Source organism: Aliiglaciecola lipolytica, from assembly GCF_018860635.1.
GTDB classification, from domain to species: domain Bacteria; phylum Pseudomonadota; class Gammaproteobacteria; order Enterobacterales; family Alteromonadaceae; genus Aliiglaciecola; species Aliiglaciecola lipolytica_A.
In genome coordinates, this window is the sequence record NZ_JAHKPT010000022.1 from 115,343 (window position 1) to 157,573 (window position 42,231).

The 42,231-nt window shown below is 42.4% G+C and carries 35 protein-coding genes (1 of these 35 running past the window's edge); 26 read left to right on the top strand and 9 right to left on the bottom strand.

From position 1 onward, the window contains the following. Positions 1 to 2,077, bottom strand: the 5' portion of a protein-coding gene (locus KO530_RS12095) for a TonB-dependent receptor (RefSeq protein WP_216048694.1). It extends 44 nt beyond the left edge of the window; the window shows 2,077 of its 2,121 coding nt (coding positions 1–2,077); the start codon lies at positions 2,075 to 2,077; its stop codon lies off the left edge, out of view. 407 nt (positions 2,078 to 2,484) lie between these two features. Here KO530_RS12095 and KO530_RS12100 point away from each other — a divergent pair, with 407 nt between their 5' ends. From KO530_RS12100 to KO530_RS12130, 7 genes are all read left to right on the top strand, one after another. After that, positions 2,485 to 3,651: a porin gene (locus KO530_RS12100; RefSeq protein ID WP_252729208.1), complete on the top strand. Its 1,167-nt coding sequence runs from the start codon at positions 2,485 to 2,487 to the stop codon at positions 3,649 to 3,651. 153 nt (positions 3,652 to 3,804) lie between these two features. Beyond that, complete coding sequence (gene exaC / locus KO530_RS12105; protein ID WP_216048696.1) at positions 3,805 to 5,322, top strand: acetaldehyde dehydrogenase ExaC; 1,518 nt, start codon at positions 3,805 to 3,807, stop codon at positions 5,320 to 5,322. Positions 5,323 to 5,448: 126 nt separating this feature from the next. Further along, on the top strand, positions 5,449 to 6,426 hold the full coding sequence (locus tag KO530_RS12110; protein ID WP_216048697.1) for an ABC transporter substrate-binding protein: 978 nt from the start codon (positions 5,449 to 5,451) through the stop codon (positions 6,424 to 6,426). Continuing rightward, the gene (locus tag KO530_RS12115; RefSeq protein WP_252729210.1) at positions 6,392 to 7,207 is read left to right on the top strand and encodes an ABC transporter permease; all 816 of its coding nucleotides are present in this window, start codon (positions 6,392 to 6,394) and stop codon (positions 7,205 to 7,207) included. Before KO530_RS12110 ends, KO530_RS12115 begins: the two co-directional genes overlap by 35 nt. Continuing rightward, complete coding sequence (locus tag KO530_RS12120) at positions 7,201 to 7,950, top strand: ABC transporter ATP-binding protein (RefSeq protein ID WP_216048698.1); 750 nt, start codon at positions 7,201 to 7,203, stop codon at positions 7,948 to 7,950. Before KO530_RS12115 ends, KO530_RS12120 begins: the two co-directional genes overlap by 7 nt. A 68-nt stretch (positions 7,951 to 8,018) precedes the next feature. Continuing rightward, positions 8,019 to 9,230: a nitric oxide-sensing protein NosP gene (gene nosP, locus KO530_RS12125; protein ID WP_216048699.1), complete on the top strand. Its 1,212-nt coding sequence runs from the start codon at positions 8,019 to 8,021 to the stop codon at positions 9,228 to 9,230. Further along, positions 9,196 to 11,880 carry a NahK/ErcS family hybrid sensor histidine kinase/response regulator gene (locus KO530_RS12130; RefSeq protein ID WP_216048700.1) on the top strand — a complete coding sequence of 895 codons (2,685 nt, stop codon included), beginning with the start codon at positions 9,196 to 9,198 and terminating at the stop codon, positions 11,878 to 11,880. Before nosP ends, KO530_RS12130 begins: the two co-directional genes overlap by 35 nt. Before the next feature lie 66 nt (positions 11,881 to 11,946). Here KO530_RS12130 and KO530_RS12135 read toward each other — a convergent pair whose 3' ends face one another. The 5 genes from KO530_RS12135 to KO530_RS12155 all read right to left on the bottom strand — a co-directional run bounded on the left by KO530_RS12135 (position 11,947) and on the right by KO530_RS12155 (position 16,463). Continuing rightward, positions 11,947 to 12,612, bottom strand: coding sequence for a response regulator (locus KO530_RS12135; protein ID WP_216048701.1), 666 nt, complete (start codon positions 12,610 to 12,612; stop codon positions 11,947 to 11,949). 61 nt (positions 12,613 to 12,673) lie between these two features. Further along, entirely contained in the window at positions 12,674 to 13,471 is a 798-nt protein-coding gene (locus KO530_RS12140) for an ABC transporter permease (protein ID WP_216048702.1), read from the bottom strand. Continuing rightward, positions 13,468 to 14,232: an ATP-binding cassette domain-containing protein gene (locus tag KO530_RS12145; protein WP_354667875.1), complete on the bottom strand. Its 765-nt coding sequence runs from the start codon at positions 14,230 to 14,232 to the stop codon at positions 13,468 to 13,470. The genes KO530_RS12140 and KO530_RS12145 overlap by 4 nt, the downstream gene beginning before the upstream one ends. Beyond that, a complete protein-coding gene (locus tag KO530_RS12150) occupies positions 14,229 to 15,188 on the bottom strand; it encodes a YVTN family beta-propeller repeat protein (protein WP_216048703.1) in 960 nt (319 codons plus the stop codon). Before KO530_RS12150 ends, KO530_RS12145 begins: the two co-directional genes overlap by 4 nt. Before the next feature lie 3 nt (positions 15,189 to 15,191). Next, positions 15,192 to 16,463, bottom strand: a complete 1,272-nt coding sequence (locus tag KO530_RS12155; protein WP_216048704.1) for an ABC transporter substrate-binding protein — start codon at positions 16,461 to 16,463, stop codon at positions 15,192 to 15,194. Positions 16,464 to 16,710: 247 nt separating this feature from the next. On the opposite strand from KO530_RS12155, the gene pedF reads away from it, so the two are divergent. The 12 genes from pedF (at position 16,711) to nagA (ending at position 30,699) form a co-directional block, all read left to right on the top strand. Beyond that, positions 16,711 to 17,157, top strand: a complete 447-nt coding sequence (gene pedF, locus KO530_RS12160) for a cytochrome c-550 PedF (protein ID WP_216048705.1) — start codon at positions 16,711 to 16,713, stop codon at positions 17,155 to 17,157. A 3-nt stretch (positions 17,158 to 17,160) separates the two neighbouring features. Continuing rightward, a complete protein-coding gene (locus KO530_RS12165) occupies positions 17,161 to 18,054 on the top strand; it encodes a transporter substrate-binding domain-containing protein (protein WP_216048706.1) in 894 nt (297 codons plus the stop codon). Between the two features lie 425 nt (positions 18,055 to 18,479). Then, entirely contained in the window at positions 18,480 to 20,243 is a 1,764-nt protein-coding gene (locus KO530_RS12170; RefSeq protein ID WP_216048707.1) for a PQQ-dependent methanol/ethanol family dehydrogenase, read from the top strand. A gap of 143 nt (positions 20,244 to 20,386) precedes the next feature. Continuing rightward, the gene (locus KO530_RS12175) at positions 20,387 to 22,477 is read left to right on the top strand and encodes a NosR/NirI family protein (RefSeq protein WP_216048708.1); all 2,091 of its coding nucleotides are present in this window, start codon (positions 20,387 to 20,389) and stop codon (positions 22,475 to 22,477) included. A gap of 223 nt (positions 22,478 to 22,700) precedes the next feature. Beyond that, complete coding sequence (locus KO530_RS12180) at positions 22,701 to 23,183, top strand: copper chaperone PCu(A)C (RefSeq protein WP_216048709.1); 483 nt, start codon at positions 22,701 to 22,703, stop codon at positions 23,181 to 23,183. A 37-nt stretch (positions 23,184 to 23,220) separates the two neighbouring features. Next, on the top strand, positions 23,221 to 24,180 hold the full coding sequence (locus KO530_RS12185) for an MbnP family copper-binding protein (protein ID WP_216048710.1): 960 nt from the start codon (positions 23,221 to 23,223) through the stop codon (positions 24,178 to 24,180). A gap of 71 nt (positions 24,181 to 24,251) precedes the next feature. Further along, complete coding sequence (locus KO530_RS12190) at positions 24,252 to 25,418, top strand: MbnH family di-heme enzyme (protein ID WP_216048711.1); 1,167 nt, start codon at positions 24,252 to 24,254, stop codon at positions 25,416 to 25,418. Further along, positions 25,418 to 26,596 (top strand): hypothetical protein, encoded by a 1,179-nt coding sequence (locus KO530_RS12195; RefSeq protein ID WP_216048712.1) that lies wholly within the window; start codon positions 25,418 to 25,420, stop codon positions 26,594 to 26,596. Before KO530_RS12190 ends, KO530_RS12195 begins: the two co-directional genes overlap by 1 nt. A gap of 34 nt (positions 26,597 to 26,630) precedes the next feature. Beyond that, positions 26,631 to 27,875 carry an ATP-binding protein gene (locus KO530_RS12200; protein WP_216048713.1) on the top strand — a complete coding sequence of 415 codons (1,245 nt, stop codon included), beginning with the start codon at positions 26,631 to 26,633 and terminating at the stop codon, positions 27,873 to 27,875. Beyond that, positions 27,872 to 28,393, top strand: a complete 522-nt coding sequence (locus KO530_RS12205; RefSeq protein WP_216048714.1) for a response regulator transcription factor — start codon at positions 27,872 to 27,874, stop codon at positions 28,391 to 28,393. The genes KO530_RS12200 and KO530_RS12205 overlap by 4 nt, the downstream gene beginning before the upstream one ends. Positions 28,394 to 28,574: 181 nt before the next feature. After that, positions 28,575 to 29,468, top strand: a complete 894-nt coding sequence (locus tag KO530_RS12210; protein ID WP_216048715.1) for a BadF/BadG/BcrA/BcrD ATPase family protein — start codon at positions 28,575 to 28,577, stop codon at positions 29,466 to 29,468. Between the two features lie 94 nt (positions 29,469 to 29,562). Continuing rightward, complete coding sequence (gene nagA, locus KO530_RS12215) at positions 29,563 to 30,699, top strand: N-acetylglucosamine-6-phosphate deacetylase (RefSeq protein WP_216048716.1); 1,137 nt, start codon at positions 29,563 to 29,565, stop codon at positions 30,697 to 30,699. An 18-nt stretch (positions 30,700 to 30,717) separates the two neighbouring features. On the opposite strand, the gene KO530_RS12220 is transcribed toward nagA, so the two are convergent. Next, positions 30,718 to 31,881, bottom strand: coding sequence for a YcbX family protein (locus KO530_RS12220; RefSeq protein ID WP_216048717.1), 1,164 nt, complete (start codon positions 31,879 to 31,881; stop codon positions 30,718 to 30,720). A gap of 116 nt (positions 31,882 to 31,997) precedes the next feature. Continuing rightward, complete coding sequence (locus KO530_RS12225) at positions 31,998 to 33,305, bottom strand: amidohydrolase (protein WP_216048718.1); 1,308 nt, start codon at positions 33,303 to 33,305, stop codon at positions 31,998 to 32,000. A gap of 384 nt (positions 33,306 to 33,689) precedes the next feature. Here KO530_RS12225 and KO530_RS12230 point away from each other — a divergent pair, with 384 nt between their 5' ends. Next, positions 33,690 to 34,532 carry a sugar phosphate isomerase/epimerase family protein gene (locus KO530_RS12230; RefSeq protein WP_216048719.1) on the top strand — a complete coding sequence of 281 codons (843 nt, stop codon included), beginning with the start codon at positions 33,690 to 33,692 and terminating at the stop codon, positions 34,530 to 34,532. Between the two features lie 58 nt (positions 34,533 to 34,590). Here KO530_RS12230 and KO530_RS12235 read toward each other — a convergent pair whose 3' ends face one another. Beyond that, positions 34,591 to 35,382 (bottom strand): AraC family transcriptional regulator, encoded by a 792-nt coding sequence (locus KO530_RS12235; protein WP_252729212.1) that lies wholly within the window; start codon positions 35,380 to 35,382, stop codon positions 34,591 to 34,593. Between the two features lie 151 nt (positions 35,383 to 35,533). Here KO530_RS12235 and KO530_RS12240 point away from each other — a divergent pair, with 151 nt between their 5' ends. From KO530_RS12240 to KO530_RS12265, 6 genes are all read left to right on the top strand, one after another. Then, positions 35,534 to 36,715, top strand: coding sequence for a Gfo/Idh/MocA family protein (locus KO530_RS12240; RefSeq protein WP_252729214.1), 1,182 nt, complete (start codon positions 35,534 to 35,536; stop codon positions 36,713 to 36,715). Between the two features lie 11 nt (positions 36,716 to 36,726). Continuing rightward, complete coding sequence (locus tag KO530_RS12245; RefSeq protein WP_216048720.1) at positions 36,727 to 37,779, top strand: sugar phosphate isomerase/epimerase family protein; 1,053 nt, start codon at positions 36,727 to 36,729, stop codon at positions 37,777 to 37,779. A gap of 62 nt (positions 37,780 to 37,841) precedes the next feature. Further along, positions 37,842 to 39,089, top strand: a complete 1,248-nt coding sequence (locus KO530_RS12250; protein ID WP_216048721.1) for a nucleoside permease — start codon at positions 37,842 to 37,844, stop codon at positions 39,087 to 39,089. After that, the gene (locus KO530_RS12255) at positions 39,076 to 39,684 is read left to right on the top strand and encodes a gluconate 2-dehydrogenase subunit 3 family protein (RefSeq protein WP_216048722.1); all 609 of its coding nucleotides are present in this window, start codon (positions 39,076 to 39,078) and stop codon (positions 39,682 to 39,684) included. The genes KO530_RS12250 and KO530_RS12255 overlap by 14 nt, the downstream gene beginning before the upstream one ends. Before the next feature lie 57 nt (positions 39,685 to 39,741). Then, positions 39,742 to 41,481 carry a GMC oxidoreductase gene (locus KO530_RS12260; RefSeq protein WP_216048723.1) on the top strand — a complete coding sequence of 580 codons (1,740 nt, stop codon included), beginning with the start codon at positions 39,742 to 39,744 and terminating at the stop codon, positions 41,479 to 41,481. 92 nt (positions 41,482 to 41,573) lie between these two features. Beyond that, a complete protein-coding gene (locus KO530_RS12265; protein WP_216048724.1) occupies positions 41,574 to 42,194 on the top strand; it encodes a cation transporter in 621 nt (206 codons plus the stop codon). The last annotated feature ends 37 nt before the right edge of the window (positions 42,195 to 42,231 follow it).

Here is a 42,231-nt window from a genome sequence, read left to right on the forward strand (position 1 = left end):
CAGGGAAATAACGATCTCCACCAAAACTGGTGTAATCCGCTCTTTCTGCATAACTGGTATCGGTTAAATTGTTGATTCTGGCAAATAACGTGAGCGCGTCAGTAACTTGCATTGAGGCTCTTAAATTTAATACATCATGGCCATCATAACGGTGAAGGTTCTCAGGATCAGTGTAATAGTTGCCCATGTGCTCCCATTCTAATTCGGCTCTGGCTGATGCATTAATATCCCACCCTAGGCGCGTATTAGCGATGGTTTTTGGCGCGGTATCAATGTAGTTGCCATTGATATCAATGTCACTGAGAATTTGGCTATAGGAGTAGGTATGTTTAGCGTAGCTTGCAGCTACCATCAAATCCCAGTTTTCGGCTAATTGATATTGTAACTCTAACTCAATTCCCCGGTGTCTTGATTCACCATCGTTCACATTGTAGTAGTCACTATCCCTAAAGATGAAGTTGTCTTTATTCATGTTATAGATGGATACTACATAACTCAGTCCATCAAATTGTCCTTTTACCCCAACTTCGGCATTTGTCACTGTTTCAGAGTCTAAATCGGCGACTTCTTGTTCCCGTTGCAGGCGATAGAGTTCTGTTGCTTGTGGTGCGCGATAGCCTCGGGATAAGTTGGCGTAAAATTGTGTGTGCTGAGAAAACTGATAACGGATACCGAGCTTTGGGGAAGTATTGCTATAGCTGTTTTCAGAAGAAGGTGGACGACTGTAGCGGCAACCACCGAAACTACATTCAGTACCATCGTCTTTTGTGCGGCCACTTAACATATTATTGGTGTAGTCGTAATTCATATTTTCGTAGCGTAAACCGAATGACACTAACCAATTATCTTGCTGCCAATCCACTGATATAAAAGGTGCATATAAGGTGGCTTCGACATCATAATCATAATGCATTCCAATGGGTACCGTTGCTGTTAAAAACGCAGAACCTTCGGTTTCAGCATCTTGATATTGGCGCATACTTCCATCGGTTTGTTCTGCATCTAAACCTAGGCTAACGGTGAGGTTGTCAGAAGCGCTGTGTTTCCACATTGACTGCACACCAAAGCCGTCTTGTTCATTTTCTTCCATCGGTGTGCCAGGTAAAAAATGCATTAAGAACGACATGTTTTGGTTACGCATATAAGGTGTTATGGAGAGCACATCTTGGTCGCTTAAATTCCAAAGTGCGTTTGACCATAATCTAAAAGACTTGGCTTTTCTAAAGGCTTCTGGGTTTTCGTTGGCCTGTGCTAAGTCTTCGTCTTTGTAACTTTCGAAACCAGTAATATAGCCGGCGGTTTCTTGGTCTAAATTGGTATAAGTGAGTCCAGTGGTGAGGGTCAAGTTATCTGCTTCAAAACGATGGCGTAGGTTAACTTTTTCTTGGTCGACACTTTCTTCATCTCGATATCCTGAATCGCGGGTGACACTGGCATTGATACCGATCCCCGAGTTACCGAAGTCTGCACCTTGTCGAAATTTGTATCGATTATATCCGTAAGAACCGTAATCTATACCGAATAACCCTGCATCTACTGTGGTGTCCGGTGTGATTACGTTTATGACTCCGTGTACGGCATTTGAACCGTAAAATGCAGAGCCCGGCCCTTTGATAACATCTATGCTTTGAGCCATTTCACTGTGGGCTTCAAAAAGCTCGTTGATATTACAAAATCCCGCGGCCCGCAAAGGTATGCCATCTTCTGCGGTGAGAATGCCACCACAAGCACCTGAACCAGCCATTACTTGCGAACGCAGGGCGGGTAGATATTCTTGGCCATTTCCTCGTTGCACCCCAGCGCCGGCAATGAAGCTAAGGGCTTCTTCGATATGAGTGGGAGCTAGCAACCCTAATGTTTGCTCGTCTACTGTACTTACTACATATGGCAAGTTGGAAGTGTTGGTTGCAACTCTAGTGGCTGTAGTTGTAATTCTTTCTATTCCATCGGGCGATTCCTGCGCGATCCCGGAGAATGGCAATAAACAGGCGACTAAACCTAAGTGTGAAAGTCGAATTGATTCACTTAAGCGAGTAAGTGGTGATACTTGCTGAAGGGTTTTAGTTAGAAAAATCATATGAATACAGCCTTCTTAAACATAATTTGGGAGCGCAGTTTGACACTTACGATGCCACAATTCTAGGGTGACATTAGTTACTGAATCATATGTTTATTTTGTGTTAATTAGTAGTTAACAAGCCTGCACTTTACGCACTGTTTTTCTAATACTTTCCAGCCCTAATCGAACTACTTCCATTGGCTACTACTTTAGAACTAGATCTTTAGTCGCTTTCTTTTTGAGGACTAAAGTGCAACACAAAGAGCCCAATCGACGAGTTTCTAATTTGCCGTTAGCAAACAATACTAAATCAACAAAAAAAGTGCGTCGGCAACGTATCGATGCATAGGGTTGGAGTAACCCGGGATAGATAGTTCATGTTGCTCAACCAATAATACTAACAATCAAACAGGGTACACATGAACATGAATAAATTTACATTTACTAAAGTTAGTTTGGCAGTTTTAGGCTTAGTTAGCGGCGCAGCTTCTGCAGCAATAACAATCTATGACGATCCAGAGGTGGCAAGTGTCACAGTTGATGCGTCTTTCAATACATTTTACGTGTCTAGCAGCACAGACAACGACATATCAGGAATAGATCGCGACCAGTCTAGAGTCAAAATGGGCTTTCTACCTAACTATGTGGGTATGAATTTTAGCAAAGAAATTGACGGCGTTAAGGTTGGTGGGCGCTCTTCTTTTTGGGTCACAATAAATGACAGTAATTCAGGCGTAACCTCAACAGGAATCGATGTCCGTCAGTTTTATGCCACTTTGGATTTTGATTGGGGGCAGGTATTAATAGGCAAAGATTTTACCTTATTTAACCGTTCTAATATTTTTCTAGACGAAATATTACAAGGTTACGGCAACGTTAACGACACCCTCGGTTTGATTGATGGACAAGGTGTTTCCTTTGGAAATATTGGTACAGGTTACACATATCCAATGCCAACGGCTCAAATTACGTATCGTTCACCTGAATTTGCCGGCGGTTTTAAATTAGCCATTGGTTTGATCGACCCTGCTAATACTTCTACTGACACAGGCCCTGGTCGATCGAGTGAAGAGAGCACGCCAAGAATTGAGGGAGAATTAACTTACACCAGCAAGTTTGAAGACGGAATGTTCAATGCCTTTGTCGGTTTTCTTTCGCAAAGCACTGAGAGCGACATTCAAGGTGACGTTGATTCCACAGGCTATTCTTATGGTGCAAAACTCAATATGGGTGGCTTCGCGCTAAACGCCTCTGGTTTTACTGGGGAAGCCATCGGTTTGTTGCTCGGTCCCACAGATAACGCATTAGGTTTACAAAACTTGTTATATGAAGACGGAAATGAAGTGGATAGCAGTGGCTATCTAGTGCAAGGCTCGTATAAAACTGGCGCTAATCGATTTGTCTTGTCGTATGGCAATACTGAAGTTGAAACTCAAACCCCTTGGGAAATGGATGGCGCTCAAGTCGCGTGGTTCCATAGTTATAACAGCGCAGTGACCTTTGTTGTCGAATACGACATGAATGAAATATCCATTGGTGATGCGAGCGAAGAGGTTAAGTCCATCGCCCTTGGAGCCATTGTGAACTTTTAACCAATAGCTTTCAATTTTTGCCCCTAGGTAGGGGCAAAAATTATTTTCCGGCAGCCGGTGCCGGTGTGACTGCCAACTCAATTCTGAGTTGAAGGTGCAAAGTCCGGCAAACTGGTAACGCTTTTACTAAATATGAACACCGGAGTTAACAAAATGATATATGCACAACCTGGACAAGAAAATTCACTCGTAACTTTTAAACAACAGTATGGCAACTACATTGGTGGCGAATGGGTCGCACCGGTCAAAGGACAATACTTTGATAACGTATCGCCTGTTAACAATGAGGTCTTTTGTTCAATTCCTCGTTCAACTGAGGAAGACATTAACTTAGCCCTAGATGCAGCACATAGAGCAAAAGATGCTTGGGGCAAAACGTCTGCAACTGACCGCTCTAATACGCTTTTGAAAATTGCTGACCGTATTGAGCAAAATCTTGAAATGCTGGCGGTTGCTGAAACTTGGGATAACGGTAAAGCTGTGCGTGAAACTTTAAACGCAGATATTCCGTTATGTGTCGACCACTTTCGCTATTTTGCAGGATGTTTGCGTGCTCAAGAAGGCAATATGAGTGAAATTGATGAGAACACCATCGCTTATCACTTCCATGAACCGCTAGGCGTTGTTGGCCAAATTATCCCTTGGAACTTCCCACTTCTGATGGCTGCTTGGAAATTGAGCCCAGCATTGGCGGCGGGTAACTGTGTGGTCATGAAACCAGCAGAACAAACTCCAGCGTCGATTCTGGTACTGATGGAACTGATTGGTGATTTATTGCCACCAGGGGTGCTAAATATTGTAAATGGTTTTGGTAAAGAAGCGGGTGAAGCTTTAGCAACCAGCAAACGTATTGCAAAAATTGCATTCACCGGTTCTACACCAATTGGTTCTCATATTCTTAAATGTGCGGCTGAAAACATCATACCTTCTACCGTTGAGTTAGGTGGTAAGTCTCCAAATATCTACTTTGAAGACGTAATGAATCATGAAGATGAATATCTAAGCAAATGTGTTGAAGGAACTGTGTTGGCATTCTTCAACCAAGGTGAAGTATGTACCTGTCCTTCTAGAGCATTGATTCAAGAATCCATTTACGATGATTTCATTTCACTGGTAGTTGCGCGTACGCAGCAAATTAAACGTGGCAACCCATTGGATACAGAAACCCAAGTGGGTGCGCAGGCTTCAGAACAGCAATATGACAAAATTCTAAGTTACCTAGATATTGGTAAAAAAGAGGGTGCTGAAGTACTTATCGGCGGTGGCCCTGCTATGATTGAAGGTTTCAGCAAAGGTTTTTATGTTGAACCTACTTTGCTAAAAGGTCGCAATGATATGCGCGTGTTCCAAGAAGAAATTTTTGGTCCAGTGGTCGGTGTGACTACCTTTAAAGACGAAGCAGAAGCTTTGGCAATTGCTAACCATTCTGAATTTGGTCTAGGCGCAGGTTTATGGACTCGTGACATGAACCGTTCATACAGAATGGGACGCGCAATTCAAGCGGGTCGAGTATGGACTAACTGCTACCACGCTTACCCTGCCCACGCTGCATTTGGTGGCTATAAAAAATCAGGCGTAGGCCGTGAAAATCATAAGATGGCGTTAGGTCATTATCAACAAACCAAGAACTTATTGGTTAGCTATGACATTAACCCATTGGGCTTTTTCTAAAAGCGTTGCCTTGAAAAAGGCGTAAGTGGGGGTTTCCGCACCCAGTGCGGAAACCTTTTTCGCTTAGCGAATAACAACTTAGGTTGATGATTAACACTCATCCCGTTTAAAACAACCGGAGTATATATGCGAGTTCCAACCGCTTTAGTTTTGTTCTTGGTGTTGTTGCTTAGTGCAACGGCTCAGGCTAGTAACACTATCCGTGTTGGGGTTTTAAAATATGGCACCCTTAATTGGGAAATGGATGTTTTAGAAAAATTACAATTAGCAAAACAATATAACCTTGAGGTTGAACGAATTCCGTTAGGTTCACCGCAAGCGCTGTTAGTTGCCTTACAAGGCGGTTCAATCGATGTCATTCTTAATGATTGGTTATGGGTGGCACGGCAAAAAGAAGCAAACCGCGACTTTTATTTTTACCCCTATTCCACCGCGGCTGGTGCGCTTGTTACTCATCCCCAATCAAATATTCATGAACTTGCTGATTTACGTGGTAAAACCATTGGCATTGCGGGGGGCAATACCAATAAAAATTGGGTGCTGTACCGAGCATTCTTAAAGCAGCAAGCCAATTTAGATCTCGCTCGCGATGTGACGGTAAAGTTCGCCGCCCCGCCTATGCTCAACGCGCTAATCGCGAAAGGCGATTTAGATGCGGTTATTAATTTCTGGCATTACGCTGCGCAATTGAACGCACAGGGGATGCCGTCTTTAGTGACCATGCCCGAAGTATTGAATGCCCTAAACGTTGAAGGTCAAGTGCCTGTTTTAGGTTGGGTATTCAAACAACAATGGGCGGATAAAAATAGTGAAACCATCAATCTTTTTTTGAGCATGTCCGCGCAAGCTCGCCAACTTATGAAACATGACGACGATATTTGGCGGCAAATCCCCACGTTTAGCAAAAAGTACTCCGCGCAAGTGCAACCCTTTTTAATGGATGGATATCGACAAGGTATTCCCGATACATTTGTGCAATCGCAAAAAGTACAAATAGACGCTCTATTTCAACTCATCAAGGCAAATGACAGTCAACATGCTTTGACGGGCAACTTGGGAGGGCTTCCAGATGATATCTTCTGGCGTCACACCAGTGTTAGATAAAGCTACAAAGCCAATTCAAGTTAAATCTAAGGGTTTCCAAGGAAATACGTTTATTCGTATTGCCTCGTTATTACTATTGTTGGGTCTTTGGCAATTAAGTGTATGGTTTTTTGCAGTACAAATGTTGCCGTCGCCAACAGCGGTCTTTAACGCGCTTATTGAACATATTGCATCAAATGAACTGCCCTATCATTTGGGAGTAACTCTACAACGAGTGATGTTCAGTTTCGTCATTGCTATGTTGCTGGGTTCGATTATTGGTCTGCTCATGGGCTATTTCAAAAAGGTTGATATTTGGCTGGATAGCCTACTCACTTTGGCCCTAAATATACCTGCACTGGTCACCATCATTTTGTGCTTTATGTGGTTCGGGCTAAATGAATTTTCTGCAGTGTTAGCAGTTATTTTGAACAAAGCGCCCAATGTTGCTGTCACTTTACGTGAGGGAGCAAAAGCCATCGATAAAAGTCTGATGGAGGTAGCGAAAGTCTATCAATTACCCTGGCAGCGAACGTTAACAAAAGTATATCTACCACAGCTCTATCCATATTTTTTAGCAGCAGCGAGAACGGGGCTAGCGTTAGTTTGGAAAATTGTATTAGTTGTGGAGTTGGTTGGCTGCAGTAACGGTGTTGGTTTTCAACTGGGTAACTTTTTTCAGTTTTTCGATATCACCAGTATTTTGGCATATACCTTTGCTTTTGCTGCAATTATTTACACCGTTGAAGGGCTGATTTTAAGACCCTGGGAACGCAAAGTAACGAGGTGGCGAAAATGTTAACTGTAGATATTCATAACAAAGTTTTTGAAGCTGATGTCAGCATAATTAAAAACCTGAATTTTTCGGTGGACGAAAACGAAATTGTAGCCTTAATTGGTCCATCGGGTGCGGGTAAAAGTACCTTGCTCAATCTTATTGCTGGTCTTGATGAGCAATTTGAAGGCACTATCACTAGTCCAAATTGTGCAATGCATAATATCGGTTTAATGTTTCAAGAGGCGCGATTGATGCCTTGGTTGACCGTATTGGAAAATGTCGTATTGGTTGCTGAAGGCCGAAAGGATAAACAAAGGGTTGAGCAAGATGCGTTGGAAATCCTTAAACTGGTTGGTATGGAAGGTCATGAGAATGCCTATCCGAAACAATTATCCGGTGGCATGACCAAGCGGGTCGCCTTAGCCAGAGCATTTATGTTTAACCCAGAGGTGTTACTCATGGATGAACCCTTTGCGTCTTTAGATGCACCTTCGGCAGAGCAGTTACGCCAGAAGTTGTTGATTCTTCAACAACAAATGCATTCAAGCATATTATATGTTACCCATGACTTAACTGAAGCTGTCGCTATTGCAGATAGAATCATATTTTTAAGTGAAAAACCGATGACAGTGATCGAAGAAAGAAAAGTGACGCTTCCTCGACCGCGATATTTACATGATCCTGAGGTAGGTGACATTTGCCAATTTTTTTACCGTCAATTTCCAGATTTACTTTGCACACATGAAAATAGTGCTAAATGTATGTGAAACATGATGGCTTTTGTTGTTAAGCAATTGTGAAAGAGATAGTATTCCTCCATACATCAGGAGGAAACATGGGCAATCAAAATCTGCATTTAAATGTGGTGGAAAAATCTATCCCAGGCGTGGCGATGGCTGGTTCGGAGCATACTGACCCTGTGCTTGCTGCCGAAGAAATTTATGCTGCGATTGCGCCTTGTCAGCCAACATGTGTAGTGTTTTATTGTGGGGTTAATTATCCTCAAGCAGAACTATCAAAAGAGTTGACTAAGTATTTTTCAGATACGGTGGTAATAGGTTGTACTTCTGCTGGTGAAATTACCCCGTTGGGCTATCGTAAACACAGCATTAGCGCATTTGCATTAAGTAGCAGTGAATTTGCTGTTGAGTCTATATTAATTGAAGATTTAGCCACCTTTAATGTAGCTGAATCTGATGTTTTAGTCGGTGGAATGATGGATAAATTGCGTGAAAAAGCAGTGTCTCCTCATCCCATTGAAAAGCAGTGTTTTGCTTTGTCGTTATTAGATGGTTTGTCTGTACGTGAAGAGTTGGTGATAAATGCACTAAGTTTGAGTCTGCAAGATATCCCCATCGTTGGTGGTTCTGCAGGCGATGACCAGAACTTCCTCAACACACAAGTTTATTACGATGGCCAATTTTACACTAATGCTGCGGTTATCATGTTAGTGAATACAATTTGTGAGTTCGAAGTGTTTAGCCAGCATCACTTATCACCAGAAGACGAAAAGCTAGTGGTAACACAGGTAGCACCTAATTCCCGTGTGGTGCATGAATTTAATGCCGAACCTGCGGCGCTTGAGTACTGTAGAATTAATGGTTTGAAGTTAGAGGATTTGAACTCTAAAACTTTTGCAATGTACCCACTGGCGGTACAATTTGGTGAACAATTGTATATTCGCAGTATTCAAAAAGTGAATGACGATCTGAGTTTAACTTTTTTCTGTGCCATCGACTCAGGCGTGGTGTTAACTAAAATGATTTCGCCCGGATTGTTGCCACATACATCGCTTATTTTTAATTTATTGAAAGAATCCGTGGGTGAGATGCAGTTGGTTATTGGATTTGATTGTATTCACCGACGAATAGAAATAGAACACCATGATATTGCCGAAGAAATGTCTGTAATGTATCGAAAGAACAATGTAATCGGCTTTAGTACCTATGGCGAACAAATTAACGGATTGCACCTGAATCATACCTTTACGGGTGTTGCTATTGGATATCCATATGACCCAAACCAACGTTCCCTTACCAGAAAGTAGTGAGCTAACTGTCAAAGTAGATCATGAGAGAACTGAACTAGAACAACTGCGCTATGAAAATCAAAAACTTAGCAAAATAAACAATGTTTTGATGCGTCGCGTTGAAATGGGGTGGGGAAATCACAGTGACGCATATCAATCCTTCGAAGATGCAGCGCTACTGGCTGATAAAGTAAAAGAACGAACTCAAAAACTGCAGCAAACCCTTCATCGACTTGAAGAGTCGAACCAAAAATTAGAACAAGCACGTTTGGATGCTGAACGTAACCGGCAGGCATCAGATCAGGCACGACAAAGACTCAATGATGCAATTGAAAGTATCTCTGAATCCTTTGCTTTATTTGATGATGAACGAAAAATGGTGATGGTAAATAGCCGTTGCAGCGAGTTCTGGCGCAAACACAATATTGATTTTGAAATTGGCAAAACAACCTTTCAGGAAATCACTGCCGCGTCTTTACCTTATGTTGATAAGCAGGCAAAAGCACAAAAGACGGTGGGAATGTATCCTGATCCTATCACCCATACTATTTTTAAACTCAAAGATGGTACCTGGATTCAAATGTCCGAAAGAAAGTCCTCTGAAGGGGACTTAGTTGTAGTTTATACCGACATTACTAACATTAAACAAAGTGATGAGCTGCGCTATGAAAAAGCCATGGCTGAACAAGCTCAGGTACTAAAGTCGACCTTAGAAAACATGTCTCAGGGAATTGCCTTAGTGAATGCAAATGGCAATATTGAAACGTGGAATCAACGGTTTTTACAATTAGCAGGTATTCGCAAAAACAAAGTTCATCGTGGTGATAACTATCTTGGACTACTGCGAGGTAGTGAGTTAGATGAGTCACTTACCGAGAACCAATTGTCAGGTATTCTAACTCAAAAGGATGATTTTGAGACTGAAAAAACCTTACAAAGCGGCAAGGTTATTCTTATCAAACGGCATTCAATAAGTGGCGGTGGATATCTGAATAGTTACACTGATATAACCGAACGCAGCCTAAACCAACAGGCTCTGCAAGAAAGTGAGCAGCGTATTCGATTAATAACCGATGCGATGCCTGCGTTGATTTCATATGTAAACAAAGATATGTGTTATGAATTCGTCAACCGCGAATTCGAAAAATGGTTCCAGCGGTCTCGCTCAGAAATCATTAGCCACCATTTGAATGATGTACTAGGTGAAGAAGAATTCAACAAACTTTATCTGTACATTGAAAGGGCGATGCAAGGGCAATCAGTCAACTTTGAGGTTGAGCACAGGCACGATGGTGGTAATCCGCGTATCTCCAACAAGACTTTCATTCCTCACTTTGACCAAGATCGTAATGTCATTGGATTTTTCACGTTAGAACAAGACGTAACTGAGCAGCGCAGAACGGCCAAAGCGTTACGCCATGCCTATGACTACATGGAGCAGCGAGTTAATCAACGCACCCAAAAAATATCTGAAATTAATCTGCAGTTGCGCCAGGAAATAGAAGATCGCCAATTGGCCGAAAAAAGTTTAATTGATGCGAAAAGCGAGGCAGACCGCGCCAATGAATCTAAAAGTAAGTTCCTAGCGGCGACTAGCCATGATTTATTGCAGCCGATGAATTCTTCGCGGCTATTTGTCGCTGCGCTGAATGAACTTAGTTTGAGTGCCGATGCTGAAAAACTGTTGAGTTCGTTAAGTTACTCATTGGAAAACCTCGAATCACTAATCAGTGCTTTAGTGGATATTTCAAAACTTGAAGCTGGCTTGATCGAACCCGTATTAGAAGACTTTTCGATTAATGACTTATTGAATAATTTGGCCAGTGAATTTGGTCCGCAAACCGAAGCGAAAAATTTACGTTTTCGATTTAGCGGCTCTACCCGAGTGGTGCATTCTGATGCTTATTTATTGGCTCGTATTTTACGTAACTTACTCAGTAATGCCGTGCGTTACACCAATGAAGGCTCAATACTCTTAGGGGTTCGCAGACGCAAATCGGCACTGGAAATTCAAGTCTGTGATACTGGTATCGGCATTCCAGATGATAAGTTAGTGGAGATATTCCACGAATTTAACCGTATTGATGCGAAAAAGCGACGTCACGATCAGGGGTTGGGTTTAGGTCTGGCTATCGTTGAAAAGCTGGCCAGTGTTATGAATCATCGTATCTCTGTAACTTCGGTAGAAGGCCAAGGTTCTAAGTTTAGTATCTTCATTCCTTATGGCACAAAAAGCAGCCAAGAATTGTCCTTGAACCAAGCAACGGCTCAAGATAGATTCAATAGTCACCTTGAAGATGCGAATATTCTAATCATTGATAATGATATTGAAATTTGTTCCGGGATGGAGACTTTATTGCAAGGCTGGGGATGTCAGGTAACCAGTGTTCAAACTCTAGAACAACTGCAAGACCGCAACTGGTTAAGGTCATTGGCGCCACAATTGATAGTTGCCGATTTCCATCTTGATAACGGAGAAACCGGTTTTGATGCACTGAAAATTACCGAAAGTGTGTTAGGAAAGTCAGTGCCTGTGATTATGATTACGGCCAACTATACCAATGAGCTTCGCCAACAAGTGCGAGAAAAAGGTTATTCTTTACTCAATAAACCGGTGAAGCCCCATAAGATGAAGCTGGCAATTTCTAACTTACTATCTAACAACTAATCCCAATTGGCCTTATTCAGCGCTGACTGATTAAGAGCAGTTGGGATAACCGATTAAACTAAATCTTTAGCGAATTAAGTATTGGTTAAAATCAATATTAGCCGCACACAAAGCTGCTTGAATTCGATTGTGTACATTTAATTTATTTAATATCGCAGAGACATGGGCTTTAACAGTGGTTTCTGCAATATTGAGTTCGTAAGCGATTTGCTTATTCGATTTGCCTTTGGTGATACACTCGAAAACCAGTAACTGTCTTCTTGTTAGCGCACCAATTAATTTCGGGTCTATTTGTTGTGCGGCCAAATCTTTTTTCGGTTCACTAACGGAACCCTTACGAATAATATCCGGTGGCAAATAGACTTGCCCAGAAAGCACTTGCTGAATGGCCGCGACAATTTGCTCACAACTCGAAGATTTAGTTATGAAACCAACGGCGCCATAAGTAAATGATTGAAGAACAACACTCTTATCTTCTTCTGCTGAAACGATCACAATCGGCACTTCAGGATATAAATTGCGAAATCGGACTATCCCATTCAAACCATCCATACCGGGCATGTTGAGATCAAGTAAAACTAGGTCGATATTCGGATTCTCTTCTGCTTGAGCAAGAGCTTCTTCCAAATCAGTACAAGTGATCGTTTGCGTGTCAGGGATATTTCGCTCTACAAAATCGGTAATTGCATAGCGGAACAATGGATGATCATCAGCTACTAATATTTCTATCATAATGAACAACCTAATTTGAGTTTAACAATTATTTTACAAGATTTGGGCGTGTACTGTCGAGTCATATCTTGGTTCTCACTTTTTGCATACTACGTTTGGGGTCGTAGCCCCAGATGGCTAAGGCGCTTAGTATTACCGTTGTTACCAAGGTTATTATCATGGCATTAAAATTCGCTGATTCATATAAGGCGAATCGAATAAGTTCTACTCCATGAGTAAAGGGGTTGTATTGAGATATCCAATATAACACTTCGTTTGACTCGCGCATTTTCCAAAGTGGGTAAAGAGCTGAGGATAAGAAAAACATCGGAAATACGACAAAATTCATTACTCCTGCAAAGTTCTCAAGCTGTTTAATTCGAGAGGACAAAAACAATCCTAGCGCTCCTAACATCAGGGCCGTGAGCAGCAGTGCAGGAAAGGCCAGCAAGTAACCCATTAGTGTCATTTTAATCCCCAACAGCCATGCTATCGCAAAAAATACATATACTTGAATAATGGAGATACTGGCACCCGCAAGCAGTTTTGCAATGAGTAAAAATGGCCTAGGCATAGGGCTGGTGAGCAGTACTTTCATACTGCCCATCTCGCGGTCATAAACCATAGATAACGAACTTTGTAAGCCGTTAAATAGCAATATAATGCCTGCCAGTCCCGGCACTATATAGACGTCATAGGTTATGTAGGTTTGATAAGGGGGGATGATCGCAATCCCTAAGGCTGCACGAAATCCGGCGGCAAATACCACTAACCATAAAAGCGGTCTGACGATAGCGCTTACTAACCTAGCTTTTTGTTGTAGAAAGCGCAGCATCTCTCGTTTAATAATACCGTTAAAGCAATACCAGTATTGAATCATGAGGCTTCCTCTATAGTCATTTTCTGATACAAAGTTGCCACATCGCTGCAACCCTGGTCAGACAGTGCTTTTTGACAAGGAGCGTCTAGACATACCTTTCCTTGATGTAAAATAAACAGATGATCCTGTAAGGTGATTTCATCAATTTGATGGGTGGAAGACAAAACGGTAATTCCGTCTTTGGCACACAGTTGTCTGATATGTTGATTGATACTTTGTCTGGTTTCTACGTCCAAACCCACGCTTGCTTCATCGAGTAATAGCAATGTCGGTTGGTGCAGCAGAGCCCTGGCTATTTCTACACGGCGACGATGACCGCCGTTGAGATTTCTGACTTTTTCATGTTGTCTATCTTGTAAATTAAAACGACTTAATTCTGCTTGCATGCGTTGGCTGGCGATACTGCGTTTTATGCCATGCAAACTGGCGTGATACAGCAGATTTTGGGCAATGCTCAAATCTAAATCTAAGGTACTTTGCTGAAACACTATGCCCATAGATTGCATCGCACTGCGCGGCGACTTTTGTATATTTTCACCTTGCACTCTTATCTCACCATGTTCGGTATTCAATAACCGACAAATAAGTGAAAATAATGTGCTTTTACCCGCGCCATTAGGGCCCAGCAAAGCGTAAAACTTGCCCGCTTCGAGAGACAAATTGACCTGTTCTAGTACTTTCTTCTGCTGATAACGATAATTCAGATCTGTTATCTCTAGTACTCTTGATTCGGTGTGAGTGATTGCTTGATTTTGCTTCACGGTTTCACCGCTATACCCCAAGGATAACGACCGACTCTAATGGTCTTTATCACTTCTAGATCCTCGACATCAATGATGGATACATCACCACTTACCCCATTGGTCGTTAAAAGTAACGATTGGTCTTTTGCAAAGGCCAGTTGCCACACTCGTCGTCCTACTAATAAGTAATCAAGCACCTCAAAGGTTTTTGCATCAACCACTGCAACGTGGTTTGAGGGTCCTAAAGCCACAAAAGCATATTTGCCATCATCGGTTAGTTTTATTCCGACCGGTTGCACCCGATCTTTGTGTACCCCTTTCACATTAAAGCGAATGGTATGTAGTATTTTTCGCGTATCAACATCAACAATTGTGACTGTGCCACCGATTTCCGATGATGACCACAATTGTTTCCCATCTAAACTAAATTCCACATGACGGGGGCGCTGATCAACCAAGGTGTTATCGACCAATTGAAAATTGCTGGTATCAATCCAATGCAACATATTGGTAGTTTCAGTGGTATTTATTGCCCACTTTCCATCTGGGCTAATCGCCATGCCCTCAGGCTCTACACCGACATCGATTTGGGCGAGGACGGTGCGGGTTTGTGTATCGACTACCGTAACCACAGCGTCGTCCTCATTGGCGATGTATAGATGACGATCATTTTTGTGCAACGCAAATTGTTCGGGATCTTCACCAGATGGTAGGTTGTGAATAATTCTATTGGTCGCCACATCCATTACTTGCACCGCATCAGATTCACTAGCGCAAATATACAAGTAAGCAAAATCTTTACTAAAAATGATGCCCCTAGGGCGCATTCCCACATCAATGGTATCGATCACTTCTAAACTATCTAGGTCAATGATTGAGATGGTGTCATCTTTCTCGTTAGACACATAGGCGGTTTCTGCGTAGGCCAAATTTAAATTTGCGAGTAAGAATGAGATTAACAACAGGTTTTTCATGATTTATACCTTGTCCATATTGCATTTAACTTCAGGTTTGTCGTATCCGAGCGTATCGAGATCAGTCGAAGGATGCAGAAAACCTTGTTGTGGTGATTGACTAACTAACGCATTGGGCTGAACTAACGGAATGGGTTGGCGCAGTTGGCCGTTATAGTCCCGAAAAGTTAGCTTTCTACCTTTAAATGCGGCCAACTCAAATTTATCGCTTAGCAAATACTGATATAACACTTGTACATCATTTGATTTGGTTCGAGTAACTGCTTCAGCTATCGCCCTTACTGCTAACCAAGCGGCATAATCTTCGTTTTGCATATCTCTAGCAGTGAACTGATTAAATCGGTTTTGCAACTGCACCGCTCCCCACTGTTCAATACTATGATGCCAAGCGACCGGAGTGAGGCCATGAGTACCTGCTACCGGCCGGGGGAGCCAAGTGTTATATGGCAGATAAAAACCGTATTGGTTGTGCGCATCGGTGACAATAACCACATCGTAATCTTTCGACTGGGTGAGCGCTGGGACTTCTTGTTGTGCAACTCGTCTTAAGTCAGTAGTGAACGTCCATTTACGTTGACCAATGATTTTACTTCCAAAGCGTTTCGCTGAACGTTGATAGGAGGCCGCAATAGTCTGATCTTGCTGATCAGATGAACTCACGATTAACCACTTTTGCCAGCGTTTAAACACCATGAATTGGGCCAGTGCATCACTTAGCATAGCTTGACTTGGAATGGTGTGCAATAACCCGCTTTGACATTGATTAGTGCGCCAAGTATCACTTTTATTGCCAGCATTTATGACTAAGCGGCGGGCTGAATTATGGCTTAATAAATTGGCCAAAAGCGCGTCGCTACCTACCGCTATTATTGGTCCTTGGTGATGTTGTTCCCATTTGGAAACTTGTTGCTGTAATGCACTAATGTTGGCATCTTGAAAGACTGTTAGTGCGAAATGCTGTTGTAAAAATCGACCAGTCGTATTGCTATCATTAATACCTAGTTGCGCGCCTGAGACGGCCAGATTGTCTGCCCGTAACTTACTCGCAAGGACGCTATTAGGCTTGGCTGGTTGCTCTACTACAATCGCGATTGGAATCGTTAAGTTTGCTGCACTTTGTTGTGCTTTAACCTTGGTAACCGAGCCTACACACAGCAAAGTCAGTAAACTTAAGCAGATTGTTTGATAATCAATTCGTCGCCATTGTCGCAAACCCAATAAAGTACTTGGCATTTTTGGTTGGGCATCATCGTCCGTACTGTTCAGCATAAACATGAGCGCGATTCCTTCTTTATCACTAAGTCTGACTCATACTAATGGAAGATTTAGGCTTTATGTATGAGCAAAAAGGATGAAAGGTTTACTACCTAAGTACAATTGGAAGCTTTTTTTGAATCACCTAACGTTACCCTATTGGCTGGGATGAGATGCTCAAACGACAAACAACACGACTAAAGTTGTCTGCTTCTAGAGACCAGCTAAGACTTTTAGATGACTTTAAGACAACTTTTGGAGAACGATAATGAATAAATTAGCTACAGCTGTATGTGCAAGTTCGCTGGCGATGATGTCTGTGTTTACTTATCAAGTGTACGCCCATGGTGATGTTACGCCGCAAGCAGTTGATGTAAGTAGTTTGCCTGAATTAGGTGAGGAGTGGCGTGAGACAAATCCATTTACTGGTAATGAGCAAGCAATAAAAGTAGGTGACTCCGCCTACAACCAGAACTGCGCTCGTTGTCATGGCCTTGCGGTGATCTCTGGTGGAATAACCCCGGATTTACGTAAACTGAATGATCCTAATGAATTTTTTAGCAGTGAAGAAGCGGATGCTTGGTTCATGAGCCGTATTCGTCATGGCGCAGTAGTGGATGGCCGAGTTTATATGCCTCCGTTTGAAGGTATTTTAAGCCAAGAAGCAATGTGGGCAATTAAAGCATACATTGAAACTCGTGACGTGCCAGAGTAAGCCATGAGTAGTCAACTTGGGTGTCGCTACCTGATTGCAGGAATTGTACTCTTTATGAGTATGTTTCCTGCTGCTTCGATGGCGCGTAGTTTTGATGACATCATGGAGTCTGGTTACATCTCGGTGGCTGTCTATAACGACTTTCCACCCTATTCGTTCAAACAAGGGGACGAACCAAAGGGCATTGATGTAGATGTTGCCAAAGAAGTAGCCAAGCAGCTTGAGCTAGATATTCGCTGGATGTGGATTACCGCAGATGAGAACCTCGAAGATGATATGCGCAATGCTATCTGGAAAGGCCACATCATCACTCGGGAAAAAGCCGATTTGATGATGCGAGTGCCATACGATCGAAAGTTCAGCTACGCAATTGACGGCTATGGATTACCTAAAAACGAAATGGTGGTGATGTTTGGTCCCTATCATCGAGAGAGTTGGGCAATCCTCAAAGATACCAAAAAAACCAATAACATCGACACCTTAGCTATCTTTCAGTATGAAAAAATTGCGGTTGAAATCGATTCTTTACCGAGTTTTTTTCTAGGCGCAACAATAGGTGGACGTTTACGCGATAACATTATTCATAGCAAAGATATTTTCGAAGCAATCGACCTGCTGAAAAAACAAGAAGTTGCGGCCGTCTCTGGTATGCGTTCGCAATTAGAGTGGGGAATGCCTGATATTGAACCGCGCTTCACGATAAATGCCGCTGGTTTGGCAGCTATCAGCATTAAATCTTGGGACATTGGAATGGCGGTACAACAAGATTTTCGTCAGCTGGCGTATGCTATTGAAGATCAAATCACCCTGATGGTCGACGACAAGCGAATGCAATCTATCTTTGACAGTTACGGCATCACTTTTGAACCAGCCAGCCTGTATCAACAAAGTAAATAACACCCTTGGTTAGAGCCGCAGTGCTCTAATCAATTTTCAATCTGTAATTTCCCCTCCTCATTTGTGCAATTAGTTTTTTGAATTTGCCTAATAATCCGCAAACGCTGTTGAAAGTGAATTAACAAGCAAATAGTGAAAAAAAGTATTTACGTTGTTTGGGACTTTAGAATGCGTAATTTTTTGCTAAGTACTACTACTAACGGACTAAGAATGATAATCCAAGGTTCAATGGTTGTTAACAAGTTGTTGTTCGATACTAATTCACGACGGCTAAGGTGGTGAAAGCAGTTTAATACGTTTTACCGCAAGAGACGGACAATTACATTAAATCCCGGGGATACCAGTCAGTACGTAGGACCGCCTCGGAAAAACAATAAAGGCGGTGTAACGCCTTAAAGTACCTGTTGAACTACTGGAGAATTCTAATGAAAAGCCGAAAAATTTCAGGCCAATTGCTTAGTACGACACTTGGCCTATCCCTCGCGTTTGGGGTGTTAAGTGCAAGTGCGCATGCCGCAGTCACAGATAAAGATATTATCAACGACCAGCAAACCACAGATGATGTGGTTAGTTATGGTCTTGGTCCTCGTGGTCAGCGATACAGTCCACTTGATACTCTGAATACCAAAAATGTCAAAAAAATGCATCCTGTTTGGGCTTTCTCCTTAGGGGGCGAGAAACAACGTGGTCAAGAATCACAGCCAATAGTGAAAGATGGTGTGATGTACGTGACGGGGTCCTATTCTCGAGTGTATGCAATTGATGTGGACACTGGTGATGAACTTTGGCAGTACGAAGCTCGACTACCTGATGGCATCATGCCTTGTTGTGATGTGATTAACCGTGGTGTGGCAATCTATGATGACTTGGTTATCTTCGGTACGCTAGATGCAATATTGGTCGCCTTGGATCAGAAAACCGGTAAGGTTCGCTGGCGTAAAAAGATGGGTGATTACAAAGCAGGTTACTCATCTACTGCAGCACCTATGATCGTTAAAGGTATGGTCGTGACGGGGATATCTGGTGGTGAGTTTGGGGTAGTGGGTAAAGTTGAAGCCCGAGATGCTAAAACCGGTGAGTTAATTTGGTTGCGTCCCACTGTAGAAGGCCACATGGGATACCTCAATGGTAAAGAGAACGGTATTACTGGCGGCGAAGCAAACAAAACCTGGACCGGCGACCTGTGGAAAACTGGTGGCGCAGCTACTTGGTTAGGAGGCACCTATGATCCAGATACAGATTTGATATTTATGGGTACTGGTAACCCAGCACCATGGAACTCCCACCTACGTCCAGGTGACAACTTATACAGTTCATCCCGTTTAGCCATCGATCCTGATACTGGAAAAATTGTTTGGCATTTTCAAACCACGCCACATGATGGTTGGGATTTTGATGGTGTGAATGAAGTTATTGCGTTTGACTATAAAGATGGCCGCAAAACGGTAAAAGCAGCAGCAACCGCAGATAGAAATGGTTACTTTTATGTTCTTAACCGTGAAGATGGTAAGTTCATTCGCGGATTTCCATTTGTTAACGGGATTACTTGGGCTACGGGCTTAGATGAAAACGGACGCCCAATTTTTAGTGAAACAGGTCGTCCAGGAAATCCAGCCGACTCTGAGTCAGGTGAGAAGGGTAAATCAATCTTTTCTGTACCTGCATTCTTAGGTGGTAAAAACTGGATGCCTATGGCTTACAGTCAAGATACTGGATTGTTCTATGTACCTTCTAATGAATGGGGCATGGACATTTGGAATGAGCCGGTAAATTACAAAAAAGGTGCGGCTTATTTAGGTTCTGGCTTTACCATTAAACCTATTTTCGACCACATAGGTTCATTAAAAGCGGTTGATCCTAAAACCGGCGAATTGGTCTGGGAATTCAAAAATAAATCGCCTTTATGGGGTGGTGTATTGGCCACTGCTGGTAACTTAGTTTTCACTGGAACACCTGAAGGTTATTTATATGGCTTTAATGCCAAGACTGGTGAAGTCGTTTATAAGTTTAATACTGGATCAGGCATTGTTGGCTCGCCTGTGACTTGGGAAAAAGACGGTGAACAATACCTGAGCGTGTTATCTGGATGGGGGGGCGCTGTTCCATTGTGGGGCGGTGAAGTTGCTAAGACCATCAAAGATATCAACCAAGGAGGAACCGTTTGGACCTTTAAATTGCCACGCAGTTAATGTTGGCGCCGTGACAAGGGGGGGTCCCACCATCTTGTCACGTTTTTTATTTAAGTGGTCTGGCAGCTGTATTTGTCAGACCGTTTTTAATTTGATTACGTCAGCTTGTTTATCAACTGAGGCAAATTAGGAAGCCAATTGCCATGATGCTTGTTCGCAATTGTTTAATCATATTCGCAATCACCTTCTTGCATAGCGTAGCGCAGGCGTCTGCCATACCTGAAGAACAAATCAAACAAATATTTCCTAAAGCCACGTTAATCGGTGAAACCCTAGCGGAGTATCCGGTACAACCGGTATATCAACTTCAAGAATTACTTGGTTACGTATTTCAAACAAATGACTTAGTCGAACTTCCGGGTTTTTCAGGCGACAAAATTAACCTTTTGATTGGACTCGACACTTTAGGCAACATCAAAGGGATTCAAATTTTAGCGCATCATGAGCCAATATTTCTGCATGGTTTAGGTCCTGAGCCATTAAATGCATTCATTGCCCAATACATTGGTAAAAACGTATCCAATCGAATCATAGTAGACAAAGCCGCTAACGATACCAATCCCGATGACAACACTGTACATGTTGATGGCGTTACCAAAGCCACGGTCTCTGTGATTGTGGTCAATGACACTGTTTTGTTGTCTTCTTTGCAAGTGGCTAGAAATATGTTGGAGGGTTTTACAGTTGCGCCTTTAGCTACCCCTAACGACGATTTTCAGCCACTCACATGGCAACAACTTTTAGACAAAAACTATGTGCAAAAATGGACGCTAACCCGAGAACAATTTGAACAACAATTACATGCCGCATTAGAAGACTTTCCAACAGATACATTCACCACCGAACAAGGTGATGAATTTACTATTTACTACGCCTATTTGAATGCTCCTAGTATTGGCATTAATTTGCTTGGTGAGGGTGAGTACCAACGATTAATGGACGGATTAAAGCCTAACGAACAAGCGTTTGCGGTTATGTCAGAAGGTTTTTATCACTATCTGGAAGATGATTTCAAGCCAGGTACAGTGGCAAACCAGATTAGTTTGGAGCAAGGCAGTTTACCGCTGGCGATGCGGGATTTAAATTTTTATAGCTTTACTGAGCCTAGCCTAGCGCAACAAGCGCCAATCGCCGATGATTTACAACTGTTTGTGGTTAATACGCAGTCGGGATTTAATCCTAGTTTACCGATGCAGTTTTCCCTCAATATAACAGTGGCTAAAAACCACCTCGTACAACAACAAGCTAGTTTTCAGAATGAATATAAGTTGCCATTGTCTCTTTTTGATATTGCGGAGGCTGTTGAAGTTGAGGCCGCTACACCGCCATGGGTAAGAATATGGGAATCTCGGATTGCTGTGATAAGCGTTTTAGTTATTAGCTTAATCGCCGTCACTTTTATTTTCGTCTATCAGCATCGGTTGTCTGCTAATCAAAAACTTTTCCGTGTGGTACGTTGGGGGTTCATGTTTTTCACCCTGTTTTTCATCGGTTGGTATGCGCAAGGGCAACTATCGGTAGTTAATATATTTCCAATTATTCAAAGTCTATTCAAAGGCTTTGAAATTCAAATGTATTTAATGGATCCGGTGTTGTTTATTTTGTGGATCTACGTTTTTATCAGCTTGTTTATAGTCGGCCGTGGAATATTTTGTGGGTGGTTATGTCCTTTTGGCGCATTGCAGGAAATGCTTGGTTGGGTGGCTAAAAAGTTACGTATTCGCCAAAAGAAAGTGCCGTATTGGTTACACAGCAAGTTGTGGTGGATTAAATATGCAATATTGATAGGGCTGGTATTTACCTCAATTTATTCGCTGGGCACTGCGGAAGTGTTGTCAGAAGTTGAACCTTTTAAAACGACGATTACCTTGCAGTTTTATCGTTATTGGCCATTTGTTGTGTATTCCTTGGTACTACTTGGCGCGGGTTTATTTATTAATAAGTTCTACTGTCGGTATGTATGCCCATTGGGGGCTGGATTAGCTATTTTAGGCTATTTCCATATGGGGGAATGGCTAACCCGCAGGAAAGACTGTGGCTCTCCGTGCACCTTATGCCACCATAAATGTGATATCAAAGCTATCACCCCAAAAGGTGAGATTAATTACAATGAATGCGTTCAGTGTTTGGAATGTATTGTGTATTACAACAATGATGATTTATGCCCCCCGCTTAAAAAGAATAAGCGCAAAAAAATGGGTAAAGCCATCGACGTTTCTCAGCAAGCAGTTTAAACACTGTATCTTTTATTTGGTGTTTAGTTTCCGTTCCTGAATCTATATAGATTCAGGCTTTCGTGCTTTATCTTCCGCGCTGCATTGACTAAAGATGCACTATGTTTCAATTATTTAACCCACTGAATTGCTAATAGGGTGCGACAATATGTCGCATTGTTGATAGCACTTAAGTTTCTATAATGGTCGCCAATCATCGTTATTGTTTATATTGGAATAGGCCATGCGTATTTTGCTCTGGCAACTCACATTTGTATTTTCTTTGTGTTCTTTTAGCGTGCTTGCACACGACTTTAATGCTGGCAAATTACAGATTGAGCATCCATGGGCTCGACCGACTGCGCCTGTTGTAACAACGGGGGCCGTGTACCTAAACATCCACAATCCCAGTGCTGAATCGGAAAAGTTAATTGCCGTAAAAGTACCTGAAAATATTGCTTCATCGGTTCAAATACATCAAACCACCTTCAATCAGGATATGGCCAGAATGCGTGAAGCCCGCGATGGTTTAATTATTCCAGCTAAAGGAGAATTAGCGCTACTCCCCAAAGGCGCGCACATCATGTTGCTTGGCCTTAAAAAGCAATTACAAAAAGGCGATAAATTTATCGCGACTTTGCAATTCGAACACAGTGGAGAGCTACCCGTCGAGGTTTGGGTAGAAGATAAACCTAATCAGTCTGCCACTGAAGGCTCGCATCACTAGTAATTCATCATTAACCACTCATTATTAGAGAACTATTATGCAAATGAATGCACGTTTTATATCTACCAGTATCGCCGGATTATTTGGTCTTAGTGTTTTAACAGGGTGCGGTGGAAGCAGTTCCAGCGACGATACTTTAGTGGCTCCTGTAGCCACAGCTTTTAAACTTAACTTTAAAGCTATGAGCGGTTCTGAAGAAATCAATTGTGACACCATGCTAACAGGATACGGCAGTGATCAGAGTTACAGTGTTGGTTTGAGTGATCTGCGTTTTTATGTGAGCAATATTAAATTTTATGACCAGTATGATGTAGAGATTGAGATCACATTAGATGAAAACGAATTCCAGTATCAAAACGCTGAAGGTTTTGTTGGACTAGTAGATATGACCAGCAATTCAAGTGGTTCTTGCCAATCTGATGCAATCGCGTTTAGTGAAGGTACCGCTCGGACAAATACCTCAATAACTGGGACGTTGTTTGATACTGGCGTCACTAAAGTGACCTTTGATGTTGGTGTTCCCCAAGGCGTAATGAAAGATGTAATTGCGACCAACTCAGCTGAAGACGCTCCTTCTCCATTAAATGAAATGTATTGGTCTTGGGCAGATGGTTATCGCCATTTCGTGATGAACTTTGCCATTGAAGATACCAATGGGATTGCTGGTGAAGGTTACTTACACATAGGTAGTCGCGGATGTGGTGGAGATGGATTGCTTGCACTTGAAGGTAAAGATGAGTGTGACTTTGTAAATACCCCCAAAGTCGAACTCATTGATTTTGATCCGGCGGTAAATACTGTGGTGATTGATGTGCAAAAGGTGTTGAACGATGTGGCGTTTGCATCAACAAATGGAACCGATGCACCTGCTGTAAGTTGCCACTCCGCGCCTAGTTCTACACAAGTGGACTGCGGCCCTATATTCGTTAACTTTGGGATTGACGGGGACACTGGAGAAGCGACTGCCAGCAGCAATCTAACCGTGAGTATGGAATGATTTTCAACGTTTTTGTTGAATCTTCGTTTTGCCTTATTAGATATTTATTTTAGTGCAATTAAAGTGATGATATGAAGTACATTTTTGCAGTCGTGATAGTGGCAATGTTAAGTGCCTGTAATCAATCGTCCACTACGACGGTGGAAGAAAGTGTGCAACAAGAAACCCTAAGGGAATTGTTGGATCTACCTGAGCATATGGCGGTGCCAGCAATTCCTGATTTTAACCCGCTCACACGGGAAAAAATTGAACTGGGTCGTTTTTTGTTTTACGACAAACGCTTGTCTGCTAATCAAACTCAATCTTGTGAATCATGTCACGACCAGCAATTGGCTTTTTCTGATGGTTTAGAAGTGCCAACAGGCTCCACCGGCCATCAATTAACCCGCAACAGTCAAGGTTTGGCAAATGTGGTTTATCATTCGACATTCACTTGGAGCAACGATACGTTTCTGGAACTTGAAGATCAGCTAAATGTGCCTATTCGTGCCGATAATCCTATTGAATTAGGCGTTACTGACTCGGAACTTGAAGAAGTGTTAGCACGCTTTGATGCTGATCCCGTTTATGTTGAAATGTTTGCAAATGCTTTTCCTGAGAGTGATACAGGCGCCACAATCAATAAAATCATTTTTTCTTTAGCCAGCTTTGTGCGCACCATGATAAGTGCCGGTAGCGCTTATGATCAGTACTTACTGGGCGATAAAACCGCACTGACAGAACAGCAAAAATTGGGATTTCAATTATTTAATGGTGAAAGGTTCGAGTGTTTCCATTGCCATACTGGTGCAAACTTTTCTGTTTCCTATCGAGACTCCAATACAAATTCAGGCAACATCCAATTCCCATTTTTCAATAACGGTTTGTACAACGTTGATGGCGAGGGCAGTTACCCCGCAAGCGATCAAGGTTTATACGATTTAACCTTAAATGAAGCTGATAAAGGGTTGTTCAGGCCACAAAGTCTTCGCAATATCGAATTAACTGCGCCTTACATGCACGATGGCAGTATTGCCACATTGCGGGAAGTCATCGAGCACTATGCCCGTGGTGGGCGTTTAATCGAATATGGTGAAAACGCCGGTGACGGTAATTTAAGTCCGTTGAAGTCTGGACTCATCTTGGGATTTGTCGCAAGTGATGAAGAGATAGATGCTGTGATCGCTTTTTTAGAGTCACTTACCGATTACGAATTTATTAATAACCCTAAATTTTCAAACCCTTTTGAAGAGCAATAATGAAACTCAAAGCATGCTTAATTTTTGGATTTTTTGTCCCTTTTACATCGCAAGCTCACGAAGTTGAGGGCATAGCCGCGCGTCCAGACTCAGTTGAAGTGCGAACCGCAATCACTTATCGAAGCGAAGATGCGTTCTCGGATACTGAAATTTGGCAGTTCCCTGGTGTACTACTTGGCGGCGAAGCGCTTCCTGTAGAAAAAGGTGTAACTTTGGATGATGTGCAATTGTTGGGGCACTTAAACATTAAAGATGATTACTTCATTAGCACCAAAGTAGGGGCTCACAGTCACAGTGGTGAAAGCGAGTTAGAATTAGAAAACCTTTGGTTTGGGACGCGCTCTTCTATCGCAGGACAGCCATTGTTATTTGAAGTAGGTAAAATGGCAACTGAAGTGACACTGACGGCTAATTTTCACGCATCTGACGATGTATTTAGTGAAGCTCCTTTGCTCGCTGATGTCTTTTTTGGACGGCATTCCAGAGACTTAGGAGCGCGCGCTAGAATCCGTTTGATGGGAATTGATTTTGGTGCTGAGCTTTGGAATGGCGACAATTGGCCAGCGACCTCCGGAGAAGGTGCCGCAGCATTGTTCGCCCATTATCAATATGAACACGACGGGATAAATGCCACTTTAGGTAGTTGGCTAATGCATAGCCGAGCGGAGAATCGAGTTGATGAACGTTATAGCGATGGTCACAGCCATGGCGACCAAGATCTTACCGCATCAGATCTCTCATTCTCTGGTGATACCACTATGGTCGGGGCATTTGCTAATCTTGAATGGCAACTTAACCCTATCACTTTACATGCTGACGTTGAATGGATTCGAGCTGACTTCGATGCTGACCTAGCTGACACAACGCAGACAGCGGTTTTAGACGCCACTCAAGATGGTTACAAGTTTCAAGTTGGCGTGTCACTTGATAATCATACCTTACAAGCTAAGTATGAGCGTTTAGTGGTAGACAATCGATTTACTGAGACATCACAAACCTTTATCCAACAGTCAGGCTTATTTAATAATGACCATGAACCGGCAAAAGCTGCTGTGGCTTGGATTTGGCAGTTTCACCAAGACTTCAGGTTTCGTACTGAATGGTATCAAGATGATACCCAAGAAGAAGGGGTTAGTAGATGGTCTGTGGGTTTAGTTTGGCACTATAAGCTGCTATAAATAATGAAAAATAGACTAAAGTGATTTAATCTCGATGCCACACCTACAAACTAACCGACAACTATTAAAACTCATCAAACTGCGATATGGATTCATATTTGCGCAGTTGTTGGTCGTTTTACTTGCCGAATATTGGTTTGAATACACACTTCCTTATTTAACTTTAAAGTTAATTATTGCACTAGAGTTGGCGATTAATATGTTGCTATTCTATTGTTATCGAGGCAATCGAAACGCCCACTCAGGTGAATATCTGTTCCAAGTTTTGCTCGATATTGTACTTTTGACAGTATTGTTATTCTTTGCCAAAGGTGCAACCAACCCCTTTGTTTCGTTATTGTTGATACCCGTCGCGATTGCCGCAGTTACTCTTTCTCGTCGCTTGTTGCTGTTGGTCAGCTTTGCCGCTTTAGTGGCTTATTCTGTATTATTCTTTAGCATTGACCCTCATCAGATGCATATGGTCGATATGCAGCAACACTTCTTAGGAATGTGGGTGAATTTTGTTGTATCTGCATTGGTGGTGGTGCTGGTGGTGGCATCTTTAGCCCAAGCTATGCGAAACCAAGAGCGTTTTGTAAGCAAGTTGCGGGAAGAACAATTACGGCAAGAACAATTGGTAGCATTAGGCACTACTGCAGCTCAATTTGCTCATCAACTGGCAACCCCCTTGGCGACGGCAAATTTGCTAACCGAAGAGCTTGAGTTTGAATTAAATGATGACAATCCTCTGCTCAAACAATTGAGCGAACAATTAAGTTTATGTAGCCGTCGTTTGGAAGATTTTCGCGAGATGTCGGAAGAGGTAAAGTTAAACACCAAAAGACTGATTCCAATACCTCAATTGTTTGTCAAATTGCAACAAGAGGTACAGCTAAATTTTGCTGATATAGAAGTCCAATACAAAATAGCGAGCTTAGAGAAATTTGCTGTTCGTGCAGATACCACTTTGTTACCCGCGTTATTAAATTTAATTCAAAATGCTGTGCAATCTAGTAAACGTAATAACTGCCAACAGATTCAAATTCAGTGTCAAGTCAATAATCATGCTAAAACAAGTCAACTGGTGCTCAGTATCCGTGATTTTGGTACCGGACTACCCGAACAGAGCTTGCTCGAGTTGGGGTCGACCTTAGTAGAAAGTCAACAAGGATTTGGTATGGGAGTATTACTTAGTCACGCTACATTAGAGCGTTTGGGAGCGCAACTGCGCTTGTATAACCATTCAGAGTCAGGGGCGGTGGCCGAAGTTTTATTAGAATTGGTAACCCTACAATGAAACTTTTGTTAGTGGAAGATGAGCAGAGTTTTGCCGATATTTTATTGCGACGACTGACACACCAAGGATATCAATGTTTGCACGCAGATACTGTGGAAAAAGGCCTAGAATTGGCACAGCAATCATTTCCAACACACCTAATTTTAGATTTAAAAGTGGGCAGCCAAAATAGTTTGTCCATCTTGCCGCAATTAAGGCAGTTATTACCCACTTCTCGAATCATTCTGTTAACTGGATATGCCAGTATTGCGACCGCAGTTGAAGCTATTAAAGCTGGTGCAGATGATTATTTGTCGAAGCCTGTAGACAGTAAAACCTTGTTAGCAATGTTAGCCGGTGACACCCCAAAAGAGGTCACACAGAATACTAATATCATGTCGCCTGCAAGGTTGGAATGGGAACACATTCAGCAAGTTCTGAAAGCTAATCAGGGAAATATTTCAGCAACTGCTCGGCAACTGGGAATGCATCGCAGAACCTTACAACGTAAATTAATCAAAAAACCGAGAAGCGATTAAGTAAAAACTAGTGCTGCTCTATCTCATTTGGCTTACCTCATTTTAAGCGTACCTAAACCCGCAAATATGGTTAACTGTTCAGCGCTAAAATAGACAAAATTATATTTACTGCAGAGGTGATTTAATCAAGCTGCAAAAATATCATGTTAGAATGCAATTTGATTGCTATGAGGACATAAAATTGCTTAATCCTTCCTATTTTTTGGGTATTGATGGTGGTGGTAGTAAGTGCAAAGCGCGCTTAGAAGATGCACAAGGAAATCTTTTAGCTGAAAGTGTCGCCGGCCCTGCGAATCCTGCACGGGATCAGCAATTGGCAATGGCATCCATCCAACAGGTCAGTGAACAGGTTGTAAAGCTTGCGGGTTTACCTAATTCCGCCTTGGCAAAAACCCACACAGCTATGGGGCTTGCTGGCTTGAATTTACCTTTTTATAAAGCGCAAATGCAAGCGTGGCAACATCCATACGCTCAGTTGACCCTGAGTACTGATTTATACATTGCGTGCTTAGGTGCTCATAATAGTGATTCAGGCGCAATTGTTATAGTTGGAACCGGTAGTTCTGCGCTTGCCTGTAATCAGAGGCTGCAGTTTGAGTACGGAGGCCATGGATTTTTGTTAGGCGATAAAGGCAGCGGTGCTTGGATGGGACTGCAAACTGTGCGTTGGGCATTAGAAAGTTTCGATGGCATTGCACCATCAAGTCCATTTGTTGAGGCGGTTTTTCAGTTTTTTAATTGTTCAGACCCCGCCCAAATAGTCGAAAAATATTTAACCTCCAGTACCGCAGATTTTGCTAAATTAGCGCCATTAGTGTTCGAATATGCAGATCAAAACGATTTTGTTGCAACAGGAATTGTTAAACAAGGAGCAACTTATTTGAGCTCTTTGGCGAGAAAATTACAGACTCATGGGCCTCAACGTACCGCCTTTATAGGTGGGTTAGCCTCACGCATCCAACCTTGGTTGGATGAAGATATTCAAGGCTCTATTCAGCCACCAATTGCCGCACCAGAGTATGGCGCAATTATGTTGGCGAAAAGAGAATTTGACCTATTACATAACAGCAAGTAGCGCTCGCTGTTGTGTTTTAGCGAGAATGTAACGACCCTTTTAATCCAAGTTAACTCCAATTGAGATAATTAGGCTAATCACACAGGAATCAAATATGACTTTTTACCACGCCAGTCGATTGTTCGATGGGCAATGTATTCGAGATAATGTCAGGTTGAGTGTTGAAAATGGGGTTATACGCGGATTAGATACGAATCCCCAATCCACAGATTTACCTTTAAAGGGGTTGGTGACAGCTGGTTTTATTGATACTCAAGTGAATGGTGGTGGCGGGCTCATGTTTAATCAACAACCGAGTCTGACTACGATCAGAAAAATCAGACAAGCACACAGTTTGTTTGGCACAACAGCAATGTTACCAACACTGATTACCGACAATTTGGCCATTATACAGCAAGCGGCAGACGCTATCGCAGAAGCGATTGCGTTAAAAGAGCCGGGAATTTTGGGCGTACACTTTGAAGGGCCTCATCTGAGTATTCCTAAGCGCGGAATTCACTCAAGTCATGAAATAAGACCGCTAAGCGAAGAGGAAATGGCGATTTTTTGTCGTCAAGATTTGGGTAAAGTTGTGGTCACTGTGGCCCCCGAAAATGTCTCAGCTGCACAGATATCGGAATTGGTAAGCTGCGGTGTGATTGTTTCTTTGGGTCACTCAAATGCTGACATTGATACTGTTCTGCAAGCCATCGATGCTGGCGCTAGTGGGTTTACGCATTTATTCAATGCCATGTCAGGCTTGGCGGCGCGAAATCCAGGAATGGTGGCTGCAGCATTGCACGATCCCCGAGTTACTTGTGGACTGATTGCCGATGAATTACATGTACACCCTTACAATTGCCGTTTAGCGTTCCAGTGCAAAGGCTGGCAGAATTTAATGTTGGTGACGGATGCCATGGCACATGTTGGGGCCGATGTTGAATCCTTACCTTGGCTGGATACGCATATTATACGTACCGGTAACAAACTCACCTTACCCGATGGCACCTTAGCTGGCTCCGCTCTGGATATGGCATCAGCAGTGAGTAATATTCATCAAAATATGGGAATAGCCTTAGAGTCAGCGCTAAATATGGCAAGTTTAACTCCCGCTCGTTTTTTAGATTGCTCAGATAGAGGTAAAATAAGTGTGGGGATGCAAGCGGATTTTGTGCTGCTAGATGATCAACTGCAATCTTTAGGGTGCTGGATTGGTGGTGTTCAGGTTACCCATGAAGGGGCTCAAATATAATCTATGCACCACCCGCGGTTATGCTTTAGTAATTTCCACATCGGTTTGAGGGACACAACTGCATGCAAGTATGTAACCTTGGTTTGCTTGTTGCTCTGTTAAGCCAGTAAGTTCGTTTATGTTCTTGACCTGACCACTATTGAGTTTGACTTTGCATCTGCCGCAAATCCCCGCTCGACAAGAGTAAGGTAAGTTTAAGCCGGCGGCTTCCCCTTGCTCTAAAATGGAGGTTTGATTGTCACCTTGGTGATTCACATTCCAGCTAGAAAAAGCGATTTCCACAGATTTTATTGCGCTCTGCTCAGTGCTCTCTGCTTGAATTGGTGATCTTCCGGCTTTTCTTGCTGGCTTCGAGCCTAGGTCAAAATGAATAGTGCGAGTTTGCCGTTCAGTGACAACCACTTCATCGTTTAGGCTTAAGTTTCCGCTATTAAGGGCAATGAGATTTTGCCCAAAAAGCACATCGCCTTTTTTATCTTTACGGTACTTTTGTAGCGTTGAAAGGGGTTCTAATTGAGGGTTTTTTTCGCCAGTAATTGGATCAACTGTTGTGAAAATACATCGCGAACATGACTTCATGATCTCAAATTCAACTTCACCTATGCGAATTTTTTTCCAATTATCTTCCTCAAATGGCGCACAATTATCGATGACTAAATTAGGCCGAAATTGACTCATTGTCACTGGTGTAGCTAAACGTGAATTTAGATCATTTAAACTTTGCTGTGAAATTACTAAAAATGGATAGCCATCAGCAAAAGATACCTCACTGTCACTGTTTTTAACCCGACGCTTTGATTGTTCGCCAAAGAACACCAATTTACATGGTTTGCCAAGAAACTGACTAAACCAGTGATCATAAATAGGATCGCAATATTGTCCATTTATGTCATCTTCCCAAACTTTCACCGTCTGATATTTTTCAGAAAACTCTGCATATTTGATAATTAATTCTGGCATTCCTGGCGCATTTAATCGCAAACCTGTTGCCGTGACCTCCGTTTGAACAAGGCACAAGGTGCTGTCGGTTCTCGCAGTGATAAAGGTGCCATTGGTTTGGGTTAATACAAATCTGCGATCAAATTCCAAACCCATTTGCTCTACTTTGCTACTGGATAAGGAAATACCTGCACAGGATTTAATAGGATAAATATTGATTTGACTAAGAGTTAATTGGGGCACAGTAGTTGTCTTATTAGGTTATGTGTTAAACATTTCGCAATTTGCATGCACTTTGAAAAATGTATTAGCACCGCTATTTGAATAACGGTGCTTAATTGTTTGTGGTTTAGTGAATATTATTCGGATGCACTATTTAAATAGTCTACAGCCAAGGATGACATCACTTTTACACCGGTCTTTAAGGCCTTTTCATTGACGTAAAAATCAGGACTGTGATTGGTTTTCATGTCTTCTTCTGGCACACCATCAGCCCCAATACCCAACATAAAATACAATCCTGGAATTTTGTCTTGGAAATAGGAAAAGTCTTCCCCAGCCATAATCACAGCATTTTGGCGCACATGTTCCTCACCAACCACTTTTTTAATTGTAGGTAGCATTTGTGCGGTCAATGCTTCGTCGTTGTAGGTGACTAAAGTTGCTGATATGACTTTAAAATCGGCTTTAGCACCAGTCAAAGAAGCAGCGGTTTCAACCGTAGATTTTAAGCGTTTTAGTAACTCTTCACGAACACCTTTATCAAAGGTACGAATAGTACCGCTCATGGAGACTTTTTCGGAGATTATATTATGTCTCAAACCACCTTCAATAGTGCCCACTGTGATCACCGAAGGTGCCGCAGTGATGTCAAGTTGTCTGCTTGGAATAGTTTGTATTGCGGTCACAATTTGGCTGGCAGCTAAAATGGGATCTACACCTAACCAAGGCGATGAACCATGGGTTTGCTTGCCGGTTACTTCGATGAAAAAGGTGTCCACTGCTGCCATGGCTCCTTTAGGACGATATAGAATATCACCGGATTTATATGGCCATACATGCAAACCAAATATTGCTTCGGGTGCATATTTACCCTCTAACACACCTTCCTTAATCATCATTGCTGCACCACCGTCTTCATCTAGTGGCGCTCCCTCTTCAGCGGGCTGGAATATAAATTTAACAGTGCCTGGAATTTGTTCTCTTATGCTCGCCAGTACTTTGGCAGTACCCAACATAATCGCCATATGAGCGTCGTGTCCACAAGCGTGCATCACGCCAACCTCTTTACCATTGTATTGAGTTCGTTGTTTTGAAGCGAATGGTAAACCAGTTTGTTCAGTAACAGGTAACGCATCCATATCCGCTCTTAGAGCTAGTATTTTACCCGGCTTGCCACCTTTGAGAACACCTACAACGCCGGTAAAGGCAACCCCAGTTTCTACTTCCATACCAAGATCCTGTAAATAGGCAGCAACTGTTTTTGCGGTTTCAAATTCGCGATTAGACAGCTCCGGATTTTCATGGAAATGACGTCTTAACTTAATCACTTCAGCCTCAATCTCGTCACTTTTTTGGGCAATCAGAGTTTCTAAATCAGCGCTGAAAGCCTTGCTAGAAATCACTAAACTTAATAATAAAGTTATTAAATATGTTGAAAGTTTCACCCTTGTTGATCCTCTAAGTCCAATCTGTAATTCATGAGTCTACTAAATTTGGAGCGCATAATCTTGATGTTATCCAGGATTTAGTTAATAAGGGGAAACGAAACAAATTCCCAGTATTTGAGTTATCTGTGCAAGCACATGATGGGCGCGAGTATGCCTATTCAAAAAATCTTTGCTTGCTTAACGGGTCTGTAAAAACTATGAATTTTTCAGTTTGCGACGAACTAGGGGGTCTGCTGAGACAAAGTGGATAGAAGACGTTAATAAATTGTTATTCGCTGAAATTGTTATAGCTTCAACCGATTTTCTTATACGGCTAATAGCACACATGCTTATATGATTTCGGCTATTCTAAAATTAACCAATCGACAACGGAAGTAACTCATGAAAACGATGAAACGACTTGTAAGTGGCGCAGCAATGAGTATTTGTTTGCTTACTAGTGCCCAATTGGCTGCCCATGAATTGGGACTGCAATTATTTAGTTTACGTCATCAGTTTGCTGAAGACCCAGCCAAAACCCTTGACCAAATCCAGCAGTGGGGTTTACATGCAGTGGAAGGTAGCCGTGATCTATATGGTTACACCGTTGAAGAGTTTCGAGCAGAATTGGATAAACGCGGTATTGATGTGGTGAGCTCAGATACCAGTTTTGAGGAACTTCGAGATAATCCTATGGCGGCGGTATATCGAGCCAAATTCTATGGTGCAAGCTATACCACTTTCTATTGGGTTCCTCATGGTGAAAATTTCCTATTTGAAGATGCGCAAAAAACCGTAGATGTAATGAACCAAGCCGGTGCGTTGCTCAAGAAGCATGGTGTGACCTTGCAATATCATGCGCATGGATACGAATATTTACCTTATAAAAATGAAACCCTGTTCGATTACATTATCCAAAATGTCGACCAAGCTAAATTTCAAATGGATGTATTCTGGACGAAACACGGTGGCATGGATCCTACCGCGTTACTTAAAAAATACCCTGGAAAATTCACTTCATTGCATTTAAAAGATCGTAAAAAAGGTACTGAAAATTCATCTAAAGGATCTGCTGACGGTGATACTAATGTCGTGTTAGGGCAGGGAGACGTGGGCATAGCTGCAGTTGTGGCGGAAGCTAAAAAGCAAGGTATCCGATACTTCTTTTTAGAAGATGAGTCGTCTCGGGTGGTTCAACAAATACCAGCGAGTTTGTCTTATTTGCAGTCTTTAGAAAAGTATTAGTAACTCGTCAGTCAACTCAAAGGCGAGTTTTGAGCGTCTCAAAACTCGTTAGTTGTATCTACTCCAGCGAATCAGCATCGTCTAACATGGTCGCTTTAATCGCCGCGTTTTGTATTTTCTCTGCCTGCATTTGTTCGCGCATTTGGGAGGGATGAAATCCAAAAAATTGTTTAAATTGCTTCGTGAAATAGCTGTGATCACTATAGCCACATTTGAACGCGATTTCAGAAATCGGAGTATCTGTTTCCACCAACATTAATCTCGCATTTTCCAGACGTACTTCGCTAATAATTCGAGTGGGTGTCTTGGATAATTGCTTTTTGAAACGTCTTTCAAGGGCGCTGACAGACAAATGGGATAACTCCGCTAACTCCTTTAATGAAATGGCCCGGTGATAATTCTTGCGAATGAAATCTAAGGGGATACGAATGCTTTCAAAATTTGCTAGTGCTTGAGAGGATTTATGAAAGTGCCGAGTGATGCCGTAAGAACCGATGATATTGTCATTTTTATCGCGCAGTGGCCGCTTTGATGTTGAAAACCAACCTAATTCTCCATCTTTAGATATATTCATTTCCAAGCGAGACGTAATTAATTCTCCTTCTAGCAGTTTTCGATCGTCCGTTATGTATTGCAGTGCTAGATGGGGATCGAAAAGCTCGGTATCGCTTTTTCCGTAAACTTGGCTTCTATGCTGAAATCCAGAGTGTTCAAGATAAGCATTGTTGGCATAAACAACACGACTTTCCCGATCTTTAATCCAAAACAGAATATCTGGAGTAAGTTCAAACACATCGACTAATTGTTTGATTTCCAGCTCTCCCATAGATTCAATCCAGAATTGTGACATAAATCCCTCAGGTGACGTCGTTAGATAAGTTCATATTATAGTATGCGCCGAAATAATTGCACTAATGACCGAATAAATTATATCGAGAAGCTTGCCTGATTGCCTATACTTGATAACGAAATGTTAATGCTTATGCGAGGGTGAGGAATTCATGGAGAACACAAGGTCATCGAGTAAAATTCGAATGGGTATGGTTGGCGGAGGTAAGGGCGCATTTATTGGTGCTATCCACCGTGCTGCCGCAAATCTAGACGGAGAGATCGAGTTGGTCTGTGGGGCGTTTAGTTCCGATTATCAAAATGCTTTAAATACTGCTGAAATGTTGAATATTCCTGCCACTCGTTGTTATGCGGATTTTAACACTATGTTTACAGAGGAGGCGAGACTGCCAGAATCCCAGAGGATGCAGTTTGTTTCTATAGTTACGCCGAATCACTTGCATTTTCCAGTAGCTAAAGCTGCATTTGAGGCAGGTTTTCACGTACTCAGTGATAAACCCGCAACCTTCACCCTGAATGAAGCAATTGAATTGAAAGGCATTATTGAAAAGTCAGGTTGTCTGTATGGATTGACCCACACCTACACCGGTTATCCAATGGTTAAAGAAGCAACTGCACGGGTAGCTAATGGCGAGCTTGGCGACATTACTAAAATAGTGGTTGAGTACACTCAGGGTTGGTTAGCCAACAAAGATGATGAAGATAGCAAACAAGCCAGTTGGCGTTTAGATCCTAAGCGCGCTGGGGTGAGTTGTTGTATGGGCGACATCGGTGTACACGCGGCAAATTTAGCAGAAACTATTAGCGGTTTAGAAATTGTCAAATTATGTGCGGATTTGGAGCCTGTTGTCGACGGCAGACAACTCGATGATGACGGTACCGTGTTATTGCGTTTCAACAATGGCGCAAAGGGAGTTTTACTATCAAGCCAAATATCAGTAGGTGAAGAAAATAATTTGAATATTCGTATCTACGGAACAAAAGCTAGCCTGCAGTGGCAACAGATGGAACCCAATACCCTTTGGATGAAGTTTAACGATAAACCTAGTCAGATGATTCGTGCCGGAGTTGGTGAGTGTGCTCCTGCAACTGCGCAAAGTCTGCGTACTCCTGCGGGGCACCCTGAAGGGTATATTGAAGCTTTCGCCAATCTATATGGTCAATTTGCACAACAGATTCGCGACTTTGATGTATCAAAGCAGACGGATATTTCGGTTCAAGCGCCAGGCATAAATGAAGCAATTCGAGGAATGGCATTTATTGAAAATACCGTTGCAGCCAGCAAGTCTTCGCAAAAGTGGCATCCCTTTTTACTTGCCGATATCCAACTTTAAGGAAACAGACAATGAAACAGATTAAAGGCCCCGGTATTTTTTTAGCGCAGTTTGCCGCCGATGAGTCGCCGTTTAATAATTTAGATGATATTTGTCAATGGGCATCATCGTTAGGTTTTAAAGCGATTCAGATACCCACTTGGGATGGGCGCATTTTTGATTTACAGCAAGCAGCGATGAATCAGACTTACTGTGCAGATATTGAAGCGACCGTTGCCAAACATGGCATGGTAATTAGTGAGTTATCAACTCATTTACAAGGTCAGTTGGTTGCCGTTAATCCTGCTTACGATGAAATGTTTGATGGCTTTGCCCCGGATGAGGTGAAAAACAATCCAGCCGCACGTCAAAAGTGGGCGGTACAGCAGATGCTTTGGGCAGCGAAAGCAAGTGCTAACTTAGGGTTGACGTCTCACGCTAGTTTTTCCGGTGCTTTATTATGGCACACTATGTATCCATGGCCGCAACGACCTGCAGGATTAGTCGAACGTGGATTTGCAGAGTTGGCGAGTCGATGGTTGCCGATTCTGGATGCCTTTGATGAGGCCGGCGTGGATCTGTGTTACGAGTTGCATCCTGGTGAAGATCTGCATGATGGCGCTTCTTTCGAAATGTTTTTAGAGGCCACTAATCATCATCCTCGGGCTAATATCTTATACGATCCAAGCCACTTTATTCTGCAACAACTAGATTATTTAGCATTTATCGATTTGTATCACGAGCGAATCAAAGCATTTCATGTCAAAGACGCAGAGTTTAGACCATCTGGCCGCTCTGGCGTGTATGGCGGCTATCAAGGCTGGCTGGATAGACCCGGGCGATTTCGTTCATTGGGCGATGGTCAAATTGATTTTAAAGCAATATTTAGCAAATTGACGCAATACGGTTTTGATGGTTGGGCAGTCATGGAATGGGAATGTTGTATTAAGCATCCAGAAGACGGCGCGGCAGAAGGTGCAAAATTTATTGCTGAACATCTTATTCGTCCCACTGAAAAAGCATTTGATGACTTTGCGGGTAGCGGCAAAGACGATGAATTGAATCGCCGTATTTTGGGGCTCTAAAGTAAAATTGAAATAGTGGTCAACGAATCGTTGTTGGTTTGATCATAGGAGTAATAAGAAAAATGAATAATGTAACTCTGCGCCTAAGTTTAATGATGTTTTTACAGTTTTTCATCTGGGGAGGCTGGTTTGTCACTTTAGGGACGTTTTTGGCCAATAACTTGTCTGCCTCGGGTAGTGAGATTGGTATGGCCTTTTCGACGCAATCATGGGGAGCCATTATCGCCCCATTTATCATAGGTCTGATTGCTGATCGTTATTTCAATGCCGAAAGAATTCTAGGGGTGCTGCATTTAATCGGTGCTGTGCTGATGTATTGCCTTTATCAAGCCCCTGATTTTGCAGCTTTTTATCCATTTGTTTTAGGTTACATGATTGTTTATATGCCGACCTTAGCCTTAGTTAATTCGGTGGCGTTTTCGCAAATGCGTGACCCGTCAAAACAGTTTGGCAAAATTAGGGTGTGGGGCACTATAGGGTGGATTGTGGCTGGTTTATCGATTAGTTATTTATTTGCTTGGGATGGAAAAGAAGCAATTCAACAAGGAATGCTCGGCAATACATTTTTATTGTGCGCAGCGGCATCTCTAGTGTTGGGGCTGTTTAGTTTCATGCTACCGAAAACGCCACCGAAAAGTGCTGGTGAACGAATGGGATTGAAAGAGATCTTGGGACTTGATGCCCTCGCATTATTGAAAGATAAAAACTTTTTAGTGTTCTTTATATCTTCTATTTTAATTTGCATACCTTTGGCTTTTTATTATCAAAATGCCAACCCATTTTTGACTGAAATTGGGGTCGCGAATGCGACCGGGAAAATGACGCTAGGACAGGTTTCCGAAGTCGTATTTATGCTAATACTACCGGTCTTTTTAAACCGCTTCGGTATTAAAATTACTTTATTGATCGGTATGCTGGCATGGGTTTTACGCTATGTGTTATTTGCCTATGGAGATGCCGACAGTGGAATTGCCTTACTCTTAGTCGGTATTGCGTTACACGGTGTTTGTTATGATTTTTTCTTTGTTTCTGGACAAATATACACAGACTCCAAAGCCGGAGCTAAAGTGAAAAATGCGGCACAAGGTCTAATTACCTTAGCAACCTATGGGATTGGTATGTTAGTTGGCTTCTGGATAGCTGGCAAAATAGCCGATTCGTATGCTACTGACATTGGCCACGACTGGTTCAATATTTGGTTATTCCCAGCGGTATTCGCATTAGCGGTATTTTTACTATTTATGCTGGCATTCAAAAACGAAAAAATCGCAATCAATAACGAAGCGGGAGCCTCCGATGAAACCAACTAAACTAAGCCAACCACAAAGACGCAAGTTTGTGCAGCACCTTGTCCGTGCAATGGGACTGACCACGGCCACTGCTCTGGTATATGGCTCGAATCTTAACGTGGCAATGGGATTTCAGATTAGAACTGGGGATTTAGACGCTGCAGGAGTGTTGTTTGATAAACCCACCATGCTGACATTAAAGCATATCGCTAACACGATTTTACCGCGAACTGACACTCCTAGCGGTGCAGATTTAGATTGCCACGGATTTGTCGACCACCAACTATTTCGCTGTCACAGTGAAAAAGAGCAGCAAGTGTGCTTGAATATTATTACCCAAATAGACCAATATTCAATGGCAAATTTTAAGCAATCATTCAGTCAAATTGATGCTCAAAAGCAAGCTGAATTATTACAAGCTATTGAAGCCATGCAAGGCTTTTCCCTACCACAAAAAAATCAGTTTAAGTTTCTTAAGTCACTGATTATATTTGGCTATTTCACATCAGAAGAAGGTGCAAGCAAAATTCTTCGATACGACCCTGTGCCAGGCGGTTTTAGTGTTATTCCTTTAAAAGAGGATGACAAATCGTGGGGCAGTTTTGCTTATTATTGAGCTAGTTTGGTACTGACATAGTTTTTTGTTCGAACAAAAAAATCGCTAGGAAATGACGTGAATAAAGATATTTATATAAAACAACAAGATGAAAAATTTGATGTATTGGTTGTGGGTTCTGGGATTACCGGTGGTTGGGCAGCGAAAGAGTTTTGTGAACGGGGTTTCAAAACTTTGATGATCGAACGTGGCCGAGTGGTTGAACACCGCAAAGATTATGTCGCTGAAGGTAAGCCGGTTTGGGATTATGAAAATCGTAGCAAAGTAGATAATCTGCTAATTGAACAACAATACAAAATTCAAAAAGATTGTTATGCATTTCACGATGGTACTAAACAATTTTTTGGCAATGACCGCGATCTCCCCTATGAAACAGCTGATGGTACTGATTTTCGCTGGATACGGGCAAATCAATTAGGCGGTAAATCTTTGTTGTGGCATCGGCAAAGTTATCGCATGTGTGAAGACGATTTTTTAGCTAACAAACGTGATGGGGTTGGTAATGATTGGCCGATTCGATATCAAGATATTGCAGATTGGTATTCTTATGTTGAAACCTTTGCTGGCATCAGTGGTAGCAAAGAGAATTTGTCTAACCTACCCGATGGTGAATTTTTACCGCCCTTTGCTATGACGGGCCCAGAAAAAGCGTTGAAAGCAGCAATAGAGAAGGCCTTTCCCGGACGTAATTTAATAATGGGACGAACGGCTCACCTGACCAAACCCACTACTTTGCATCTATCTCAGGGGCGAGTGCAATGTCAGACCCGTAATGAATGCCAAAAAGGCTGTTCGTTTGGGGCCTATTTCTCGACACAAAGCTCAACTTTGCCAGCAGCAGCAAAAACCAATAATTTGAGTATTGCCGCAAATAGTGTTGTACATAGCTTAATATATGATGAAAAACGCAATCGTGTTGTTGGGGTTAGAGTGATCGACAACGATGATCTGTCTACCCGTGAGTACTTCGCCGATGTGGTGTTTTTGTGTGCAAGTACCATTGGTAGTACCCAAATTATGCTCAATTCTACTTCTAAGAAATTTCCTAATGGTATTGCTAATTCGTCAGGTGTGTTAGGCCACTACTTAATGGATCATAACTATAATGCCCGCGCCACTGGGGATATTGAAGGTTTTGAGGACGAGTATTATAAAGGCCGACGGCCTTCATCTTGTTATATGCCAAATTTCCAAACCAGACCTGAGTTATACCGTAAGGGCTATTTGCGCGGGTTCGCCTATGGCATTAATACCTATCGCGCTGATTGGCGTGGCAAAAGCCAACAAGATGGCATTGGCAGTGAGTTTAAAGATCAGTTAACTCAACCGGGTAAATGGGGCGTTGATTTTTCTGCGCAAGGGGAAATGTTGCCACATTTTGATAATCAAATGTCATTACACCCAAGTAAAAAAGATAAGTGGGGGATGCCACTAATTAACTTTAACGTGCAATATCGAGAAAATGAAAAAGCTATGATGGATGACGCCGCCGAAATGGGCGCTGAAATGTTACGGGCTGGTGGATGTACTAATGTCAAAAGCGGCACTAGCTATGATTTACCCCACCGTGCTCCAGGTATTGCTATTCATGAAGTTGGCACCGCGAGAATGGGACGAGATCCGAAAACCTCTGTATTAAATCAATATTGCCAAAGCCATGACATTCCTAATTTATTTGTCACCGATGGTTCGGCATATTGCTCTTCAGGTGTGGTTAATCCATCACTCACCTTTATGGCGTTAACTGCTAGGGCTGTGGATTATTGTGCTAAGGAAATTAAAGCACAGCGTTTGTAGTTTAAGACGCTAACGGCTATTTGGGGTTGCTTGATAGCGCCATGTCCCTCAAAATAGCCGACCTAGCATCTAATAAACTGACAGGGAATAGAATGGCCAATTGCTGCAGTGAAAAATCCTGTGAAATAGAAGCGCTCAGGGATAAACAAGGTAAGACGTTAAAGATAGTGCTGGCTATCAATGCGATCATGTTTGTTGTGGAATTGACTGCTGGGTTGATGGCAAATTCAGTGTCGTTAATTGCAGATTCTTTAGATATGCTGGGCGATGCAATGGTTTACATTTTTAGCATTTATGTGATTGCTCGCGGGGCAAAAATGAAAGCCATATCCGCCATGTTTAAAGGCTCGATTATGGCTGTATTTGGTTTATTTGTTTTAGCCCAAGCAATTTACAGTATCATAGTTCCTCACTCACCCACATATGAAGCGATAAGCCTGTTTGGTTTCATCGCCTTATTAGCCAATGGTGTATGTTTGGCATTGCTTTGGAAACACCGCGCGGAAGACATTAATATGAGTTCGGTATGGTTATGTTCACGCAATGACATTATCGCCAATATTTCAGTTATTTTTGCTGGTGTTGGGGTTTGGTTAACTAGCTCCGGTTGGCCAGATATCATGATCGGTCTAGCTTTAGCCTGCTTATTCTTACAATCCGCTGCACAAGTCTTAAAAGAATCAATTAGCGAGTATCGCACCGCCCAATCCTGAATATTGTGCCGACGTCTGTGTAGCATGGCCTTTAGGC

What these genes read in the sequence shown, in the direction of transcription:
- nagA (WP_216048716.1), top strand. Translation starts at nt 29,563, where the DNA reads ATGACTTTTTACCACGCCAGTCGATTGTTCGATGGGCAATGTATTCGA.
- KO530_RS12250 (WP_216048721.1), top strand. Translation starts at nt 37,842, where the DNA reads ATGAATAATGTAACTCTGCGCCTAAGTTTAATGATGTTTTTACAGTTT.
- KO530_RS12240 (WP_252729214.1), top strand. Translation starts at nt 35,534, where the DNA reads ATGGAGAACACAAGGTCATCGAGTAAAATTCGAATGGGTATGGTTGGC.
- KO530_RS12115 (WP_252729210.1), top strand. Translation starts at nt 6,392, where the DNA reads ATGATATCTTCTGGCGTCACACCAGTGTTAGATAAAGCTACAAAGCCA.
- pedF (WP_216048705.1), top strand. Translation starts at nt 16,711, where the DNA reads ATGAATAAATTAGCTACAGCTGTATGTGCAAGTTCGCTGGCGATGATG.
- KO530_RS12150 (WP_216048703.1), bottom strand. Translation starts at nt 15,188, where the DNA reads ATGAAAAACCTGTTGTTAATCTCATTCTTACTCGCAAATTTAAATTTG.
- exaC (WP_216048696.1), top strand. Translation starts at nt 3,805, where the DNA reads ATGATATATGCACAACCTGGACAAGAAAATTCACTCGTAACTTTTAAA.
- KO530_RS12265 (WP_216048724.1), top strand. Translation starts at nt 41,574, where the DNA reads ATGGCCAATTGCTGCAGTGAAAAATCCTGTGAAATAGAAGCGCTCAGG.
- KO530_RS12195 (WP_216048712.1), top strand. Translation starts at nt 25,418, where the DNA reads ATGAAACTCAAAGCATGCTTAATTTTTGGATTTTTTGTCCCTTTTACA.
- KO530_RS12235 (WP_252729212.1), bottom strand. Translation starts at nt 35,382, where the DNA reads ATGTCACAATTCTGGATTGAATCTATGGGAGAGCTGGAAATCAAACAA.
- KO530_RS12190 (WP_216048711.1), top strand. Translation starts at nt 24,252, where the DNA reads ATGAAGTACATTTTTGCAGTCGTGATAGTGGCAATGTTAAGTGCCTGT.
- KO530_RS12255 (WP_216048722.1), top strand. Translation starts at nt 39,076, where the DNA reads ATGAAACCAACTAAACTAAGCCAACCACAAAGACGCAAGTTTGTGCAG.
- KO530_RS12140 (WP_216048702.1), bottom strand. Translation starts at nt 13,471, where the DNA reads ATGATTCAATACTGGTATTGCTTTAACGGTATTATTAAACGAGAGATG.
- KO530_RS12120 (WP_216048698.1), top strand. Translation starts at nt 7,201, where the DNA reads ATGTTAACTGTAGATATTCATAACAAAGTTTTTGAAGCTGATGTCAGC.
- KO530_RS12180 (WP_216048709.1), top strand. Translation starts at nt 22,701, where the DNA reads ATGCGTATTTTGCTCTGGCAACTCACATTTGTATTTTCTTTGTGTTCT.
- KO530_RS12135 (WP_216048701.1), bottom strand. Translation starts at nt 12,612, where the DNA reads ATGATAGAAATATTAGTAGCTGATGATCATCCATTGTTCCGCTATGCA.
- KO530_RS12200 (WP_216048713.1), top strand. Translation starts at nt 26,631, where the DNA reads ATGCCACACCTACAAACTAACCGACAACTATTAAAACTCATCAAACTG.
- KO530_RS12100 (WP_252729208.1), top strand. Translation starts at nt 2,485, where the DNA reads ATGAATAAATTTACATTTACTAAAGTTAGTTTGGCAGTTTTAGGCTTA.
- KO530_RS12155 (WP_216048704.1), bottom strand. Translation starts at nt 16,463, where the DNA reads ATGTTTATGCTGAACAGTACGGACGATGATGCCCAACCAAAAATGCCA.
- KO530_RS12185 (WP_216048710.1), top strand. Translation starts at nt 23,221, where the DNA reads ATGCAAATGAATGCACGTTTTATATCTACCAGTATCGCCGGATTATTT.
- KO530_RS12165 (WP_216048706.1), top strand. Translation starts at nt 17,161, where the DNA reads ATGAGTAGTCAACTTGGGTGTCGCTACCTGATTGCAGGAATTGTACTC.
- KO530_RS12170 (WP_216048707.1), top strand. Translation starts at nt 18,480, where the DNA reads ATGAAAAGCCGAAAAATTTCAGGCCAATTGCTTAGTACGACACTTGGC.
- KO530_RS12130 (WP_216048700.1), top strand. Translation starts at nt 9,196, where the DNA reads ATGACCCAAACCAACGTTCCCTTACCAGAAAGTAGTGAGCTAACTGTC.
- KO530_RS12110 (WP_216048697.1), top strand. Translation starts at nt 5,449, where the DNA reads ATGCGAGTTCCAACCGCTTTAGTTTTGTTCTTGGTGTTGTTGCTTAGT.
- KO530_RS12175 (WP_216048708.1), top strand. Translation starts at nt 20,387, where the DNA reads ATGATGCTTGTTCGCAATTGTTTAATCATATTCGCAATCACCTTCTTG.
- KO530_RS12205 (WP_216048714.1), top strand. Translation starts at nt 27,872, where the DNA reads ATGAAACTTTTGTTAGTGGAAGATGAGCAGAGTTTTGCCGATATTTTA.
- KO530_RS12230 (WP_216048719.1), top strand. Translation starts at nt 33,690, where the DNA reads ATGAAAACGATGAAACGACTTGTAAGTGGCGCAGCAATGAGTATTTGT.
- nosP (WP_216048699.1), top strand. Translation starts at nt 8,019, where the DNA reads ATGGGCAATCAAAATCTGCATTTAAATGTGGTGGAAAAATCTATCCCA.
- KO530_RS12245 (WP_216048720.1), top strand. Translation starts at nt 36,727, where the DNA reads ATGAAACAGATTAAAGGCCCCGGTATTTTTTTAGCGCAGTTTGCCGCC.